Consider the following 57,461-nt stretch of genomic DNA (forward strand, 5'->3'; position numbering starts at 1 on the left):
CGGCCGCCGATCCCGGCCTCGGTACCGAGCAGATCGGCGTGGGCCTGACGGCGGTCGTTTCGGTGAGGCTGGACCGTCCGCTGTTCCTGACGGCGGTCGTTTCGGTGAAGCTGGCCCGTCCGGTGTTCCTCGGCGCCACGAACGGCGTGCTGGGCGGCGCCGCGGTGCGTGCCTGTGTCGCCGACGCCGTCCGGGAACACCTCGGCACCTGGCTGGAGGAGCACCCGGAGCAGGCGGCGGCCGTCGGCCGGATCGTCCGCAGCGCCCGCCGGAACCGAGCGGCGGACCGCGCCCACGATTCACGTTCGCTGCCCGCCACACAGCCATCAAAAGCGCGTTCGGTATTCGTCCGCGCACGGCACAATCGCTTCCATGGTGACAGCCGAGAGCGCCCGCCCCAGCCACAACGGTCCGGTAGCCCTCGCTCGGGGGTTCCTGACCGGCGGCATCGTCGGGGCGTCGCTCGCCGCGCTGGTCCTCGGCACCGTCATCGAGAGCGTGCCGGTGTTCGTCGCGGGCCTGGGCCCGCCCGCGGTGTACGCCTTGCTGTTCTTCCTGGCCCGGATGCCCCGGCGCGCCCGCGAGGCGGCCGTGGTGCCGTGCACCGCTCTCGCGAAGATCGAGACGTGGTCTTCACCCCCGCCGAAGTCCGGGCGCCCGGCTTCCAGCTGCGCTCCCTGCCGTACGAGCGCGTCCCCGCCCTCGTCGAGAACGCCAGCACCACCCTCGGCATCGACTCCCCGCAGTCCCGGCAACTCACCGCCGACCGCATCACCGGGACCCTCACCATCCGCATCACCGTGACCGGACTCCACGGCCTCGCTCGAAGCGGACGGAGCGGGGAAGGTGTTGCGCCGCAGCCCGGCCCCCTGACCGGCATCCGTATCGCTCCTCCCGGAGAATGCTCCGATGACCACCTCACCGCAGCACCCTTGGGAACGTGCCGAGCGCCTCGACGCCGGCCGGATGACGGATGCCGTGCACGCCGGGACCGGCGTGCGGCTGGTGGTCGAGGGGCCCTGTCCGGGCGGCGAGGTGGGTGCCGCGTACGTCCGGTGGCCCGACGGCCACCGGTCCGTACTGAAGTGGCGGCCGGACACCCGGCTCGAAGCGCTGCGGGCGGGGCCCCTGGCGGTGTGCGAGGCGCTGCGCGATCAGGGGTGTCCCTGCCCGTCCACGGAGCTGGCGCTCCAGGTGGGTGGAGGGGTGGTGCTGGTCCAGGAGCTTCTGCCGGGCACACCGCCGGAGTCGCTGGACCACCACGGTCTGGATCAGGCTCTCGCTCTCAACGAATCCCAGGCCGGGCTGCTGGCCGGGCGCGCCGACATCCCGTCGGTGCACCTGTATCTGCTGGACGACGGCCCCGGCTACTGCCTTCACGAGCCGCTGCGTCTTCACAGCCCGCGCAGCGCCGCCCTCGAACGCCGGGTCCGTTCGGTCGGTGCCGGTCATCCTCCCCGTCTGGCCGGGGACGATGCCGTGCACCAGGACTTTCACCACGGCAACCTGCTCGCCGTGGACGGCACGGTCACCGGGGTCATCGACTGGGACGGCGCCGGACGGGGAGACCGCCGTTTCGACCTGGTCACGCTGCGCTTCGGGCTGCACGCACGGGAACAGGCGCCGGGGGTCGTCGGCCGGCTCGACGACATCCTGGACGCGCTGCCCGACGACGTTCTGCGCCCCTGCTGGGCCCACATGAGTCTGCGGATGACCGACTGGGCCATCCGGCACTTCGCACCGGGCGACGTGGAGCACTGGCTTGATCTGGCCGAGCGACGCCTCTGACGGAGGCGGGACGTACGGGCCGAGGTAGGTTCCTGCCGTGGCTTCGAACTGGCGGAACGACCGAATAGGCAGTGCGCTGCGAGGAGAGAACCCGACCGTGCTGCGACGGCTGGGTTCGGGATTCGCGGTGATCGGGGACGTGCAGTTCCTGCCGGGGTACTCGGTACTCCTGACCGGCCGAACCGACGTGCAGCGCCTGTCGGAACTCCCGCGGGCCGAACGGCTGGCCTTCCTCTGTGACATGGACCGGCTCGGCGAGGCCGTCGAGCGGGCCTGCCGCCGCGCCGACCCCGCGTTCCGCAGGGTGAATCTGGAGATCCTCGGCAACACCGACGGTTTTCTGCACGCCCATGTGTGGCCGCGTTACGAGTGGGAACCGGCCGATCTGGTGGGCATGCCCGTCTGGCTGTATCCCCACGACCGGTGGACCGACGAGCGTTACGCGCTCGGCCCGCGGCACGACGCCCTGCGGGCGGGTATCGGTGAGGAGCTGGACAGAGCGCCGGCGATGAGCTGACGGTCCGGCCCCACCAGCAGCCGGAACGACCGCCGCGACATCTGCAGCAGGAGAATCATGGAATCCACCGTCGAGGCGCCCGCGACCCGTCCGACACCCTTGCGGGTTCCGGCCTTCCGGCGGTTCGCGCTCGCCTCTCTCGTCTCGGCGACCGGCTCGGCGATGGCGCCCCTCGCACTCGCCTACGCGGTGATCGGCCAGGGCGGCGGAGCCGGGTCGCTCGGTGTGGTGCTGGCGACCAATTCGGTCCCCACTAGGGGTATCGCCGAGATACGGGGCAAAGGGGCAATGAGTTGATCTTGAAGCCCTGACGGGCATCCGGGCCTACTCGGCGCCGTCGGCGTCCTCGGCGAGGATGCGGTAGACGGTGGCGACCGAGGGCCGCTTGCCCTGGTTCTTGCCCGAGGTGATGACGAGCTTGCGGGCGATCTCGGGAACAGGTACGCCGTTGGCCCGCAGGGATCGTGCGTACGCGGCCATGTCGTCGTCGACGACCTTCGGACGTCCGCCATGCCGGCCGCGTTCACGGGCGGACGCCTGGCCTTCGAGGGACTTCTCCCGGATGTACTCGCGCTCGGACTCGGCCATGCCAGCGAAGAACGCGAACAGGGCGGCGCCGTGCCCGGACGGGTCGTAGACGCCCTGGAGGGGACCGGTGAGGAGTTCGAGCTGGATGTCGTGGTGGCGCAGGTCCTCGGCGATGGCCAGCAGTTCGGCGGCGCCGCGGCCCAGGCGCTTCATCTCGTGCACGGTGAAGATCACCCGTTGGTGCGGGACGGCCTTCTTGATGGTGCGCGCGAAGTCCATCGCTTTGACGAACTCAGGCCGGACCTTGACCCGGGTGCTGATCTTCTCCGAGAAGACCGGATCGCACCCGGCTTCCGCCAAGGCGTCGAGCTGGCTCTGAAGCTCCTGCTGGGCGGTACTGCAACGGGCATACCCCACCCTCGTGGGCTTCGTCGCGGCTTCCGGCGCGGAGGCGTCGATGGCCGGGCCCATCTCCCACGCGCGGCCGGGTCCGCGGTCGGCAGGGGTCTTCACCTCCAGCTCGGCGCGGAGCTGGGGGACGAGCATGAAGCGCGGGGTGTGGTACTTCGGGGCGACCTTGCCGCCGCGGGTGCGGCAGGTGCTTCCGGCGGGCACCTCACATGTCGGACAGTCGAACTGTTCGACGACGGCGGCCGGTTCGGCGAGCTCTGACATGTCGCAAAACCTATCGCGAGGGACATTGCGCGAAAGCTGTTTTGCGAGAGGTTGTGGGAACGAAGATCAGGAGCAAACCGGACACGGTCCGGCGGGGTCTCCGGCCTCTCAGAACTACTCATTTCTGCGAGCGCGAAGCGTGACACCCTTTCAACGGTGGTTGCGTGGCGGCCTGGGCGCTCTCGATCTGGAGTTCGTTCCGCTCCTGGGCCGCCGCGAGATGACCAGCGACGCCAACGGCCTGTCAGAGGTCGCTGCCCCTTCGAGCCTTCGACGAACAGACCGTCGTCGAAGGGTGGATATGTGAGGGGCCCCGGCGGCGCGCCGCCGGGGCCCCTCACTGTCAAGCCAGTCCCCACCGTGATTGGGGTCCGATCCGCCGGCCCCATGGCCGACCACCCCGTCCTGGCTTCTACGGAGCACCGCACGCCAGCACCAACGCCCTGACCGCTCGGGAGGTCGGGGGCTGCTGATCAGCCTTGCTCGCAACGGTCGGGAGCGTGGTCCGCAGGTGACTCGATCTTGCGCAGCCGTGTGAATGGCACAGCGGAGGCGAGCGCGAGAGCAATCGCGCCCACGAGCAAGAGGGCGAGCCAGGCGCCGGACCTGTCGATGACGAGTCCTGCCACGGCGGATGCCAGCGATGCGCCGAGGTTTACGGAGGTGTTGATCCATGTCGACGCTTCCGTCCGGCTGGTGTCCGGAACGATGGTGTCGGCGATGAGGTATCCGGTGATGAGGGACGGGGCGAGGAAGAGGCCGATGAGGGCGAGGCCTGCGGCGAAGAGACCGAGTGTGTCCAGCTGGGACACGAACATCGCAGCAAGCCCCATGCCGACGCACAGGGCGAACAGCCTCTTGCCGATTCCCGACTTGAGGTTCAGTTGCCCATAGAGGAAACCCCCGAGAGCGCTTCCGCCGGCAAAGGCCGCCAGGAGCCAGCCCGAAGCTGCGACAGCATCACGTTGAGCAGCGGTGGCTGGCGCTGCGATCTCCGCGACGCCCAATACACCACCGACGCCCAGCAGGACGACCAATACCCTTGCGAAACCTGGCTGTCGCAGTGGGCGATCACCTTGCGCGCCGCTCCCTCCTGTCCCGCGCAGCGCCCCCGATGACGCACTGGACGTCATCGCTGCAGTGCCGAGGGAAACCGCTGCCGCGGTCACCCAGAGCCCGATGCTGGGAGAACTGGCCACGATGACCGCGGTGATGATGACAGGACCACCGACGAAGAGGAGCTCTTCGCAAACCGCGTCGATACTGAATGCCTTTGTTCGCTGGTCACCGGCTGTTGTGAGCGATGCCCAGACCATTCGCATCGCCGCCCCCAGGGGTGGCGCTGTCAGGCCGACCACCGCACTGAAAACGAGGAACCAGATATCCGCGACACTCTCGGCTCCCGTGATGAGCGCGAGAGCGATGAACCCGGAGGCCTGGCCCGAGGCCATCGTGGTGAGCGCGATCCGTTGACCGAATCGATCGACGGCCCGGGCACGCCAGGGGGCAGCGAGGACGTTGGCGATGCCGAACACCGCTGTTGCGAAACCGGCCTGCGTGTACGAACCCGTGCTGTCCTGGACGGCGAGGAGGAGAGCAAGACCACCCATCGCGAGGGCGGACCGGCCGATCAGGGCGGGGAGGAAGGCGCGAAGAGCGCCAGGAAGGAGAAGTACTGCGAGCACGAAGAAGCTCCGATGATGTGCGACCGACGCTGAACGCGAGGCCGCCAAGAATCTGACGGCTATCGAGGTCCGGAGGGCAGGACAGAGCGCACCCTCAACGGATCAGAACCTGGACGGGAGAGACCCAGGACCGTCAGATGAACATCACGATGAACATCCGGGAAGGTTAACAGGACGCGGCCTCCATGCCGGCTTGGGTAATTCCGCACCGGTGACCTCCCCTACTGCCGAAGGCCGCATCTCTTCCAGGCTGAGCTGCCCAAGACCGGCGACGTGCGGAAGGGTGACCCGCTCAAACCGCGGGAGCGGATCGAACGCGTCCTGGACGACAACCACGCCGCCGACCGGCCGGGAGCTCGGGCGCCTCGTTTATGGCCTCATGATGCCGACCCGCTCGCGGCCGGGTCAGGCGGCTTGGCGGAGACCGGCGGCGGTCAGGTCCTGGTCGCGGAGCTGAGTGAAGTCGACATCGAGCTTCGGGTCGTACGCCTCGGGCTGGATGCCGAGTTCGTGCGTGCTGTACTCGCCGAACCGGTTGATGTGCCCGGTCAGGTACGGCGAGATGTGGGCCAGGTCCTCCGGCTCGATCGTCCAGCCCTCTTCCAGCAGCTGTCGCACGATCTCGGCGATGTCCAGGGCATTGTGAAAAATGACCGCGTTCGTGAGGAGAGCATTGAATTTCATCGCCTTCTCCTGCTCGACCGGGTCGTTGTCCGCGATGACCCCGCGGTTGCCGAAGCCGATCCACTGCGAGAAGCCGTTGAATGCTTCGGTCTTGTTCGTCGCCGCGGTCACCCGTCGGCGAAGCGCCGGATCACAGAGGTACCGCAGTAGCTGGACGGTGCGGATCACGCGGCCAACCTCGCGGAAGGCCGCGTAGGTGGCGTTCTTCTTGGAGCCCGAGCGTAGCCGCTTGAGCAGCGTGGACGAGGAGATCGCCCCCTCCCGTACGGAGACCGCCACCTTCATCAGGTGCCGGAACTGGGACTCGATCAGGTCCCAGTCGATGACGTTCTTCCCGACCTCGCCGAACAGCGCGCCGATGTGCACGTACTCGGTGGTCTTGCTGGGCCGGTAGAAGGTCAGGCCCTTCCAATTCCTGATCCTGGGCATGAGATCGAAGCCCAGCAGGTGCGCGAGCGCGAACACCGGCTGGGACTGGCCCTGGGTGTCCGCGTGCACCGTGGTCGGCTGCACCTCGGAGGAGTTCTTGAGCAGGCCCTCGATGATGTAGACGGCCTCCCACACCCCGCACGGGATGAAGTGCGTGAACAGCGCGACGTAGGTGTCGGAGATGTGGTGGTAGGCGATCCCGCCCGGCTTGCCGTACCGGACCGACGTCTCGGCGAGCAGGTTGTCGAGATAGGTGTCCATGTGGGTGCCGTCGGCCGCCACCGTAGTGCCGTCGCCCCACGCCTGCGAGATGTCCAGGCGAGCATGCGCGTTAACCAGATCGGCGATCGCCTCGTTCAGCAGCACGATCGAGAAGTGCCGGTTCGCCGTGTACGCCAGCTCATGGCCGGAGACTCCGGGGATGTGCCGGGCGGCCTCGTACGGGCCCATGTTGGTGCCCTTGACGAAGGTCGTGATGACGTAGCGGCCGAAGGGATCACCCAGCTTCGGCTCGTTGCCGGACACCGGACCGAAGCGCTGCCACCAATCCACCCAGTACGCGGTCCGTGCCACGATCCCCATGAGCGAGCGTTCCGGCATCCGGGCCTTGATCTCCTGCTCCAAGCGCCTCGCGGAGGGCCGCTGTCCCTCAGAGCGGTGCGGCTTCAGCGACGGGATTCCGGTCTCGGGGTCGATGACCAGGCCCTCGTTGTCCGGGTACCCGGCATCCGCCGCCGCGGCGGCCGCGGTGAGCTTGTCCTCCAGCTGCCGGCGGAAGGGGACCGCGTCGAACGCGGCGGTCTCGCCCTCCTCGCACAGGCCGACCTCGACCAAGTAGGTGCCCAGCTTCTCCTTCACGACCTCCCAGTCCAGCAACTGCCTGGACCAGTCCGCGTACTCCTCCGAGCCGACGACCGCGACATCGCCGGTGCGCAGTTCCTCGGCGAGCGCGGTGAAGACCATCGCCTCGAAGTGCTTGCGCACGAACTGCGCCGCACGGGTCTTGTCGACCACGGCCTTGCGCCAGTTCTGCGTGGCGAAGGAGATGTCCACCTCCTTGCCCTCCTCGTCGAAGGCGGTGATGTACTCGCCGCGGGCGCTCTGGTGCCGCTGGGCGTGCGCGAGCGCATCCAGCACCCGCCGGTCCTCGGACGTCTCGGTGAACTCCAGCTTCTCGGCCAGGTCGAACATCACCGCGCGGTCCCGGCCGATCTGCCCGTACAGCAGCACCTCCCAGAAGTTGCCGTGATGGGCCGAGACCTTCTCGATCTGCTCGTACTGCTGGACGAACCCGCCAAAGCCCTCCACCGCCTTGGTGACGGCGCCGAGCCCGCCAGCCTGCACCACCAGGGCCTTGGCCATCGCCAGGACCGCCGGGGAAACCTTGCCGCCCAGGCGCTGGGCGACCTCGTCCCCCGGTGACTCGTCATCCAGGCCCTCCAGGGCGTGGCGGACCTCGGCGGTCATGGCCGCGGCCTTTTGAACCGCCTGATGGGCGGGGCCGTCGGCGTCGATGTTCTTGAGCACCGTGCGGTAGTTCCCGATCAGTGCCTCAACGATCTCCCGCTCGGCAAGCCGGATCTCCTCCAGCTCCTCCTTGGCCTTCTTGATCTTCGTCGCGACGCGCTTGCAGAACATCGTCGCCAGGTCGTCGCGGACCCGCATCCTCGCCTTGTGAGTCAGACACGCGATCAGCGCGATCTGCTTGATGGGGGCGTAGTCCCGAAGCTCCGAGGCGTCCGCCGCGTCCGCCTCCCCGGCGAAGTCGGTGATCTTCCCCGTGGCGACCGACTCCATCCACACCGACGTGTCGCCGAGCTCGTCGACCCACTCCAGGCGCTTGGCCAGGCTCTTGAAGTGCGACCAGGTCGGCCCCTTGGCGGGCTTCTTCAACCGGTTGAACAATGTGGTGCCGTCGCTGTCGCGCTCCTGAAGCAGCCGCAGCAGCCCGGCCCGCTGAACGGGAGTCATGCGGTCGTGGATGCCCTCGCGGATCGAGACGTTCACCTCGGTGCGGATCTCCGAGGCCATCTTGTCGAAGGTGGAGAACCCCGGCAGCTCCAGCCCGGCCTCCACCACCTTCTCCAACGCGATGTTGATGAGATCCGCGGGCCGGTTCTTCGCCGCGGCCTCCTTGCGGATCGACCGCTCGGCGATCCGCCGGGCCTCGCCCTGGTCGTACTTCACGCCGAACTTCTTGCGGACCAGGCCCCGGTGGTGCTTGGCGGTCCGCTCCGCCCGGTACAGCGGCAGCGTGCCCTCCGGCAGCTCCACCTGGCGCCGTACGAACTCCACCACCTGCTCCGGCACGTCCTCCAGCGCGGGGAAGCATCCCATGCGCTGGCACGACTTCAGCATCAGCAGCAGGGCCAGCAGATGTTCGTCTCCATCCGTGGCATCGGCCGCCCACTGAAGCTCATCGCGAGTTGGCGAGAAGAACAGATACAGCTCATGCGCGGTGATCAGCCGCTTGAACCGCGGGTACGCGGTCCGCTCGATCGAGGTCACAATCCCGCCCCGGCCCAGACGACAACAACATCACAACCAACGACACCGAGCCGAACGGGTGACGGGACGGGCGCTCTCAGGGATTCAAGATCAACTCATTGCCCCTTTGACCCGTATCTCGGCGATACCCGCACCATCGTCTTCACCGTCGCGGGCGGGGTGCTCGCGGATCGTCTGTCCCGCAGCCGGATCCTGTTCCTGAGCAACCTGCTGGCCGCGGCCGCGCAGGGCGTGCTCGCGACGCTCGTGGCCACCGGACATGCCACAACGGCTTCGATCGCCGGGTGCGGTTTCGTCTCGGGGATCGCCACGGCCTTCACGGCTCCGGCCGCGACGGGCGTCGTGGCGCAGATCGTCGCGGCCGAGCATCTCCAACGGGCCAACGCGCTGCTCCGGCTTCCGAGCAATGCCGTCAAGGTGCTCGGCCCTGTTGCCGGAGGGGTGATCGTCGCGGTCGGCGGGCCGGCCTGGGCCCTGTCCTGGGACGCGCTCAGCTTTCTCGTCGCGGCGCTGCTCCTGCTCGGTCTGCGGCTGAGCGCACCGGTCACGACGAGCAGCGCCCTGGCCGATCTGCGGGCGGGGTGGTCCGGGTTCCGGTCGCGTACCTGGCTGTGGACGTACACCGCCGCGGGAACGGTGGTGGTCGCCGCGTGGCTGGCCGGGTTTCAGCTGCTCGGTCCGGTGGTCGCGGCCGAGCGCTACTCGGGGGCACGTTCCTGGGGGCTCGTCCAGGGCGCGTTCGCTTTCGGCCTGTTGGCGGGAACGGTGGTGTGCCTGCGCTGGAAGCCGTACCGGCTGCTGGCCGTCGCCGTGGTCACCGGCGCCGGGCTCTGTCTGCCGCCGGCCGCGCTGGGCCTTGGCCTGCCCCTGCCGTGGGTGCTGCTCGGCGCCGTAATCGCGGGCATCGGGCTGGACATCACCATCGTGGCGTGGAACACGGCTCTCCAACAGCATGTGCCGCAGGAGGAGATGGGCCGGATGAGCTCATTCAACGGTGTCGGGGAGCGTCTCGCCATCCCGCTCGGCTACCTGATCACCGCGCTCGCCGTGCACGCCTGGGCCGACCGGACCGTACTGCTGGTCTGCGCCGCTGTCATCGTGGCGGCCACACTCCTCAACCTCTGTGTCAGGGACGTGTACCGCGTCAATCGCCGCTGACCACGATCCGGGCGGCGCCCGGCACGGGTCCACCGGTGAATGGACCCGTGCCACGAGCCGCCCGTGAAGTCGCTCGTGCGCGGGGGTCAGTAGGAGTGGTCGGCGGTGACGTCGGCCGAGAGGTGGAGTGTTCGTTCCGCCGTCGTCGTGCGCAGGGCGAGGAGGGTCTGGGCGAGCGCGTCGACGGTGACCAGGTGGGCGATGCGGCTGGCCGTGGTCTCCAGGCCGAAGACCAGGTCCTGTCCCCCGGCGACCAGTGTGTGCGTACTGGTCTCGCTCAGCGGTGACTGGGCATAGCTGGTCAGGCCGATGACCTCGGCTCCGGCCAGGCGGGCGCGGCGGGCGGTGTCGACCGTACTGCGGGTGGCTCCGGTGTGGCTGATGGCCAGGCAGACGGCGCCCGGCGGGAGTTGGGCGGCGGAGAGCTGAGCGGTGAGGGCGTCGGCGGGGGCGTCGACGACACAGCCGAGGGCACGCAGCCGGTACGCGGCGTCGGCGGCCACGGCGGCGGAGAGGCCGGCCGCGGCGACCACGACGCGGGGGGCCGCGTCCAGTGCGGCGGCGGCGGCGCGGAGCCCGGTGGCGGTGAGGGTGGTGGCCAGGTCGTCGAGGGCCTCGCGGGAGGCGTGCAGCGTGTCGGCCAGCGCACGGGCCGCCGGGTCGTCGCCGGGGTCGAGGGCCGGTGCGCCGCTCCCCGGGCCCTGGCGTGCTGCCGCGATCTTCAGTTCCTGATAGCCGCGGAAGCCGAGGCGCTGGCAGGCACGGACGACCGACGACGGAGCCGTACCGGCCAGGGCCGCGACGTCACTGACGCTGAGCCGGACCAGGTCGGCCCCCTGGTCGAGGATCACCTGCGCGACGCGCGCCTCGGTCTCCCGGAGCTCCGGCAGCCTGGCCCTCACGTGGGCACCGAGCCGGTACCCGTCACTGGAATTCTGTTCCATGTGATTAGAGTAGCGCGGAATTTCGTTCCAGATACTCTGTTGTCGCAGGGAGCCCCGCCATGCCCTCGTTCCTTCCCCCTGGCTCAGCCGTGCCTGCGGCCGTGCTCTGTGCCGCCGTTCTCCATGCGCTGTGGAACGCGATGGCTCACCGCATCCCCGACAAACTCGTGGGCTTCACCCTCATCAACCTCGCGTACACCGGCTGCGCGGCGGTCATGGTCTGCCTCGTTCCGCTGCCCGAGGCCGGGGCCTGGCCGTTCATCCTGGTCTCCGCCGCACTGGAAGTGCTCTCCCAGCTCTTCCTGCTGCGGGCCTACCAGCTGGGCGACTTCGGCCAGATGTACCCCATCGCCCGCGGCACCGCGCCACTGCTGGTGGCCGTCGCCTCCGTGACGTTGCTGGGCCGGCCAATCGCCGCCGCCGAAATGGTGGGCGTACTGGTCATCTCGACCGGACTGGCCGGGCTGGCCTTCGCGGACGGGTGGCCCGGGCGCGCACAGCTGCCCGCGCTCGCCGCGGCGGTGGCCACCGGCGCGGTCATCGCGGCCTACACCGTCGTCGACGGCACGGGGGTGCACCACTCCGGGACCGTCATCGGCTACATCGCCTGGCTCTTCCTCTGCCAGGGCCCCGTTCTGCCTCTGCTGGCGCTCGCCCGGCGGGGCCGTCCGCTGCTCGCGCAGCTGAAGCCGGTCCGCGGGGTCGGCCTGACCGGCGGCGTCATCTCACTGACCGCCTACGGCCTGGTCATCTGGGCGCAGGCCCACGGCGACCTCGCGACCATCGCGGCCCTGCGCGAGACCAGCATCCTCATCGCGGCGCTGATCGCCACGCTCCTGTTCCGCGAACGGTTCGGGCGGCTGCGCCTCACCGCCGGCGCGGCCGTCCTCGCCGGCATCGTCGTACTCGAACTCGCCCATCCCTGAACCGCCGGACCCGCCCCGGCTACACCGTCCGGCCCGCGACCTGCCGTTCCGGTCCGCCCGGTGCCGGGATGGCGGCGGCCGCACCGACCGGCGCCGGGGCCGTCGACTCCCGTACGACCAGCCTCGGCCGGATGAGCAGTGACCGTCCCGCCGCCGGGGCCGAGTCGATCCGGGCCCGCAGCTGCTGGAAGGTCTCCGCGGCCATCTCCGGCAGCGGCTGGCGGACCGTGGTGAGCGGCGGTTCGAAGAGGTCGGCGAGGAGGATGTCGTCGAAGCCGACCACGGAGACGTCCTGGCCGGCGCTGCGCCCGGCGTCCTTGGCCCCCCGGCAGATCCCGATCGCGCACATGTCGTTGATGGCGACGAACGCGGTGGGCGGGCGGGGGCCGCCGAGGAGCTCCCGGGCGGCGTTGCGCCCCAGTTCGGCCGCGTCCTTGTCACCGAACTCGGTGGCGTCGGCGCCCGGCCAGACGATCGCGTCGGCCGGGTCGAGACCGGCCGCCTCCAGGGCGGCCCGGAAGCCGCGCAACCGTTCGCGGCGGTTGACGCTGTTGACCGAGCCGGAGACGAACGCCAGCCGGCGGTGTCCGAGTTCGATCAGATGACGGGTGGCGATCTCGGCGCCCATCGCGTTGTCGACACTGATGGAGGCCAGCGACGGCGGATCCCCCGCCTGCGCGGTGCGGTCGAAGGCGACCATCTTCAGCCCTCGGCTCAGCAGTGGTGTCATGTGGTCGAGCGAGGGCAGCGAGGAGCAGAGCACCACTCCGCTCACCCCGTCCGCGAGCAGTTCCTCGCCGTACTTGAGCTCGCGGGCCGCGTCGCGCTCACTGTTGCAGAGCAGTACGTGGTAACCCTCGGCGAGCGCGATGGCCTCCAGCTCCCGGGCGAGCGCCCCCCAGAAGGGGTTGGCCACCGACGGCACGATGAGGCCGATGACCTTGATCCGGCCGGTGCGCAGCATCCGGGCGGCTCGGTTGGGCCGGTAGCTGAGCTGCTCGATCACCTGCTCCACGCGAGCCAGCGTGGCCGCCTGCATACGGTCCGTCCGCCCGTTCAGGACGTTGGAGACCGTGCTCGCGGAGACCCCCGCAGCCTCCGCGACCTGATGGATCGTTACCCCGCTCATGCCACCTCCGGTTCGGAACTCGCTAGACCATACCAGTGTATCGATTTACTGAACTTCGTTTACCGGTACACCCGTTAACATCCCTGAAAATTCATGTGCATCAGCTGTTGACGTCGCTCTCACGGCGTTCCTAGCATCAGTGCATCGATTTACCAGCACTTCCCAGCCATGGCTGGGTCTCATCGCTGGATCGATCCACAGCCTCCACCTCAAAAGGGGTGTTCCATGCAACTCAAAAGACGGTCGCTGCTTGCCGCCATCGGCGCCGGTACCGCTGCCGCCGCGCTCAGCGGGTGCGGAACCGGCACTTCGGCGGCAGGCTCCGCCGACGGTCCCGCCGAAGGTGAGATCACTCTGCTCACCCCGATCTACGAAGGTGCCGACGGCAAGACGCTGTTGGAGAAGGAGATACTCGGCGGCTTCCGGAAGAAGTACCCGGACGTCAAGGTGAACGTGGACTACACCACGTACGACCAGCTCAACGAGAAGATCACCACGGGGCTCGCGGGCGGTCTGCTGCCCGACGTGCTGATGATGGGCGTGGGCTGGATCCCGCCGTTCGCCGCGAAGAAGGCGATCGCGGAGCTGCCCGAGAAGTTCGCCACCGCGCACGACTACGAGAAGCGGGTGCTTGAGCCGTCACGGTACGACGGCAAGCTGTACGCGCTGCCGGTCGTGCTCGACACCCGCATCGTCGTCTACCGCAAGGACCACTTCGCCGAGGCCGGCATCAAGAAGACCCCGGCGAACTGGGCCGAACTGCGCGCCGTGGCCAAGCAGCTGACCAAGAACGGCCGGATCGGGTTCGACCCGTTCTCCATCAATCTGCGCCAGTGCTGGGAGACCTTCCTCTTCGCCAACGGTGGCCAGCTGTTCAGCGAGGACGGCAAGAAGGTGCTGTTCACCGACGCCCGCGGGGTCGAGGCGCTGCAGTTCTTCAAGGACCTGATCAAGGACGGCTCCGCCGACTACGCCAAGAAGACGGACGCCGGCGCCCCGACCAACGTACAGACCGGCAAGGCGTCGATGATGATGACGACCAGTGCCCTGTGGACCCAGGTCGGGGAACAGACGCCGGACCTGATCAAGAACGACAAGCTCGGCGCGTTCGTCCTCGCCAACCGCAAGCCCGCGATGCTCCAGGGCGGCACGCTCGTCACCCAGTCCGCCACTTCCAAGCACCCGGCAGCGGCCCGTGCGCTCGTCGAGTACCTCGCGACGCCCGAGTCCATCCTCGGTGCGGCCAAGCAGCGCGGTTCGGTGCCCGGTCTGAAGGATCTCAGCGACACCTCGTACGTGAAGGAGAACAAGTTCGTCGATCTCTCCCTGCAGAGCATGGGCGACGCGTGCTCGGAGGGCGGCACCGCCGCCTGGATGGAGATCCGCGAGAAGATCAAGCCCACACTGGAGCCCGCGATCGTGGGCAACCAGTCGGCGAAGGACGCCATCGCGGAACTCGGCCGGCTCGCCGAGGCCGCGATCGGCCGGATGTAAGGACCCGTCACTGTGGGAGCTACATCCGTATTGAAGGCGCGCCCCGCGCCGCCCTCCGCCCCGGCCGGGCGCACGGTCACGAAGAAGCGCTCCGGCCGGGCCCCGACGGGGCCGGGGCGCCGCAGGCAGCGCGCCGGCATGCTGATGGTGGCGCCCGCGCTGCTGCATGCCTCGCTCTGGATCGGCCTGCCGGTCGTCGCATCGGTGGTCCTGGCCTTCACGAAATACGACGTGCTGACGGCGCCGCAGTTCGTGGGTCTGGACAACTTCCGCGACATGCTGGACGACGCGGTGTTCCGCAAGTCCATCGTCAACACCGTCATCTACACCTTCTTCACCGTCCCGTTCGGCATGGCGCTGGGGCTGCTCGTGGCCCTGGCACTTCACACCGGGCTGAAGGCGCGGGGCATTTTCCGTACCGCGGTCTTCATTCCCCAGGTGACGGCCACCGTCGCGATCGCGCTGGTCTGGCTGTGGATCTACAACCCCGGCAACGGGCTGCTGAACACACTCCTGTCCTTCCTCGGGATCGACGGCCCGGCCTGGCTCTCGTCGACCTCATGGGCGATGCCGTCGGTGATTCTGGTCGGCATCTGGCAGGGCATCGGCATGAAGATGCTCATCTACTTGGCCGCGCTGCAGTCCCTGCCGAAGGAACTGTACGAGGCGGCTTCGGTGGACGGCGCGTCCAAGGTGCGCCAGTTCTTCTCGATCACTCTGCCGCTGCTGAAACCCGCGACGTTCTTCGTCCTCATCACGTCGATGATCAGCGCGTTCCAGTCCTTCGACCAGATCTACATCCTGACCGACGGCGGCCCGGGCAACAGCACCACGATGATGACGTTCGAGATCTACAAGTCCGCCTTCCGGGAGTTCCGCGTGGGCTACGCCTCCGCGCAGTCACTGGTGCTGTTCGTGCTGCTGATGGGCTTCACCCTGGTCAACCGGCGGATCATGGGAGGCACCCGTGGCAACAACTGAGCTGCACGCGCCGGGGGCCACGAGCAAGTCCCGGCCGGTGAAGAACGGCAAGCCGCTCACCGCCGGCCGGGTCGCGCTCTATGTGACCCTCACCGTCGTCTCGCTGCTGATGGTGGTGCCGTTCGTCTGGATGGTGCTCACCTCGCTCAAGACCCCGGTGGAGATCGCCTCCCAGGACGCCGGACTGCTGCCGGAACACTGGGAGTTCGGGAACTACGTCGACGCACTGAAGGCGGCGCCGTTCGCGACGTACGCGCGCAACAGCTTCATCATCGCCTTCAGTCACACCCTCATCAACGTGGTCGTGGCGTCGATGGCCGGGTACTCGCTGGCCCGGATCAAGTTCCGGGGCAGCGAGGTCATCTTCTACCTCTTCATCGCCGCGCTGATGATCCCCACCTACACCAAGGTGCTGCCGGAGTTCCTGATCGTCCGCTTCATGCCGCTGGCCGGCGGGAACGACGTCTTCGGCCAGGGCGGCAGCGGCTGGCTGGACTCCTGGTGGGCGCTGATCGTTCCCGGCGCCGTCACCCCCTTCGCGGTCTTCCTCTTCCGCCAGTTCTATCTGGACCTTCCGGTGGAGCTGGAGGAAGCGGCCAGGCTCGACGGTCTGGGCGAGTTCCGGATCTACGCCCGGATCATGACGCCGCAGGTCAAACCCGCGATCACCACCGTGGCGCTGCTGACCTTCGAGTCGTCGTGGAACAACTTCCTCTGGCCACTGCTGGTGACCCGCACGGACAGCCTGCGGGTGATCCAGGTGGGACTCTCCGTCTTCAAGACGGAGAACGGCCCCCAGTGGCACTTCCTGATGGCCGGCACCACGCTGGCCACCCTGCCCATGGTCATTCTCTTCCTCATCGGCCAGCGCTACTTCGTGCAGGGCTTCGCGACCGCCGGTCTCAAGTGACCGGCTCCGGTCACCGGTGACCGGCTCGGGCCCCAACGGTCTTTCCTCGAAAGGTACTTACTCCATGTCTGCTGATCTCAACGGCTCCCGCGCACTGGTGACAGGGGCGGGCCACGGCATCGGCCGCGCCATCGCCGTCGCGCTCGCAGAGGCCGGCGCGGACGTCGCCGTCCACTACAACTCCTCCGCCGACGAGGCCGCGAAGACGGTCTCCGCGATCGAGGCGCTGGGCCGCCGGGCCAAGGCCTTCAAGGCCGATGTCACGGTGACCGCCGACGTGGACCGGCTCGTCGAGGAGGCGACCGGCTTCCTCGGCGGCCTGGACGTCCTGGTCTGCAACGCGGGCCATCTGATCGGCCGGGCCACCATCGCCGAGATGTCCGACGACCACTTCGACCAGGTCATCTCCACCAATCTGACGTCCACGTTCCGCACCGTGCGCGCCGCCGTCCCCCACCTGAAGGAGTCGTCGGCCGGCCGCATCATCACGATGTCCTCGCTGGCCGCCCACAACGGCGGTGGCCCCGGCTCAGTGGCCTACGCGGCGGCCAAGGCCGGTGTGCGCGGCTTCACCAAGGGCCTGGCCAAGGAGCTCGGGGGCACCGGCATCACGGTCAACGCCGTCGCGCCCGGCTTCATCAAGGGCACCGCCTTCCACGACACGTTCACCGCCCCCGAGGCGCAGCAGGCCATGGAGGCGGGCATCCCGGTCGGCCGGGCCGGCACCCCCGAGGACGTCGGCGCCGCGGTCGTCCACCTGGCCCTGCCGTCGTCCGGCTTCCTCACCGCCACCACGGTGGACATCGACGGTGGCGTGTGGCCGCGTTGAGGCGGATCGCCCGGGAGCGGGGCGGCTGGTGGCACGCGTACGTCTGCCCGGCGCACGGCGTGGAGCTCGACCACGGTGACCTGCTCTCCGGGGTGTTCCCCGAGGGCGGTGCGCGCTGCGCGTACGGCTGCCGGGTGGACGACGAGGCGGTGCGCGGCGCCTGGCTGGTGCTCTCGCACCAGGCGTGGGCGCGGCACCTGCGGGTGCTCGCCCACCGCAAGGAGCGCGCGGAGTCGGTGTCGCGACTGGTGGAGTACGCGGGGCTGTACGCCTCGCTGGCCACCGAGCGGCACGGCGAGGCCCAGTCCTGGATGCTGCGCGGCCGGCTCTTCCACCAGGCGCTGACCGACGCCATCTGGGCGGTGAACGTCGGGCACGCCGTGATCACGCTCGCCGAGCAGTCGACCGAGGACCTGGCGCCGGTGCTGCCGCTGCTGGACGCGCTGGAGCAGGCAGCTCTCGACGCCCGGGACGTGCTCACCGGTCAGGGCCAACTCGCCTCCAACTACACCGCGTGGCTCAACGCGGCCGGTGTGGCGGCGAGCCGGGGTGGTGCGGCGGCCCGTGGCCAGGAGTGGGACGGCGCCGGGCGGTGGCTGGAGGGCGAGCACGGGCTGTACGCGCATCTGCGCGTCGCGGTCGCCGACGACGGCTGGGAGTGGGAAGGCAGCACCTATTACCACGGGTTCGTGCTGCGGGCGGCGCTGCTGGCGCTGCGGGGCACCGACCCCGCCGCCGTGCCGTCCGACGTGGTGGATGTGCTGGCCGGGATGACGGATGTGCTGGCGGCGATCGCCACGCCGGGCGGCATCCTGCCGGCGCTGCACGACGGCCCGTATCTGCGCCGCCCGCTCGCCCTGGAATGGCTCGAACTCGCGGCCCTGGCTCAGCAGTTGGTGCCATCTCCGGCACTGGAAGCGGTGGCCGGGCGGGCCCGTGCCGAGCTCGGCGCGCAGGACGACGGGCTCGACCGCGAGCTGGCCGGCTGGTTCGCCGGACCGCCGCTGCCGCAGCGGCCGGCACCCGGTCCGGTGACGGTGTTCCCGACCGCCGGATACGCGGTGCTGCACCACGCGGGCGTGCACGCGCTGCTGGACTTCGGTCCGCACGGCGGCTCGCACGGCCATCGGGACAAGCTGTCGCTCTATCTGTACGGGGAGACCACCCCGTGGCAGCCCGACCCGGGCCAAGTGCCTTACGCTCACGCCGAGTTCCGGGATCTGTACGCGTCCACGGAGGCCCACCCGGCGTTCCGGGTGGACGGCGCGGAACAGGCCGAGTGCACCGGGCGGCTGCTCGGCGCGGACGGTTCGTCCGTCACCTCCGAGGTGACGACCGCCTACGAGGGTGTGCGCGCGGTGCGGCGGGTGGTGCTCGGTGACAGCTATCTGGTCGATCTGCTGACGGTGCGGGCCGAGGAGGAGCGGCGCCTCACCGCGCAGCTTCGCCCCGGTGTGGCGCTGGACGTCCAGCTCCAGGCCTCGGGCGAGGTCCGCACCACCTGGTACGGGGACGAGACCCTGCACGGCTGGCACACCCACACCCCCGGCGCGGCCGTGCGTCCGGTCTCCCGGCCGGGCCCCGGTCCGGCCGACGACCCGCAGCGGGTGCGCACCCGGGTCGACTTCACCGCCCAGTCGGACCTGGTCACCTTCGCCTCGGTGTACCAGGCGGCGTCGGCCGGCCCCGCCGTGGCCGACGTGACGCTGGACGGTGACGGGGTACTGACGGTCGCGCTGACCGACGGCAGCGCCGCACGGTTCCGGACGGAGGACTGACCCTTGTTGCTCTCGGCGACCCCGCCGCCCGGTCCGCGCCCCGCGCAGCAGGCGCGGCTGTACGAGGAGGCGGCCCGCCACCGCGGGCTGACCCCGCCCCGTACGCACCCCCTGGCCAGCATCACCTGGCTCGGCCCGGCCGCCTCCAACCCGGCGCTGGCCCACCGGGTGAGCGGCGACCCGGTCCATCTGGCGGAGAGCCGGCGCTGGATCGAGGCCGCGGTGCGGCTGCCGCACTGGGGCAAGGCCCATATGCCGGACCACGATCTGGACGCCGGCTGGCTGCTGCACCATCTCTCGCTCGCCTACCGGTGGATCGGCGACGATCTGCCGGAGGGCGTGCGGGCACTGCTGCGGTACAAGCTGCTGCTCCAGGGGCGGCGGATGTACGAGTTCGCGGTGGCGAGCGAGGGCCGCTGGTGGTCGTCCTCGTACTGGCAGAACCACAACTGGATCTGTTACGCGGGTCTGGCGACGGCCGGTTATGTGCTGGGCAAGGAGGAGTGGACCGAGCGCGCCAAGGAGAATCTCGGCACGGTCCTCGATCTGATGCCGGACGACGGTTCGCACGCCGAGGGGGTCGTCTACTGGCGTTACGGAGTGCCGTTCCTCGCCATCCACCTGGATCTCCTCCAGGAGGCGGAGGGCATCGACTGGTGGGGGCGGGGCGGCTTCCTCACGAACACCTTCCACTACCGGCTGCACCAGTTGGCCCCCGGCTTCGCGTTCAACGTCGACCACGGCGACTGCCACGACCGGCGCAGCGGACACAGTGCCGGCCTGTACTACCGGCTCGCGGCGCAGTACGGGATTCCCCAGGCACAGTGGCTGGGTGATCTCGCCTCGGGTGAACTGCTGTGGCAGGAGGCGGCGGAGAGCGGGGTACGGCCGGGGATCCTGCCGGAGGCGTATCTCGAATACCTCTGGTACGACCCGTCCGTGTCCGGCGCCCGGCCCACCGGGACACGGGCGTTCTTCCCGGATCTCGGGTTGCTCGCGGCCCGGACCGGGTGGGACGACGACGCCACGCTGGTCTCGTTCAAGGCGAGCCCCGGCGGTGGTCACAAGGCGTGGGAGACCTCGGCGAAGCACCGGGCGGAGCTGGGCTGGGAGACTCTCAACCAGGGCCACCACCACCCCGATTCGGGCTCGTTCGTGCTGGTGTCGCAGGGTGCGTTCCTCGCGGTCGACGAGGGTTACAGCAACCGCAAGCGGGCGGCACATCACAATCTGCTGCTGGTGGACGGCCGGGGGTACGCGGACGAGGACCGCTACCACGTCTACAAGGACATCCCGTACGAGCGGCAGGCCCGGCAGCGCGATGTGCTCGCCGGTCCCGACTGCGGGTGGGCGCACGCCACGGCGGAGATCGCCGCGATGTACGACCCGGACCTGGGCGTGCGGCGGCTGGACCGGACGCTGGTGTTCACCCCGGCGGGGCGGCTCGTGCTGCTGGACCTCGCCGAGGCGGACACGGAGCGGGAGTGGACGTTCCTGCTCCAGACCGACCGGCCCACCGAGCCGGGGCCGGACGGCGGCCGGCTGATCCGGTCCGGGGCGGCCTGTGCCCTGGTGCGGCAGTTCGCGCCGCAGGATGCCTCGGTCGTCTCCGAGGCCACCGAGGTGGAGGCCAATCCGACGTCCAGCACGCCGGAGCTGCGGCTCACCCGCACACTGCACACCCTGAGCGCGACGACCGGGCGCTCGACGGACGCCCTCTTCCTCACCTCGATCGTCCCGGGCTCGGTACCGGCCCCCGCCGAGCGGGTGTTGTGCGCGCGGGGCCAGGGCGTCACCTTCGGCGAGGAAACCGTGCTCCTCTCCCCCGTGGCCCGCCGGATCCGTACCGCCTCGGTGTCGGCGGACGCGGCGGCGGTGCTGCTCGGGGCCGAAGGCTCGGCCCCGTACGTGGTGGCGGCCACCCGGCTGGAGCTGGACGGCCGCGTGCTGCTCGATGTCCCGGAGCCGTACACAGGAAAGGTCGGCTGATCACCATGCAGGCAACCCTCTCGTCCGGCTGGCCGACGCTGCTGCGGCGGCTGGAGTTCGTGGCCTACCCGGCGGCCGCCGGGGCCGCCTTCACCGTGCTGTCGCTCGGTGTCGTGACCTGGCTTCCCGCGCTCGCCGCGATGGGGCACGCCCTCCAGCGGTGGCGGGCGGAGGGTGACAGCCGCTGCTTCACCAACACCTTCGCCGCCTTCCCGCAGTACTGGCGGTCCCTGTGGCGCCACTCCCTGGCGTCCACCGCCGCAGCCGTCGTGCTGGCCGCCAACATCGTCCATCTGCTGGGCCGTCCGGAGCCGTGGACGTTCGTGCTGCTCGCCGCTCAGGTGGGCATCGCGGCCGCCCTCGCCATCCACCATGTGGCGCTCGCGGCCGAGGCGGGCCGCTCGCCGCGCGGAACGGTCCGCAGCTGGTCGCGCGGTGCGCTGGCCCTCGGCTTCGGGTCGGCGGCCCGTGGCACCGCTCTGCTCGGCGCGGTGATCTCCGCCGTGCTGATCTCCCTCGTCGTACCGCTGGGGCCCCTGCTCCTCGGCCCCAGCATCCCCGTACTGCTCGCTCTGTCCTTCGCAGACCCCAGGAGGCACACCCCATGAGCCGTGTACTGCGCACCATCCTCGTCGCCGCGCTCGCCGCCGGCGCGCCGCTCGCCTTCCCGCCGCCGTCCGTCGCCGCCGAGGCCGCCACCGCGTACTACGTGTCGCCGTCCGGCAGCGACTCCAACGCCGGTACGTCGGCGAGCGCCCCGCTCGCCACGATCCAGAAGGCGGTCGATCTGGCGCCGACGGGCGCGGTGGTCAATCTCGCCGCCGGTACGTACAAACAGGACGTCGTGACCAAGCGCGCCGGTGTCACCATCACCGGCCCGGCGAACGCCGTGGTGAAGGGGGCCGGCGACGCCCGGATCATCCAGGTGCAGCACGACTCGACAACGCTCAGCGGCTTCACCGTGGACGGGCTGCACGGGTCGTCCACCGATGTGTCGGGTTACCGCCTCAAGCTCATATATGTCATGAGCACGACTCCGGGCAACGGGGTGGGCGGTCTGCGCATCACCGGGATGACGCTGAAGAACGCCGCCGACGAGTGCCTCCGGGTGCGCTACCTGGTGACCGGCGCGGACATCTCCGACAACACGATCACCAACTGCGGGGTCAACGACTTCAAGTTCGGCGGCGGCGGCAAGAACGGCGAGGGCATCTACCTCGGCACCGCCCCGGAGCAGCAGGGGGCGAACGGCGCCCCGGACGCGGCCCCCGACATCAGCAAGAACAACCGCATCCATCACAACACCATCGCCACCCAGGGCAACGAGTGCGTGGACGTGAAGGAGAACTCGACCAACAACTACGTCGAGTACAACGACTGCAGCGGCCAGAAGGACTCCAGCTCCGGCGGCCTGGACGCGCGCGGCAGCGGCAACATCTTCCGTTACAACACCATTCACGACAACGTCGGTTCGGGCATCCGGCTCGGCGGTGACACCGCGACCGACGGCGTGAACACCAGTATTTACGGCAACACCATCACCGGTAACGCGGGCGGCGGCATCAAGTTCATGCGCACCCCGCAAGGTCCGGTGTGCACCAACACCATGAGCGGCAACACCGGTGGCGACGCGGTCGGCACCTACGGCGGCGAGTACGACCCGACGGGTGCGTGCCCCCAGTGACCGGGCGGGGACCCGCGAGACGCGGGGTACTGACGGCGGCGGCCTCTCTGGCCGCGGTCGCGGCCACGGCGCCCGGGGCCCAGGCGGCCGAGCGGTCGGGCGGCGGCGCGGGCCGGTCGCGCTGGACGACGTCCTGGGCGACCGCGCAGACCGCGCCCACCGCCACGGACACGGTGGCGAGCGCCGGCCTGACCGACGGCACCTGCGTTTCCCACGTACGGCTCTCCGCGGGCGGGAACGTCCGGCTGCGCTACGGGCACGCCTTCGGCACGGTCCCGGTCCTCGTCGGCCCGGTGACGGCGGGCGGCCTGCCCGTGACGTTCGGCGGGCAGCGGCAGGCGTGGCTCGCCGCGGGCTCCTCGCTGACCAGCGACGCGGTCGCCGGACTGCGGGTCCCCGAGGCCGCGCGGCTGACGGTGGAGACCAAGCTCCCCGGCCCCACCGGTCCGCTCTCCTTCCACCGCAACACCCATGCCTCGCACTCCGTCGACGGCGAGCGCACCACATCGGTGTTCCTGCTGACGGGCGTCGAGGTGACGGGCGCGCACGGGCCCGTGATCGCGGTGCTCGGCGACTCCATCACGGAGGGTGTCGGCACACCCGACGACGCCGACCTGCGCTGGCCCGACCAGTTGGCCCGGCGTCTCCCCGGCTCGGCCGTCGCCAATCTCGGCATCAGCGGCAACCGGCTGCTGCTGGACGACGCCAGGTTCGGGCCGGGCGGACAGGCGCGCTTCGACCGCGATGTGCTGTCGCTGCCCGGACTGCGCACCGTCCTCGTCCATCTCGGTGTCAACGACCTCCAGCAGCCGCCGAGCCAGACCGACCCGGCGCTCGTCCTGGCCGGGTACCGGCAACTGGTACTGCGCGCCCGCAACGCCGGGCTGCGGACGGTCGGCGCGACCATCGCCCCGTTCGGCGGCTGGACCCGCTGGACGCCGGAGCTCGAAGCGGTGCGGCAGCGGATCAACGCGGCGGTGCGCACCGGCCGGGTCTTCGACGCCGTCGTCGACTTCGACGCGGCACTGCGCGACGCGGAGAACCCGGCACGGCTGCTGCCCGCGTACGACAGCGGGGACGGACTCCACCCCAACCCTTCCGGTCACGCCGCGCTGGCAGCGGCCGTCGACCGCCGAAATCTCCTGTGAGGGCCGCATGACGAACCCAGGCACCACTCCAGGCACCACCCGGCGCACCGTTCTCGCCGGGGCGGCGGCTCTCGGCGCGGCCGCCGCGCTTCCGCTGGCGCTCACCGCCGCCACGGGCACCGCGCACGCGACGTCCCCGGCAGCCGTCACCGACGACCCCGCCGCCCTGCGCACCCGCTGGCACACCCTGCTCACCGGTGGCCCCGGACTCGACCTGACGGACCCGCAGATCGCCGCGGCCGTGGCCCGGATCGGCAAGGCCGCGACCACCTCGGTCAAGGGTCTCGACCCGGCCCGGACCGACGGGCTGTTCCCCGATCTGACCAGCACCACGCTCTCCAACCATGTGACGACGTCGTTCAAGCGGCTCGCCACGGTCGCGACCGCGTGGGCCGTCCCCGGCACCCCGCAGTACGGCGACACCGCGCTGCGCGATCTGCTGCTGGCCGGCCTCGACTGGATGCTGACCAACCGCTACGGCGCCGACCACACCCGGTTCGACAACGACTGGGACTGGGAGATCGGCTCCGCGCTCGCCCTCAACGACACTGCCGTGCTGCTGTACGACGTGCTGGGCACGGAGCGGCTGGGCCGGATCACCGCGGCCGTGCGGCACTACACACCCGACCCGAACCTCTGGCGGGCCGACCGGCAGATCGCCACCGGCGCCAACCGGGTCTGGATCTCCACCGTGGTCGCCGTCAACGCGGTGCTCACCGGGACCGGCGGCGATCTGGCCCGGGTCCGTGACGCTCTTTCGGACGTCGAGGGTTCGGGCGCCAACAGCGTCCTGGCCTTCAACGACGCGAGCGCCGCGGCGGAGGGCACCGGCGAGGGCTTCTACTCCGACGGTTCGTTCCTCCAGCACTACAAGCACCCGTACAACGGCGGGTACGGCAAGGAGCTGCTGAACAACCTGTCCCGGCTGCTGAACCTCCTCGCCGGGACCGAGTGGGCGGTCACCGACCCCGACCTCGACAACATCCGCGGCTGGGTCGACGACGGCTTCGACCCGCTGCTGGTGCGCGGCGACGTGATGGCCTCGGTGTGCGGGCGCGAGATCGCCCGGCCCAGCAAGCAGGGCCATGTGTCGGCGCAGACGGTCATCGAGGCGGTGGTGCGGCTGATCCCGAGCTTCCCTGGCGAGACGGCCGACCGGTTCACCTCCCTGGTCAAGCAGTGGATCGCCGAGGACACCTACCGGGACTTCCTGGCCGTCACCGACCTCGCCTCGCTGGTCGCCGCCCGGCAGGTCATCGCCTCCACGGTGCCGGCGCGAGGGCCGCTGGTCGCGCACAAGCAGCACCCCCGGATGGACAAGGCCGCCCACCACCGGCCGTCGTTCGCGCTCGGCATCTCCGCGTACTCGTCCCGGATCTACAACTACGAGTCGATCCAGAACGAGAACCTGCACGCCTGGCACCTGTCCGACGGCATGGTCCTGCTCTACACCGACGACCTCGGGCACTACAGCGAGGACTACTGGCCGACCGTCGACCCGTCCCGGCTGCCCGGCACCACCGTCATCGCGGGGCGCCCGGCCGACGCGGCGGGGCAGCGCACCACCAGCACGGCCGACTGGGCGGGCGGGACCGCGCTGCCCGGCACCACGCTCGGCGCGTACGGCATGGAGCTGCGCGCGTACGGCAGTTCGCTGCACGGGCTGAAGAGCTGGTTCTGCCTGGACGACGTGATCGCCTGCGTCGGCTCGGGCATCGGCGCCGACGCGGGCACGGCCGAAACGGTCGTCGAGAACCGGAAACTCCGCGATCCGAAGGCGGCCCTGCTGGTCAACGGCGCGGCGGCGCCCACGGACGCAGGCTGGTCGGCCCGGCTGGACAAGGTCCGGTGGCTGCATGTGGCCGGAACCGGCGGCTATGTCTTCCCCGAGCCCGCCACGCTGAACGGTCTGCGCGAGGAGCGCACCGCGACCTGGCGCGAGATCAACCTCAAGTACGGCACGGACACCTCGGTCACCCGCCCGTATCTGACGCTGTGGCAGGACCACGGTGCCGCACCGAGCGGGGCCGGCTACTTCTGGCTCCAGGCCCCGGCCGCCTCGGCCGAGCGGACCGAGCAGTGGTCGGCCGCGCCGCCGGTGAAGCTGATCGCCCGCTCCACCGCCGTGCACGCGGTACAACGCTGCGCGGACGGGCTGGTCGCCGCGAACTTCTGGACCGCCGGCACCGTCCGGGACCTCACTTCGGACGGCCCCGCCTCGGTGCTGGTGCGGCCGGACGGGAAGACGGTGAAGGTGTCGCTGTCCGACCCGACCCAGCTGCGGTCCTCGGTCGTGCTGGACCTGGCGCAGCGCGGCCTGAGCGTCGTCTCCGCCGATCCGGGCGTGAGCGCCCGGTCCACCAAGGACGGTGTCCGGATCACCGCCGACACGGCCGGACGCCACGGCGCAACCCTCAACCTCACCCTGAAGAGGAGCTAGACCCTTGCTGTTCGACATGCCTCTGGACCGGCTGCACGACTACCGGCCGGAGCCGGAGGAGCCGGCCGACTTCGACGCCTTCTGGGAGAAGACGCTCACCGAGACGGCCCGCCACGGCCTGGACGCCGAGTTCGTTCCGTACGACGCCGGGTTCGCGACCGTCGACGTGTTCGACGTGACGTTCCGGGGCTGGGGCGGGCAGCCGGTCAAGGCCTGGCTGATGCTGCCGAAGACGCGTTCCGGCCCGCTGCCCGCCGTGGTGCAGTACATCGGCTACAACGGCGGCCGGGGCATCCCGTACTCCTGGCTGACCTGGAGCGCGCTCGGCTACGCCCATCTGGTGATGGACAACCGGGGCCAGGGCGGCGGCGGCAAGAACACCGCCGACACCCCGGACATCGGCCCGGACGGGCACGGCTCCTCCTCGCCGGGCTTCCTGACCCGCGGCATCGAGGACCCCTACCGCCACTACTACCGGCGGCTGATCACGGACGCGGTGCGGGCGGTCGACGCGGCGAAGGCCCATGAGGCGGTGGACGCCTCCCGGGTGGCGGTGCTCGGCGGCAGCCAGGGCGGCGGGCTGGCGCTGGCCGTCGCCGGGCTGCGGGACGACATCGTGGCCACCGTCGCCGATGTGCCGTTCCTCTGCCACTACCGGCGCGCCTCGCAGATCACGGACGCCGGACCGTACGCGGAGATCGCCCGCTGGCTGTCCGGGCACCGCTTCCGGATCGACGAGGCGATGGAGACGCTGTCCTACTTCGACGGGGTCAACTTCGCGGCACGGGCGAGTGCCCCGGCGTGGTTCTCGGTCGGCCTGATGGACAAGATCTGCCCGTCGTCCACGGTGTTCGCCGCCTACCACCGCTATGCAGGCCCGGCGCAGATCGAGGTGTTCACGTACAACGGGCACGAGGGCGGCGCCGAGTACGACCTGCCACGCAAGCTCGGCGCGCTGCGGGGCGTGTTCGGCCAGTAGCGCACCACGGTCACCGGCCCAGCGCCGCCATCGCGGCGTTGTGGCCGGGCACCCCGCTGACCCCGCCGCCGCGCACCGCACCGGCCCCGCACAGCAGCACATTGGCGTGCGCCGTCTCCACCCCCCACCGGCCGGTGGACTCCGTGGCGTACGGGAAGGCCAGGTCGCGGTGGAAGATGTGGCCGCCGGGCAGCCGCAGGTCCCGCTCCAGGTCGAGCGGGGTCTTCGCCTCGATGCACGGCTCCCCGTTCTCGTCTCGGGCCAGGCAGTCGGTGACCGGCTCCTCCAGGTGCGCGTCGAGTTCGGCGAGTGTCGCGGCGAGCAGTTCGGCGCGGGTCGTCGCGTTGTCGGCGGCGAAGAGCCGGGCGGGGGTGTGCAGGCCGAAGAGGGTGAGGGTCTGACAGCCGCGGGCGGCCAGGTCCGGGCCGAGGATCGACGGGTCGGTCAGCGAGTGGCAGTAGATCTCGGAGGGCGGGGCGGCGGGCAGCCGCCCCGCCGCCGCGTCCCGGTAGGCGTCTGCGAGCTGCCCGTACCCCTCGGCGATGTGGAACGTCCCGGCGAAGGCCTCGCGCGGGTCGACGGAGCGGTCGCGGAGCCGGGGCAGCCGGGTGAGCAGCATGTTCACCTTCAGCTGCGCGCCCTCGGCCGGGGCGGGCGGTTCGTCCCCGAGGAGGGCGGCGAGCGCCTGCGGCGAGGCGTTGACCAGGACCTTGCGGGCCGCGACGACGTGTTCGGAGTCGAGTGAGCGGACGGTGATCTCGGCGCGTGTTCCGTCGGTCTCGACCCGGGTCGCCTCGTGCCCGACCCGGATCTCCGCCCCGGCCTCGCGGGCGGCCCGCGCCAGGGCGTCGGTGAGCGCCCCCATCCCGCCGACGGGGACGTCCCAGTCACCGGTCGCGCCGCCGATGACGTGGTAGAGGAAGCAGCGGTTCTGGAGCAGCGAGGGATCGTGCGCGTCGGCGAAGGTGCCGATCAGGGCGTCGGTGAGGACGACTCCGCGCACCAGGTCGTCGGCGAAGTTCTGCTCGACGGCGACGCCGATGGGCTCCTCGAAGAGCATCCGCCAGGCCTGCGGGTCGTCGATCCGCCCGCGCAGCGCGTCGCGGCCGGGCAGCGGCTCGGTGAGCGTCGGGAAGACGCGTTCGGCGACGTGCCGGGTCATGCCGTAGAACCGCTCCCACGCCCGGTACTCGCGGTCGGATCCGGTGAGCGCGGCGAAGGAGTCCCGGGTGCCCCTCCCGCCGACGAGCAGTCCGGTGGCGCGGCCGCCGCGCACGGTCGGGGTGTACGAGGAGACGGTCCGCTTCCGTACCGTGAAGTCCAGTCCGAGCTCGCGGACGATCTTCCGCGGGAGCAGGGACACCAGGTACGAGTAGCGCGACAGGCGGGCGTCGACCCCGTCGAAGGGGCGGGTAGAGACCGCCGCTCCCCCGGTGGTGGCCAGGCGTTCCAGGACCAGGACGGACTGTCCGGCACGGGCGAGGTAGGCGGCGGCGACCAGACCGTTGTGGCCGCCGCCCACGATCACTGCGTCATAGCTGTCGGGTGCGGGCATGCCCCTTCGTAGCACGGCGCGCCCGCGCCGGCCAGAGGCCGTGGTGCCCGGTCAGTGCGGTGGCTGCTGTCCGCCGCGCAACGCCGCGACCTGTCGGTACAGCTCCACGGCCTCCGTTCCCCGGCCGAGCTGTTCCAGGCAGTGTGCCTCGTCGTTGCGGGCGGCGAGGGCGTCGGCGTGACCCGGGCCCAGGAGCCGGTCACGGGCCGCGGCGACCGTGCGGTAGACGGTGAGGGCGTCGGCCCAGCGGCCGAGCCAGCCGAGGCCGACGGCGACCTCGCGGCGGCTGACGAGGGTGTCGGCGTGGTCGGGGCCCAGGACGCGTTCGCGGATCGCGCACACGTCGCGCGCTTCGGCGAGCGCCTCCTCCCAGCGGGCGAGGCGCCCCAGGTTGACGCCGAGGCCGTGGCGGGCGCGGAGCGTCTCGGGGTCGGTGGAACCGCCCACCCTGGTCCGGTCCGCCACGAGGGCGCGGTACAGCTCCAGGGCCTCCGCGCTGCGGCCGAGACGGCCGAGGCTGATGCCGACCTCGTAGCGGGCGGAGAGCGTGTCGGGGTGGTCGGCGCCGAGCGACCGCGACCGGGCCTGGGCGACTTCCAGGTACGCCTGCAGGGCCTCCGTCCAGCGCCCCAGCCGGCCCAGGGTGTACGCCACCTCGTAGAGCGTGACCAGGGTGTCGGGGTGGTCGGCGCCCAGCAGCCGGCTGCGGTCCGACGCGACGTCCCTGGCCATCCGGTACGAGTCCTCCAGGCGGCCGAGACGGCTGAGGTTGAAGGCGAGGTTGTGGCGGCAGCGCAGGGTGTCGGGGTGGTCGGGTCCCATCGACCGTTCCCGGGAGGCGAGAACCGTCGCGTACACCTGATGGGCCTCGAAGTGCCGGCCGAGCCGGCCCAGCACGTACGCCGTCTCCTGGCGGGCCGCCAGGGTCTCCGGATGGTCGGGGCCGAGGGTGCGCTCGCGGCCCCGGGCGACACGGTCGAACTCCCGCAGGGCGTCCTGGACGCGTCCGGTGCGGCTGAGGGTGAAGCCGATCTCGTACCGGCTGGCGAGCGTGTCGGGGTGGTCGGGGCCGAGGGCGTGCTCCCGTTCGGCGGCGACCGCGCGGTGTACTTCGCCGGCCTCCTCCCAGTGGCCGAGGCGGCCCAGGTTGAGGCCCGCGCTGTGCCGGCTGGCGAGGACCGACAGCAGTTCCGGCGACGGGGTGGGCCGCTCGGCCCTGACCGGGGGCAGTTCGCCGGTCGGGCCGCGCAGATCGGTGCCGGTGGTCCACTCGCCGGTGAGCCCGGCCCAGTGCTCGGGCGGGGCGAGCCCGGGCTGGGTGCCGGTCGCCCTGTGACCGGCGGTCATGCCACGGGTCCAGGCCGGCAGCTGCTGCCCCGGGCGTACGACGGGAACGGGCGGGGCGAGCGGTACCTGCCCGGTGGGCGGCAGATGCGGCTGCTCGCCGGTACGGCCGACGGCGATCCGCTGCCGGAGGTCGCCCGCGTCGAAGGGGCGCTCCTCGGGGGTCTTGGCCAGCAGTTCCAGTACGACGCGGTCGAAGAAGCCCGGGAGTTCGGCCCGGTGGGTGCGCAGCGGCCGGGGCTGGGTGTCGCGGTGTCCGACCAGGACGGCCCAGGCGTCGTCGAGGTCGAACGGGGGAACTCCGGTGGCGATCTCGTACAGCACGCAGCCCAGTGAGTAGAGGTCGCTGCGGTGGTCGATCTGGCCGCCGCTGATCTGCTCGGGCGACATGTAGTGCGGGGTGCCCATGGCGATGCCGGTGCCGGTGAGACGGGAGGTGAAGCCGATGTCGTGGCCGAGCCGGGCGATGCCGAAGTCGCAGATCTTCACCGTGCCGTCGGCCAGCCGCATGATGTTGGCGGGTTTGAGGTCGCGGTGCACGATGCCCTGCTGGTGGGTGTAGCCGAGGGCGTCGGCGACCTGTTCGGCGATGTCGACGACGTCGGGCACCGGCAGCGGGTGCTGCTTGTTGTCCTCCAGGAGCTGGCTGAGGTTGCGCCCGTCGAGGAGTTCCATGACCAGGTAGAGGACGCCCTCGTGCTCGCCGAAGTCGTGGACGACGGTGACGCCCCGGTGCTGGAGTGCTGCGGCGACCCGGGCCTCGCGGCGGAAGCGTTCGCGCAGGACGCGGGTGAAGGACTGGTCGTGCTGGGACCCCATCGGCTTGAGGCATTTGACGGCGACATGACGGCCGAGCGATTCGTCGCGGGCGCGCCACACCTCACCCATGCCTCCGCGCCCGATCAGATCGAGCAGTCGGTACCGGCTCTGGATCAGCCTGGTGTCCGCCATCGCCTGCTGTCGCCCCCGTTTGTTCTGCCTGCTGTCTACTGCTGCGCCCTCCCCGGCCCGTCCAGTATGGCGGCCCCGCTGCGCAGTTTGTACGGGGTGGGGCGGCTGCCGGGACCGAGCCGGGCCATCGCGTTCGGAATGTGACCGGGCGGGAGTCGCCAGCGGAGCCGGGCGGGGATGCGGCGCAGTGCGGTTCCGGCGGTGCGCAGGCGGCGGTCGACGATGTGCACCGGTGCGACGGGTCTGCCGTAGAGCTCGTGGGCGTACGGGGGCAGTGACTGGTAGGCGAGTGCCGCGACGCGCCGCCACAGCAGTGCCCGCGCCGGTACGAGCAGCGGGTGGACGGGGGGCCGGCGCAGGAAGTCGTCGACGTCCAGGGCCTCCGGGGACGCGGCGAGCCGGGGCCTCACGCCCTCGAAGTAGGCGGCGAGCTGTGCGGTGGTGGCCGGCACGTCCGCGGGGTCGAGGCCGACCAGGCGGGCGCTGTGGCGGTGTTCGTCGATGTAGCGGTCGGCCTGGGCGGCGGTGAGCGGGAAGCCCGAGCGGCGCTCGACCTGAAGGTAGGAGTCCACCTCCGCGCAGTGCACCCACAACAGCAGTCCGGGCTCGTCGATGCCGTAACTCTCCCCGGTTTCCGGGTCGGTGGCCTTGATGAGCCGGTGAATCCTGCGGACCCGGGCGCCGGCCTTCTCGGCGGCCTCGGTGGTGCCGTAGGTGATCGTGCCGACGAAGCCGGCCGTGCGCATCAGCCTTCCCCAGGCGTCCTTGCGGAAGTCGGAGTTCTGCATGACGCCGCGCACGGCGCGCGGGTGCAGCGCCTGGAGGTAGAGCGCCCGGACCCCGGCGATCCACATCATCGGGTCGCCGTGCATCTGCCAGGTCACGGATTCGGGCCCGAAGAGCCCCGGGTCGGCGTCCACCATGCTGTGCGTACCTCCCGCTGGGCGACGTACGTACGCGAAGGATACGTGGGGGCACCGACATCTCCCAGGGGGTTCGTGCGGAGGTGCCCGGAGGGCCCGTCCCGGTGCACGTACGTACCTCCTAGGGTGACCTGCCTGGCCGATACGAGCGGATTACGCCCGTCCGTACCGCTCATGGGCGTGGAGGAGGAGTGCTTCCTCGTCGGTCCCCGCACCCGCGAAGTCGTCCCGTACGGGGACGAGGTGGCGGCGCAGGCCGCGGAGGAGCCGGGCGATCTGGTCTCCCGGAAGCTGGGCCGGTACCAGGTGGAGACGAAGACTCCGCCGTGCGGCACCTTCGGGGAACTGCACGGGGAGTTGCGGCGCCTGCGGACGTGACGCGGGCTACGTCGGCTGGCACCACACGATGTGGCAGCGGTGGCCGGTGTCCGGACCGCCGCCGTACTTCTCCCCCCTACGACGCGTACGAGCAGCACCTCACGGCGCTGACCGTCACCGCCCTGCGCGCCGTCGAGCGGGCGACCCCGGTCCCGAGCTCTCCGCCGAGCTGCTACGGGCGGCGCGCGACGGGCTGCGCGGCGAGCACACGGATCCGCGCACGGGGCGGCTGTCGCCGGCGGACGGCCTGGTGCTGTCCCCGCTGCACCACATCGGCCCGGCTCCGGAGGAGACCGGCGACCGGCGACCGGCGACTGGGAGACCGTCGTCGCGCTGCTGCGGCGGCTGGCGGCCCGCGGCGCGGCCCGCGCGAGGTGATCGTTAATCTGTCCCTCCCTGCCGTCGGGCGGGGAGAACAGGGGTGGGACATGCACAGAAGAATGCCGGTGGCCTCCGTGCTGGCGGCGGTGGCAATCGGGATCACGGTGGCGCCGGCCGCGCATGCCGAGGGCCGGGGCGACATCCGGGTCGTCAAGACCGTGGTGAACGGCGGGAACAATGTGATCGTCGGGGTCAAGGCCCCCAAGCAGTTCCCGATCACCATGACCATCAAGGACAACTCGGGGGTGAAGGGGGTCACCGATGTGTCCGCGTTCACCACGAAGGGTGGTCACGGGCCCGTGGACCACCTCGGTACGACGTGCCGGAAGACCAGCTCGACGACGTCCGTGTGCACCGCGACGATGCGGATCGACCCCACCTGGATCGACGACTACGGAAGGGGCAACGAGGGCTGGGACGCCAACGCGGTCGCGGGGACCTGGCAGGTCAACGCCACGGTCAAGGCCAACGACAGCAGCTACTGGATCTCCGACCGCATCGCCCTGTTCAAGGTCAAGCGCGCCGCGACCCTGACCACGGACGCCACGCCCGAGCCGGTCAGGAAGGGCGGCACGCTGACCGTCACCGGGAAGCTGTCGCGGGCCAACTGGACGGACCTCAAGTACCACGCGTTCACCAAGCAGGTGGTGAAGCTGCAGTTCAAGAAGCCCGGCGGCAGGTACAGCACCGTGAAGACGGCGACCACGGACAGCAAGGGCCACCTCCGGACCACGGTGAAGGCCACTGCCTCGGGCAGCTGGCGCTGGGCCTTCCTCGGGACGACCACGACCATGAAGGTCGTCGCCACCGGCGACGCCGTCACGGTGAAGTGACCACGCGGCGGGCCGGAAACGGCCCGCCGACGCGGTACGGCGTGCGGGGGGGCGGAGCGTCAGGGGTCCACTGCCGTGACTACCGTTGCCCCAGCACCGCACCGGACCGACCTCTGGAGACCCCGTGCCCGTATCCCTCGGCGAGGACGTGGTGGCGCTGCTGCGCCGCCCCAGCACCTGCTACATCGCCACGACGATGCCCGACGGCTCGCCCCAGCTCACCCAGACCTGGGTCGACACCGATGGTGAGCATGTCCTGATCAACAGCGTCGAGTCCCATCAGAAGACCCGGAACATCGCGCGCGACCCGCGGGTGGCCGTCGTGGTCTCCGACCCCGCGGAACCCGCCTCGTACGTCCAGATCCGCGGCCGGGTGGTGCGGGTGACGACCGAGGGCGCGGTCGACCACATCGAGGCGCTCGCACAGAAGTATCTCGGCGGCCCCTACCCGTGGTTCGGTGGCAAGGACCAGGTCCGGGTGATCTATGTGATCGAACCCGAACGGATCACCAGCCCGCGCGGCTGACGACCGGGTGCCGCTCACGACGTTCGGAACGCACCTCGCAGGCACCGGCTCGAAGCGGCATGGTCACATCCCCGCCGGGTGGTCAGCGGGTGCGCGGCCGTTCGTCGGGCCCACGCGGCACCGCGTCGGCCGAGAACCGTGGTGATCCCTGACGACGCCGGCCGTCTCGGGTGTGGTGATGCCCCGGCTGCTCACTCCTGTTGCTCCTGCTCTGCGGCCAGGCTCGCCTCGATGGCCTCCTCGTCCGACATCCCGCTCCGCGTCAGGTCGCGCGAGCGCCACGTATCGTCGTCGCTCGTCCAGGTGCGGTTGATCGTCTCCTGCAGTCGGGACAAATAGGCCTCACCGTCGCGTTGGTACTGCCGCACCTCGGCGGCCTCCAGGCGGATCAGCCTCGACCCCTCCACGGCGCTGTACCAGCAGCGCGCGTTCATGAAGAGATGCTTGCCCTTGGAGAACAGAACCCAGGTGCTGCCGTCGGTCGCGATCCGTTCCGGGCGCTGTGCTTCTCGCGCGATCCGGGCGGCATCGCCCCACCGCTCCACCGGCGGGACCCGCTCCGGGGTTCGGCGACAGGCGTCGTTGAGCGAGACGTACTCGAAGGTCGGGTCCGCGTCGCGGTGCAGCGCGAAGAAGATGTGCCGGTGGCAGATCGTGCATCCCAGCTGCGCCTCGACGTGTTCCATCAGTCCGGAGTCGTGCAGGCGGAGCATGTCGTCCAGCGCCACCCATTTGTGCGCCTGGCGGAGACGGCCGGCGGCGACCCCGTCATGCAACGCTGTGATCGTTGCGCCCACGTCGACGCCGTCGGACGCCGATGTCGTCCTGATCAACATGCCCGCGCAGCCGGGGCAACGCTGGTCGGCAGGATCGGTCTTGGCATACGTGTCCTCCGCTGTCATCTGGATGAGCTTCAGATGACCCGGCGCGTCCTTCTCGGCCCGCGCGTCGTAGAAGAATTTCACGAACCCGTCCCCGACGGGATAGGTCGCGTTCGGGCCCGTGCGTCCGACGACCGGCTCCCCGAGTGCCTCCTCGACCTGGCTTCTGGAGGCGTCCCGGCTCAGTCCGGGGATCAGGGTGCTGAGCCCCGTGAAGCCGTGCGGCGCGGCCCCGGTGGGCTGGACATGGAAGAGGATCGCCGTCACCGCCCCGTCCCGCAGCATGATCTCGCCGCCGGAGCCGAACGTCAGATACCGGTCGTGGTGTGCGGGTGCACCGACCTCGAACTCGCTGATCACCGGGTTCGAGCCGAGCAGATCGATGGCACGCTGCACGGCATCGTCGCGCTCGGCCATGAGAAGAGCGTCGTTGTACGGCTCGAAGGCTTGCCGCACCGCGGTCGCCCGGGCTGCTGCCCTGTCTTCCGCCTCCTGTGCACGCCGGGCGCGTTCCGCATCGTTGATGATCAACGACTCGACGCCGAACCACAGCCGCTTCTCGAACGCCTCACGGTCCCGAGACCGCGTCAGATCAGCCTCGCACAACAACGCCAGTGAATCCCGAAGACCGCCCAGAAAACGCTTGTTCGTCACGGTCAAGTACTGCTCGACCCCGGAATCGGTGCCACCGAGGATCGTGTCGATCACCCGCCGGCATTCTCCCGGCGGACGCGCCGGGGCGGCATCGGGGTGAAAGACAGCGAGTTCACCGAAGAGCACGGCGAAGACGGCCCAACGCCGAAGCGCGCTGCGCTCCGCAGCGACGATGTGCTGTGCGGTCAGCGCGAAGCAGAAATGATCATGCCGTCCGTCCCGGGCGACCCACACATTCAGCGTCCCGTGACCGTCCTTCCCGATGTCGATGAACGGCTCGTCCCCACCCGGGTCGGGCAGCAGCCACAGCCGCCGTACGCCTCTGCCGGGCTTTGGGACCTGTGGGTTTCGCTTGCTGCTCATGGCTCCTCCTCGTGCATTTCACGCCCGCGCCGCTGCCTCTTCCTCGCGAGGTCCCGCCGCCTTCTACGCCGAGTGACGCGACACCGGCCGAAGAAGACGGCCTACGGCCACAAGACCCCGCGTCAGGCCCGGTCCGGCAGCAGTTCCGCGTTGAGTACGGCGATGCCCGCCTCGCCCTCCTCGAACAGGGCGGTCAGCTCCTCGGGCCCGGCTTCCGGACCGGCGGTGTGGTCGACGAGGAGGACCGGCTGGAACTCCCCACCCTGCTCGACGGGGACGAAGCCGGTGGTCAGCTCGCGGCGGAGCAGGACGACCCGGTCGGCGTCGAGTGGATCGGAGGGCAGCGCTCCGGGCAGTACGCGCTCCTCCTCCGGGCACGCCCGGAGGCTGTGGGCGAGGACGTCCCGGCGGGCGAGGAGCGTCACCGCAAGCCGGTCACCGGTCCGCTCGTAGCGGGCGGCCAGGTCCTCCGGCAACAGATAGAAAACGCCCTCCTCACCCTCGTGCCCCCGGTCGAGAAGAAACCGCGCCAGCCGGGCTCCGGGCTCGTCGGCGTGCGAACCGAGCCCCAGAAACACATCACGCCCACCTGGCCCGAGGGAGGGCACCGCCCCGATCCACAACTCGGCGGAGCCCTCCGGGATCTGCTGGATGTCGTCGTCCTTCGTCATGCCGGCGATCCAAGCACACGGCACCGACAGGCCGTTCTCAGTGCCGCCTGCCACGATACGAGGGACAGGTCCGGCGAGCGAGGAAAGTACGGACGCGCCATGGGTACGTGGGACCTCAAGCGTCGCGTACGTCGCGTGGTTGACGACCTTGACCTCCACCGTCGCCCGGTCGCCGCTGAACACCAGCACGTGCCGGTCCCGCCGGGAGACCTCCACCTGGGTGGGGGCGTCCTGCTTTCCGTCGCCCAGGACGACGGACACCAGGGGGAGCGACTTGCCCGCCGACAGATGGTTCCGTGCTGATCAGCTGTGGCGACTGCTTTGGGCTTCTCTCGGCAGGTGAGGGCAGTGGCCCCCTGGACCGCTCGGTGCGATCCGCGCCACAGCCCCGCCTTGCTTCATGAGATGCGCCGTCGCGGGCGGCATCCCGGACGCCTCCAGCAGGGCCGCAAGGCACCCCCGCTGGTCGGCACATACACCACCACCGTGAACCCGGCCCGCTCGTCCAGCAACGCGGTTCCGCCGTCCTGAGGGCGGGAGTTGAAGGACGACAGCAATCCTCTTCACGTGGTGACTCACCGCCGTACGCGCGGCATCCCCAGCCCGATCCACGAGATGATCTCCCGCTGGATCTCGTTGTTGCCGCCGCCGAAGGTGAAGATGACGGCGGAGCGGTATCCGCGTTCGAGTTCACCGTGCAGCACGGCGCCCGCCGAGCCTTCCTTGAGCGGTCCCGCCGAGCCGACGATCTCCATCAGCCAGGCATAGGCGTCGCGGCGGGCCTCGGAGCCGTAGACCTTGACGGCGGAGGCGTCCTGCGGGGTGAGGGTGGCGTTCTGTACCGCGGAGACCATCTGCCAGTTCAGGAGTTTCATGGCGTCGAGCCTGGTGTGGGTGCGGGCCAGCAGGGCGCGGACCCAGCCGAGGTCGATCACGCGGCGGCCGTCGGTGAGCCGGGTGTCCGCGGCCCAGCGCTGGACGTTGTGGAGGGCGCGGATCGCCATCGTGCCGTGGGCGGCGAGGGTGACGCGTTCGTGGTTGAGCTGGTTGGTGATGAGCCGCCAGCCCTGGTTCTCCTCGCCGACGCGGCGGGAGACGGGGACGCGGATGTTCTCGTAGTAGCTGGCGGTGGTGTCGTGCGAGGCGAGGGTGTTGATCAGGGTGCAGGAGTAGCCGGGGTCCGTGGTCGGGACGAGCAGCATGGTGATGCCCTTGTGCGGTGCCGCGTCCGGGTCGGTGCGGACGGCGAGCCACACCCAGTCCGCGGTGTCGCCGTTGGTCGTCCAGATCTTCTGTCCGTCGACCGTGTAGTGCCCGGTGGCCTCGTCGCCGTCGCGCACCGCCCGGGTCTTGAGGGCGGCGAGGTCGGTGCCCGCGTCGGGCTCGCTGTACCCGATCGCGAAGTCGATCTCGCCGGAAAGGATCTTCGGCAGGAAGTACGCCTTCTGCTCGTCGGTGCCGTACCGCATGATCGTCGGGCCGACGGTGTTGAGGGCCATCAGCGGCAGCGGTACGCCCGCCTGTGCGGCCTCGTCGAAGAAGATGAACTGTTCCATCGGGGACAGTCCGCGTCCGCCGTACTCCGCCGGCCAGCCGACGCCGAGCCAGCCGTCGGTGCCCAGGCGGCGGATCGTCTCCCGGTAGAAGGTCTTCTGGGCCGCGGGGGCGGCGTAGCGCGCGTAGGCGTCGTCGGGGACCAGCTCGGCGAAGTAGGCGCGCAGCTCGGCGCGCAACTGCTGCTGTTCAGGCGTGTATTCGAGGTGCACGGCCCCTCCGGGAGTCTCGCGGTCGCGTCGTCCGTGTGCGGCGGCGCACACAGTAGAACGTGTTGCAAGAATCCGGAAGGGCCGGGACGGGTTCCGGCGGGGTCAGCGCCTGACGGCCCGCAGGACCACGAACTTCGGGTCGCCCGCGACCGTGGTGCAGTTCCCGAAGATGCGGCGGAGCCGGGTGTGGTAGCCGAGGTGCCGGTTGCCGACCACCCACAGCTCGCCGCCGGGCCGCAGCGCGTCGCGGGCCCCCTGGAACATGGTGCGGGCCGTCGCGTCGGTGGTGGCCTGGTGGGAGTGGAACGGCGGGTTGTTGAGCACCAGGTCCACGCTGGCGGGCGGCAGTTCCGCCAGCCCGTCGCCGACGACGAACTCGGCCTTGGCGTCCGGTCCGGTGTTGGCCCTGAAGGTCTCCTCGGCGGAGGCGACCGCCTGGTACGACTCGTCGACGAAGGTGACCGTCGCCTCGGGGTTGGCGAGCGCCGCGGACAGCCCGACGACGCCGTTCCCGCAGCCGAGGTCGACGACCCGGTCGGCGCCGCTGCGCGCGGGGAGGTGGCCGAGGAAGAACCGGGTGCCGATGTCGAGGCGCTCGGCGCAGAAGATCCCGGCGTGGTTGGTGACGGTCCGGCCGGAGACCGGTCCGAGCCCGTCGGGCAGGCCGTACCGGTACGGCCAGGGACTGGGCGTACGGGGCGTTCCGGCGCCGGGGGTGCAGAAGATCAGCCGGGCCTTCTTGACCGCGAGGGAGGTGCGGGTCGGACCGATGATCCGCTCGAAGAGCTTGAGGGTGGAGGTGTGGATCTCCTTGACCATCCCGGTGCCGATGACGACCGTGCCGGGATGGACGGCCGGCGCGAGCCGGTGCAACTGGTCCTCCAGGAGCGCGAGGCTCTTCGGGACACGTACCAGCAGGACGTCGATGCGTTCCGGCGGAGTGTCCCTGGCCGAGAGCAGGCGCACCGCGTCCGCGTCCATGCCGTTGCGGCCCAGGTTCGCCAGGGTCGCGCGCTGCGCCAGGTAGGAGTCGGTGATCTGTACGGGCCGGTGCCCCGCCAGTACGGTGCTCAGCGCGCCCCAGCGGTCGCCCACCACGACCACGGCACCCGACAGATCGACCGGATCCGCCCCGTCGGCCCCTTCCAGCCTCCGCAGCAGATACTCATCGGCAGCGTCCCAGGCACGGAGCGGGTCGCGCGGGTCCTCGGGGTGGCGGGTGAGCTCGAACCCGGCCCCTGACGTCGTCAAACGGTTCATTGTCCACCCAGGCTAGCCGAGCCGCGGGGAGCGCCCACACACTCCCCGCGCCGACCCCCTGGATCCGAGGCAGCGCCGGACCTAGGGCAGCACCTTGTCGATCGCCGAGCGGCCCTCCTGGGCGAGCCTGCGCTCCGCCCACTGGAGATTCTTCGGAGTCAGGTCCCGCCCGGAGGCGAGCACCAGGTCCTCTGCCGACGGATGATCACTGCCGCCGGTGTGCAAGAGGCTGTCGGGAGTCACTCCCCGAGATGTGGATACGGATTCGGGCTCGTCGCTCATGCCGCCTCCTCGGTCCTTTCGGTCATTCTCGCCCCGCGCCCGGCCCGCCGCATCCGAGGCCTCCTGGACCTCCCCCGGCATCGGGATCGCGCCATCACTTGACCTGCACATGATAGGTACACGCTGTTCACACCACGGTCACGGTGCGTGTGGAAGGCTCCCGCGTACCACGTACCACACACGACCGCCGCGGCGCCGCCCCCGACCTTGTGACGGTGTCGTGGCGCACTCATTTCCGGAGAGGACACCCCACATGTCCCGTCGTCACCTTCATTACCGGCGCCCGCTGCTGGCGACCCTTGCCGCCTTCGCGATACTCGGCGGCACCGCGGCCGCCGCTCCGGCCGCCACGCCCGAGGCCGCGCCCACCACCGCGTCACCGCTGCGGGTACTCGACGACACGTACTACCAGGACGCGCTCGGCAAGAGCGGGACCGCGCTGAAGAGTGCTCTGCACGAGATCATCAGCGACCAGACCAAGCTCTCCTACAGCCAGGTCTGGGAAGCCCTCAAGGACACCGACGAGGACCCCGCCAACAGCTCGAACGTGATCCTCCTCTACACCGGCCGCTCCCAGTCCAAGAACTCCAACGGCGGCTCGGTCGGCGACTGGAACCGCGAGCACGTCTGGGCCAAGTCCCACGGCGACTTCGGCACTGCCACCGGCCCCGGCACCGACATCCACCACCTGCGCCCGGAGGACGTCACCGTCAACTCGATCCGCGGCAACAAGGACTTCGACAACGGCGGCAGCGCGGTCAGCGGCGCGCCGGGCAACTACACCGACAGCGACTCCTTCGAGCCGCGCGACGCGGTCAAGGGCGATGTCGCGCGCATGCTGCTCTACATGGCGGTGCGCTACGAGGGCGACGACTCCTTCCCGGACCTGGAGCCCAACGACAAGGTGAACAACGGCTCCGCCCCGAACATCGGCCGACTGTCGGTGCTGAAGACGTGGAGCCAGGAGGACCCGCCGGACACCTTCGAGAAGCGGCGCAACGACGTCATATTCGACCAGTACCAGCACAACCGGAACCCGTTCATCGATCACCCCGAGTGGGTCGAGTCCATCTGGTAGACCCGACCGCTCCGGAGGTCCGGTGGGCGTCCGCCGGACCGGCCGGGGTACTCAGCCCGCCGGGCCGCCGGTGCACCAGGCCACGGCCTGTTCACGGGTGACGAAGGACCGCGGGACCGTCGGTGCGTCCCGCTGTCCGGGTCCGGGCAGCGCGAGCCGCCGTGCCGGGTCGGCGACGGCGGTACGCGCTCCGTCCGCCGCGAGCCGGCCGAGCCCGCCTCGCAGCATCGCCCGGGCCACCCGGTCGACGCCGGTCACCTGCCCCAGGTCCAGCACGACCGGTCCGGCGCCCTGCGTGCGCGACTCGTCCAGCGCGTACAGCACCCGCTCGGCCGCGGTGAAGTCGATGGCCCCCTGGGCGGCCACGACCCCGACCCGTTCGCGCAGGGCGCGATCCTGCGGGGCGGCCCCGGCGGCGGGCAGATCACCGGCGGTGGCGACGAGCGTGACGGTGGAGGCGGCCAGCGCCGGATTGTGCATCAGATGCAGGCCGAGCCTCTCCGACAGGGCACCGAGCGCGGCCCGCCCGCGTACCGAGGTGCCGCTCGGGTCCAGCCGGGGGCTGTACGTGGCCAGGCCGAACCGTGCGGGGCCGGCGGCGATCAGCCCGCCGGACACACCGCTCTTCGCCGGCAGTCCGACGCGCAGCAGCCACTCGCCGGAGGCGTCGTACATGCCACAGGTCGCCATCACCGCCAGCACCTGCGCGGCGACCGGCTCCGGGACCACCACGTCGCCGGTGAGCGGGTTCACGCCGCCGTTCGCGAGGGTGGCGGCCATCGCGGCCAGGTCCAGCGCGGTGACCCGTACCGCACACTGCCTGAAGTACGTCTCGACCGCGGCCACCGGGTCCACGGGCAGCGGCCCGGTGCTGCGGATCAGATAGGCGAGGGCGCGGTTGCGGTCGCCGGTGGCGGCCTCGGAGGCGTACACCTGCTCGTCCACGTCCAGCCGCCGGCCGGCGAAGCGGCTCAGACAGTCGAGGATGCGCTCGAACCTCGGGGCGTCGGCGGTGTCCGGGATCAGCGCGGTGGTGATGATGGCCCCCGCGTTGACCATGGCGTTGTCGGGCCGCCCGGTGTCCGGTTCCAGGCTGATGGCGTTGTACGCCTCCCCGCTGGGCTCGGCGCTGACCCAGCGGCACACCTCGTCGAGCCCCAGCACGGACAGGGCGAGCGCGTAGACGAACGGCTTCGACACGGACTGCATGGTGAACGGGGTACCGGCGTCACCCGCGCTGTAGCGGTGGCCGTCCATGCTGATCAGCGCCAGCCCGAACGCGTCCGGCTCGGTCCGCGCCAGCTGCGGGATGTAGTCGGCGAGCCGGCCGTCCCGCAGCCCCGCGAACCGGGTGTGCAGTTCACGCAGCGCGTCGGTGACGGCCTCGGCGGCGGGGCTCACCCGGCCCCGGCCGTCAGGTGCGCCCTCCCCGGACCGTCCGGGGACATACGGAAGGTCGTGGACATCGCACACACCTCCCAGGGACAAAGAATGGAGAACTCGCCCATATTAGGGTCAAAAGGTATGAATTGACTTGTCGAGTCCCCCGCTCCGCTCGGGAGCGGATTCCTGCCGAAACCCCTGGGAGAGAACGATGGATACGGATGCCCTGACCGCCGGCCTGTTGCAGGGACTGCGGGCGGTCAAGCCCTATCCGGCCCTGTCCCTGACCATGCCGACGCACCGCCGCGCTCCGGACAACTCCCAGGACGCCGTTCGGCTGCGCAACCTGGTGGCCGAGGCCGTCCGGCGGCTGGAGGCGGACCCCGCGGTCACCCGCGAGGCACGGACCGCGCTCAAGGAACAACTCGACCGGGCGGTCACCGAGGTGGACCCCCGGCGGGCCCTGGACGCCCTGGTCCTCCTCGTCACCGCCGACGAGCACCAGATCTGGCAGCTTCCGCGCACCGTGCCCGCACGAGTGGTGCTCAGCGACAGCTATCTGACCCGCAATCTGGTCGCCGCGAAGGCACAGGCCCAGCCCTTCTGGGCGCTCACCGTGTCGGCCGACCGGGCCGTCCTGTGGAGCGGCACCGCGGACGCCCTGCGCGAGGAGCCCGGCGGCGGGTTCCCGCTGACGGCTCCGCAGGAGCCGTCGGACCCGCAGCGCGAGGAGCGGGTCGGCGACACCCCGAGCACCTTCAGCGACGAGGAGACGCGCAACTTCCTGCGCACGGTCGACGAGAAGCTGCGCGCGGTCCTGGCCGAGGACCCCCGCCCGCTCTATCTGGTGGGCCTCGCCCCCGCGCTCGCTCTGCTGGACGAGGTCGGGGAGAGCGCCAAGCCGGCCGTCGGCCGGGTCACCAAGGGTGTGCCTGCCGACATGTCACCGAGCGAGCTGCTCAAGGAGCTGCGTCCGGCACTCGACGAACGGCAGCAGCGGTTCGCCGCGGAGATCGACGGCAGGCTGGACGAGGCCCGTGGCCGTCGTGCCTTCGCCGGCGGTCTGGACGAGGTGTGGGCGGCCGTACGGGAGGGCCGTGCCGGACTGGTCGCGGTGGAGGAGCACTTCCAGCAGACGGTCCGGGTGACGGACGGGCACCTGGAGCCGGTGACCGGCGGGACCGTGGACCTCACGGACGGCACGGTCCGCGAGGACATCGTGGACGAGCTCGTCGAGGCGGCCCTGGACAGCGGCGCCGACGTGGTCTTCCTGCCGGACGGCTCGCTCGCCGAGCACGGACGGATCGCGGCGGCCCTGCGCTACTGAACGGACCGGCGCGACGCCGTACCCCTCCCCCGGGCCCGCATGTCCCAGGCATGCGGGCCCGGGGCGTCGCTGGGAGACTGGGGAGGGGCCCGCCGGGCCCCGGCGCAGGTCCCGGAGAGAAAGGTGACCGCACCATGCCACGCGGATCCAATGCCAAGCGGGAACGGCAGTACGAGCACATCAAGGAGAGCGCGCAGGAGCGCGGGGTGAGCGAGGAACGCGCCGAGGAGATCGCGGCCCGTACGGTCAACAAGGCACGCGCCCGCGCCGGTGACTCGAGGACGGCGAGCCGCACCTCCATCGAGGACATGTCCTCCTCGCGGCGCGGCGGTCTGCGCTCCCACAGCGGAGCGGAGGGGCCGACCCGCGACCAGCTCTACGAAGAGGCGAAGAAGAAGAACATCCACGGGCGGTCGAACATGACGAAGGCCGAGCTGGCACGCGCGGTCGGCCGCTGAGCCCGCGCCGGGCGCACGGGGCGGTGTCAGCCGCTCCAGGTCCAGTCGGCCACCTCGGGCAGGTCCGTGCCGTGTTCGCGGATCCAGGCGTGGTGGCGGGTGCGGGCGTCCGCCATCGCCTGGCGCACGGCCACGGCGCGGACGCCGAGGCCGGGCACCCGGTCGATGACGTCCATCACCAGCCGGTAACGGTCCAGGTCGTTGCGGACCACCATGTCGAAGGGCGTCGTGGTGGTGCCCTCCTCCTTGTAGCCCCGCACATGCAGCTGCCCGTGGCCCGCGCGCCGGTAGGCGAGCCGGTGGATCAGCCAGGGGTAACCGTGGTACGCGAAGATCACGGGGGTGTCCCTGGTGAACACCGCGTCGTACTCGGAGTCCGGCATCCCGTGCGGGTGCTCCCCGCGGGGCAGCAGCCGTGCCATGTCGACCACGTTGACCACGCGTACGGCCAGTTCCGGCAGGTGGGTGCGGAGCAGGCCGGCGGCGGCCAGTGTCTCCAGCGTGGGTACGTCGCCGGCGCAGGCGAGCACCACGTCGGGTGCGCGGCTGCCGTCCTCCGTGCCCGCCCATTCCCACACACCGGCGCCTCGGGCGCAGTGCGCGCGGGCCTGGTCGATGGTGAGCCAGTCGAAGGACGGCTGTTTGCCGGCCACGATCACATTGACGTAGTCGCGGCTGCGCAGCGCGTGGTCGGCGACGGAGAGCAGGGTGTTGGCGTCCGGCGGCAGATACACCCGTACGACCTCGGGACTCTTGTTGAGGATGTGGTCGACGAAGCCCGGGTCCTGGTGGGAGAAGCCGTTGTGGTCCTGGCGCCAGACGTGCGAGGTGAGCAGGTAGTTGAGCGAGGCGATGGGACGGCGCCAGGCCAGCCGGCGGGAGGTCCTGAGCCATTTGATGTGCTGGTTGACCATCGAGTCGACGATGTGGGCGAACGCCTCGTAGCAGGAGAAGAGGCCGTGCCGGCCGGTGAGGAGGTAGCCCTCCAGCCAGCCCTGGCACAGGTGCTCGGAGAGCACTTCCATGACGCGTCCGTCGCGGGCGAGGTGCTCGTCGGTCGGCAGCGTCCGTTCCTGCCAGGCCTTGGCGGTGGCGCCGTAGAGGGCGTCGAGCCGGTTCGAGGCGGTCTCGTCGGGGCCCACGACGCGGAAGTCGCGGCGCTCCGCGGTGGCTGCCATGACGGCCTCCAGCAGACCGCCGAGCACCCGGGTCGGCTCGTGCAGCACGGTGCCGGGTCTGTCGACCCGGACGGCGTGGTCGTCCAGCGGCGGGATCGGCAGATCGCGCAGGAGCAGACCGCCGTTGGCGTACGGGGTCGAGCCGAGCCGGGCGTCGCCCTCGGGTACACAGGCGAGCACCTGGGGGGTGGGCCGTCCGGACGCGTCGAAGAGTTCCTCGGGCCGGTAGGAGCGCATCCACTCCTCCAGCTGCCGCAGATGCTCCTGGTCGTCCCGGACGCCGGGCAGCGGGACCTGGTGGGCGCGCCAGGTGCCTTCGACGGGCACCCCGTCGACCTCGACCGGGCCGGTCCAGCCCTTGGGGGTGCGCAGCACGATCATCGGCCAGTGCGGGCGGCGGGTGTCTCCGCCGGTGCGGGCGGCCGCCTGGAGTTCCCGGATCCGGTCGACGGCCAGGTCCATCGCGGCGGCCATCGCCCGGTGGACGCCGATCGGCTCGTCGCCGCCGACGTACAGCGGGTCGTGGCCGTAGCCGCGCAACAGGGCGTCGAGCTCCGTCTCGGGGAGGCGGGCGAGCACGGTCGGGTTGGCGATCTTGTAGCCGTTGAGATGGAGGACCGGGAGGACGGCCCCGTCGTGCACCGGGTCGAGGAACTTGTTGGAGTGCCAGGACGCGGCGAGCGGTCCGGTCTCGGCCTCGCCGTCGCCGATGACGCAGGTGACGATCAGCCCGGGGTGGTCCAGGGCGGCCCCGTAGGCGTGGGTGAGGGCGTAGCCGAGTTCGCCGCCCTCGTGGATGGAGCCGGGTGTCTCGGGTGCCACATGGCTGGGCACCCCGCCGGGGAAGGAGAACTGTCTGAACAGCAGTCCCATGCCTTCGGCGTCCCGGGTGACGTCCGGGTACGTCTCCGAATAGCTGCCCTCCAGCCAGGAGTTGGCGAGGACGGCGGGTCCGCCGTGGCCGGGGCCCCAGACGCAGAGTCCCTGGACTCCGCGCGAGCTGATGACGCGGTTGAGGTGGGTGTGGACCAGGTTCAGTCCGGGTGAGGTGCCCCAGTGGCCGAGCAGGCGGGGCTTGATGTGTTCCCGGGCCAGCGGCCGGGTCAGGAGCGGGTTGGCCATCAGATAGATCTGGCCGACGGTCAGGTAGTTGGCGGCCCGCCAGTATGCGTCGAGTGCCGCGACCTCCTCGTCGGACGGGCCGGTGGGGCCGGAAGCGGCCGCCGGGCCGGGGGCGTTGCTCATCGTGTCTCCAGACGGGAGGCTTCAGTGCGCTGGGCAGGTCCTAGGGTCCGACGGGCTCGGGGCCGTACCAGACCGTGGTCGCGTTGCAGAACGCGCGGATGCCCTGCCCGGCGAGTTCGCGTCCGTAGCCGGAGCGCTTCACACCGCCGAAGGGCAGTGCGGGATGGGACGCCGTCATGCCGTTGAAGAAGACACCGCCCGCCTCCAGGTCGCGTACGCAGCGGCGTGCCTCGTCCGCGTCGCGGGTCCATACGTTGGAGCTGAGGCCGAAGGGGCTGTCGTTGGCGAGTGCCACGGCTTCGTCCAGACCGTCGACGCGGTAGAGGGAGGCGACGGGGCCGAAGGTCTCCTCGTGGTGGATGCGCATGGCGGGGGTGATCCCGGTGAGGACCGTGGGGGCGTAGAACCAGCCCCGCTCCAGTTCCGGGGCGAGCCCGTCGGGCCTGCCGCCTCCGCACAGCGCCCGCGCACCCTGCCGTACCGCGTCGTCCACCAGCTCTTCCAGGTCGGCACGGCCCTGTTCGCTGGCGAGGGGGCCGACCTCGGTGGATTCCTGCATGGGGTCGCCGACCGTCAGGTGGCTCATGCCCACGGTGAACCGTTCGGCGAACTCCTCGTACACCTCGGTGTGCACGATGAACCGTTTGGCGGCGATGCAGGACTGCCCGTTGTTCTGCACCCGTGCGGTCACGGCGGTGCGGGCGGCCCTGGCGACGTCCGCGGACCGCATGACGAGGTACGGGTCGCTGCCGCCCAGTTCCAGGACGGTGTGCTTCACCTCGTCGCCGGCGATCGACGCGACCGAGCGGCCGGCCGGTTCGCTGCCGGTGAGGGTGGCCGCGGCGACCCGGCGGTCACGCAGGATCGCCTCGACCGCACCCGATCCCACCAGCAGGCTCTGGAAGCAGCCCGCCGGGAATCCGGCCCGGCGGAACAGGCCCTCCAGATACATCGCCGTCTGCGGGACGTTGGAGGCGTGCTTGAGCAGGCCGACGTTGCCCGCCATGAGGGCCGGGGCGGCGAACCGTACGACCTGCCAGAGCGGGAAGTTCCACGGCATCACGGCGAGCACGGGGCCGAGCGGGCGGTAGTGGACGTAGGCACGCGAGGCGCCGGAGTCCGCCACGTCGGCCGGGGACGGGTGCTGGTCGGCGAGGAGCTCCTCCGCGTGCGCCGCGTACCAGCGCATCGCCTTGGCACATTTGGCGGCCTCCGCGCGGGCCGCCTTGACGGGTTTGCCCATTTCGGTGGTCATGGTGCGCGCGATGTCCTGCTGGTCCTCGTCGAGCAGCCCGGCGGCCTGGTTCAGCAGCCGGGCACGTTCGGTGAACCCGGTGGTGCGGTACTGCCCGTACGCGGTGGCGGCGGCGTCGAGCCGCTGCTCGATCCCCGCGTCGTCGAGCGCTTCGAATCTTCTGAGGGTTTCGCCGTTCGCGGGATTGACCGTCGCGATGGGCATGGCCGTGTCCTCCTTGCCTCGGTCCTTCGACCGTGCCGTGCCGTACGCCGCGCCGCAACGCGGCCCGCCGGGCGGACACCCGGCCGGCGCGGTCCGTGCGTGCGGTGTGCACGTCGTCCGCGCCGGGGGATCGTCCAGCGGGTGCGGCCGGCGGCGGTGCCGTCCCGGTGGCCCGGTTCAGACGAGAGCGGGGTCGGATGCGGTCGTGGGCACGGGGGCGGCGGCCTCGACGGGCGGGCGCCGGAACTCGCGCACACCGGGCAGCGGCGGCAGCCGCACCGGGTCGACGCTGTACGGCTCCTTGGCGTACCGGGTGAACCAGACGACCTTGCCCTCGGCCGTGCGGCAGGTGCCCCAGCTGTCGCTCAGGGCCATGACCCGGCTCAGGCCACCGCCGCCGTTGCTGAGCAGCCGCGGCATCTCGGAGCCGTTGTCGGCGACGGAGACCGTGAGGTGCCGCCCGGACCAGCGGAGTTCGACGACGCAGTTGTTGTCGTCACCGACATGCCGGTGGACATTGGTCAGCAGCTCCTCCACACCACGGCATACCGGCCGGATATGGAGTTCGAGACTCCAGTGGCGGAGGTGTGCCGCGATTATTCGTCGCAGCTGGGTCACACGCTCTGCCGAAACCTGGAGTTCGACCAGGTAGTGCCGGTCGAGTGGAACGGTCATCGTCGAGGCTCCTCACATCGAGGCCCACTGACTTCGCCCCGTTGAACCAACGACCCCCGAACACGAAGTGTGAGCAGATGTCACTTCTGGGTCACTCCTCAGAGTGGACCGGCGGAGGCGGTCCCGCAACACAAGGAACACCCGGTCGGCCGCGGCTCAGGGGGCCGCCCGGGTCACAGGAGGTACGGCAGCAGGGTGTCCGGGGTGAGCGGAAGGCTGCGGAGCCTGATGCCGGTGGCGTGCCGGACGGCGTTGCCGACGGCCGCCGCGGCGCCGACGATGCCGATCTCGCCGATGCCCTTGCTGCCCATCGGGTTGAGGTGCGGATCCTCCTCGTCGATCCAGTGCGCCTCGATCTCCTGCACGTCGGCGCAGGCCGGCACATGGTAGGAGGCGAGATCGTTCTCGGTGTAGTCCCCGAAGACGGGGTCCATGGTGGAGGACTCGGTCAGCGCCATGCCGATCCCCATGGTCATGCCGCCGATGAACTGGGAGCGCGCCGTGCGGGAGTTGAGGATGCGTCCGGCGGCGAAGACGCCGAGCATCCGGCGCAGCCGCACCTCTCCCGTCCGTGAGTGCACGGCGACTTCGGCGAAGTGTGCGCCGAACGCGTGGCGTGCGTACGGGGACTGTCCGGCGGTCTCCTGCTGGGTGTCGGCGGTGACGGTGAGCCCATCGGCGGGGACCGGGCCGGTGCGCTCACGCAACTGCCGCAGCAGCAGGGTGCACGCCTTGTGCACGGACCAGCCCCAGGAGGCGGTGCCGGACGATCCGCCCGCCAGTGGGGCGTCGGGCAGTTCGCTGCTGCCGATGTCGATCCGGACGTTGTCCACGGGGGTGGCCAGGACGTCGGCGGCGATCTGCGCGAGCACGGTGCGGGCGCCGGTGCCGATGTCGGTGGCGTTGACCCGGATGCGGTACGAGCCGTCGGCGGCCGCGTGCGCCGAGGCGCTGGAGGCGGCGATGTAGACGGGGTAGGTGGCGGCGGCGACGCCCGTGCCGAGCAGCAGCGGCCCCTCCTCCCGGCTCGCGGGGCGCGGATCGCGGTCGTACCAGCCGAAGCGCGCGGCGCCCTTCTCCAGGCAGGCGGCCAGCCCGCGGCTGCTGAACGCGCGCCCGGAGTCCGGTTCGATGCCCGGATCGTTGCGGATGCGCAGTTCGACGGGGTCCATGCCGAGGGCCGAGGCGAGTTCGTCCATCGCCGATTCGAGCGCGTACATGCCCGGGGCCTCGCCCGGTGCGCGCATCCAGGAGGGGCTCGGCACGTCCAGGGCGACCACCTGGTGGGCGGTGCGGCTGGTGGTGGAGCCGTACATGATCCGGGTCGGGACGGCCGCCTGCTCCACGAACTCCTTGATGGTGGAGGTGTGGGTGATGATCTCGTGGTCGATCGCGGTGAGGGTGCCGTCGAGTTCGGCGCCGAGCCGGATGTGCTGGATGGTGGGGGCGCGATGGCCGACCACGGCGGCCAGCTGGCGGCGGGGCAGCGCGATCTTGACGGGGCGGCCGGTGTGGCGGGCGGCCATGGCGGCCAGGACGGTCTGCGGGCGCGGGGTGCCCTTGGATCCGAAGCCGCCGCCGACGTGCTCGGAGACGGCCGTGATCTGCTGCGGCCTCAGTCCGAAGGCGGTGGCGAGGCTGTCGCGGACCGTGGTGGAGCCCTGGCTGGAGTCGTGGACGGTCAGATGTCCGTCGTCGTCCCACCGCGCCGTCGTGGCGTGCGGCTCCATGGGGTGGTTGTGCAGGGCGCCGACGGAGTAGGTGGCGTCGACCTGTACGGGTGCCGTGACGAAGGCCCGGTCGGTGTCGCCGCGTTCCCGGACGGCGGGGTAGCCGCCGTTGACGATCTCCGGGGTGTACAGACCGGGGTGGTCCTCGGTCAGCAGGACGTCGTGCCCGTCGGTCTCGTACGTGATCCGCAGCGCCTCGGCCCCGGCGCGGGCGCCCTCCGGGGTGTCGGCCACCACGAGCGCGACGGGCCAGCCCCGGTGCGGCACCCGGCCGTTCTGGAGGACGGCGAGGATCGGGTCGTCGGGCTCCTTCAGCCGGGGCGCGTTGTGGTGGGTGAGCACGGCGTGCACGCCCGGCAGGGCCAGTACCTCGTCCGCGTGGACGGCGTCGACGCGGCCGCGGGCGATCGTGGCGGGGACGGGCCGGCCGTACAGGCACCCCGGCGGGGTGTGCTCGGCGGCGTAGCGGGCGGTGCCGGTGACCTTGTCCCGGCCCTCGCGGCGGACGACGGGGGTGCCCAGTGGTGACGGGGCCTGGCTCATGACGGGGTCCTCACGGCGGGGGGCGGCGTTGGTGCGGTTGCTCAGCTGTCGGCGGGCGGCGGGTCGCTCAGCTGTCGGCGGCGAGTTCGGCGAGCGCGTCGACGGCCAGATTGCGGGCGAGGCCCACCTTGAAGGCGTTCTCGCGCAGCGGACGGGCCGCGGCGAGTTCGGCGTCCACCGCCCGTTCGAAGGTCTCCTCGGTGGCCGGTGCGCCCCGGAGCAGGTCCTCGGCGGTCCGGGCGCGCCAGGGCCGGTGGGCGAGGCCGCCGAAGGCCAGCGCGGCGTGCTCGATCCGACCGCCCCGGACGCTCAGTACGGCGGCGACGGACGCGAGGGCGAAGGCGAAGGAGGCGCGGTCGCGGGCCTTGCGGTAGAGGGAGGCGGCGCCTTCCGGGCGTGGTGGCAGGACCAGCTCGGTGATGAGTTCGCCCGGCCGGATCTCGGTGTCCCGGTCGGGGGTGTCGCCCGGCAGGCGGTGGAATCCGGTGGCGGGCACGGTCCGCCCGCCGTCCGGTCCGTGCAGGTGGACGGTGGCGTCGAGGGCGGACAGGGCGACGGCCATGTCGGACGGGTGGGTGGCGACGCAGTGCGTGGAGTGGCCGAGCACGGCGAGGTCGCGCTGCGCGCTGTCGAGGGCGGGGCAGCCGGTGCCGGGTTGCCGTTTGTTGCACGGCTTGGAGGTGTCCTGGAAGTACGCGCACCGGGTGCGTTGCAGCAGGTTCCCACCGGTCGTGGCGGTGTTGCGGAGCTGCCCGGAGGCGCCGGACAGCAGCGCCTGGGACAGGGCGGGGTAGCGGGTGCGTACCGAGTGATGGGCGGCCAGGGCGCTGTTGCGTACGGTCGCGCCGATCCGCAGGCCGCCGTCCTCGGTGTCGGCCACGTGGTCCAGCGGCAATCTGCTGATGTCGATGAGCCGGTCCGGGGCCGCCACGCCGAGCTTCATCAGGTCGACGAGGTTGGTGCCGCCGCCGAGGAACAGGGCGCCGGGGTGCGCGGCGTGTTCGCGTACCGCTTCCTCGGCGGACCGGGCGCGGAGATAGCCGAATGGTTTCACAGCGCCACGTCCTCGATCGCCTCGACGATGCGGGGGTAGGCGCCGCAGCGGCACAGGTTGCCGCTCATCCGCTCGCGGATCTCGTCGGCGTCGAGCGGCGCCGGGGCCGATGCGGGCGCCTTGCGGGCGGTGGCGTGGGACGGGAAGCCGTCCGCCGCCTCGCCGAGCATGCCGACGGCCGAGCAGATCTGGCCGGGGGTGCAGTAACCGCACTGCAGGGCGTCGCGGTCCAGGAAGGCTTCCTGGAGCGGGTGGAGCCTCTCGCCGTCGGCGAGGCCCTCGACGGTGGTGATGGCGGCGCCGTCGTGGGCGACGGCGAGCAGCAGGCAGCTGTTGGCGCGCCGGCCGTCGACGATGACGGTGCACGCCCCGCACTGTCCGTGGTCGCAGCCCTTCTTCGCACCGGTGAGACCGAGGTGCTCGCGCAGGGCGTCCAGGACGGTGGTGCGGTGATCGAGCGTGAGCGTCCGCTCGGTTCCGTTGATCTGCAGTGTCAGGGTGGAACGGTCACCGGTTGCTCCCGGCTGTTGCGCACCGTCGTCCCGCCCGCGAGAGGGGTCCACGCACTCGCACCTTTCAGAGGTGGGCTTTTGTCCGTTTTCTACCAGACGCGGGAGGGCTTCCCGTGCCATTGCTCCGCCGCCGGGCCGTGCCCCGCCGGACTGTCGGCCCATCGGTCTACCGGTTCGCCAGCCGCAGCCGCACCTCTTCCTCCTGGTCGCCGGAGACGGTCCCGACGACCGTCACGTCGAAGGCGTGCGCCAGGCTCTGCCGGAGCCGTTCCACCGCCCAGTAGCCGCCCTGGACGTCGACGCTCACGGGCGCGCCGAGGGCGACCGGCCCGGAGACCACCCTGGCCTCGGCGACGTCGACGGTCACCACCCACGCGGTGGGGCGCTTCCCGGCGAGGTGCTGCGGTACGTCGACCGAGGCCCGGTCGGTGGTGAACGCGGCCCGCAGCACGTCGAAGACCATCCGCGCATCGCCCTTCTCGCACCCGCTGATGACGACCGAGACCTCCTGTCCGTACCCGCTCTCCTCCGCCTGCTTCTCCTTGATGGTGTTCACCGCGGTTCCTTCCGCTCGGTGTTCCACTCCGCGTCCCCGCGCCGGGTGCCGTGCCCCAGCGGTGTTTCGAGGATGTCTCCAGGCTCTCCCCGCGGCAGGACGACGGCGACACGGGGCCGGGTGCGCGCGGGGCCCGTGGACGGCCGCCGATCGGGTGCGCGCACCTCACCGCACCCCGCGTTCCCCGCACGGCCGCTGCGCCCTCGACGCGAAACTCCTTTTCAGGTCATATCCACTTAAAACATGAATTCATGGCAATTATTGCGTGAGGGCTTCGCCTCGGGGTATCCGGCAAGCATGGACGTTTCGAGCACAGACCTGACTTCACTGGCTCTCGTTCTCGCCGACGGGCGGGGCGCGACCGGGTCGGTGATGGGCATTGTCGGAGTGGTGCTGGTGGCCGTGCTGATCGGCGCGGTCTGGCTGGGGAAGCGGCGCCGGGCCCAGGAGCTGCCACCACCCAGACCCGACGAGCAGCCACCCCGGCCGGACCACCGCAGCCACATCGAGGAGCGCGATGTGCACGGCGACGACCACTTCCCGCCCGACCGCCGGGGCCTTTCGCCGTACGAACTCGGTGACCACGGGAACGAGCCCATCCCCCGCGACACGGACGAGCGGCGCGACTGACCCGGCGGACTCCCCCGGCGGCGGCCCAGGGCAGGGGCGTCGCGTGTTGCGGGGGTGACTGCCTCCGGTGAGGCTGGTGGGGGCCCGTCGGGCACGGCGTACCCAGACCTCAGAACCGATGAAGGCAGTAGGACCATGACCGGAAGCCACCCGGGGAAGGCGCCGACACCTGCGCCGCTGACCGGATCCGCAGCGCCCTGCTGGGTCAACCTCATGACCCGCGATCTGGGGGCGGCCCAGGAGTTCTACGGCGCCGTGCTGGGGTGGACCTTCCGTCCGGGCAAGCTGGGGCAGGAGTTCTCGGTCGCGCGCCGGGGCGACGTACCGGTCGCCGGCATCGGCGCGGTGGCGACCGCCTACCAGGTGGCCGTCGTCTGGACGCCCTACTTCGCCGTCACCGACGCCGATGCGGCCGCCTCGCGCATCCGTGAGCGCAGCGGCACCGTCGCCGTGGGCCCGATGGCACTCGGGAAGGGGCGCGGAGCGCTCGCGGCGGACCGGGACGGTGCGGTGTTCGGGATCTGGGAACGGACCGAGCCCGCGACCTCGCCGCCCGCGCCGGACGACCATTCGCACGCCTGGCTGCGGCTGCACACCAGGAACGCCTTCGACGCCGCGATCTTCTACGGGCAGGTGCTCGACTGGGCGAGCGGGCGCCCGGGGTGCTGCGAGGTGTCGTACGAGAAGGACGAGGTCATCGTCGAGTGCGACGGGCGCCGGCTGGTCCGGATCAGCTCCGGCGCGGTGGAGGCGGCACCCGATCCGCTGGTCCGCCCGCACTGGCAGGTGCACTTCCCGGTCGGCGATGTGGCGGCCACGGTCGCGGCCGCGCGGGCGCACGGCGGCAGCCTGGTCGAGCAGCGGTCGCTGGCGCAGGGCACGGCGGCGACGCTGCTGGACCCGGACGGCGGCCTCTTCACCGTCACGGACGTCCGGGGCCTCACGACGGACGGTCCCGGCTGAGCACGCCGTCCGCTCCGCGGCGCTCGATCACTTGTCGCGCGTGGACGAGGAGCGGGCCAGTGCCCAGGCCGGGAAGACGAACCAGCAGATCAGGAACCACAGCGCCATCCCGCCGACCAGCCACAGCGCGACGGAGTTGTGCAGGGCCACCCGCAGGATGAGCAGCAGGGCGGAGCACATCGTGCAGAACAGCAGGACGAGCCCCACCACCGTCATCCGTGACGCCCAGGTGACCGTCTGCGGTTTGAGCCGCCGCCCGGTGAGCAGCCGGTGGTACGAGACGGGGCCGATCAGGGCGGCGGCGGTGGCGGATCCCAGCACCACGGTGACCACGTAGATGGTGCGGTCGGTGTCCGAGAGCCCGGCGAAGCGGGGCTGGAAGACGACGGCCAGCAGAAAGCCGAAGAGGATCTGGACGCCGGTCTGGGCGACCCGCAGTTCCTGGAGCAGATCGCTCCACCGCCGGTCCGCCCGTTCCTCGGGCGTCTCGTCGCGGCCGGGGCGGCCGCGGTCGGGGCGATGCGCTGTCGAGGTCACCGGGAGCCTCCGTCCGAATACCCGGAGTACTTCGTGTTCCCCTCCTCCCCCACCGTAACCGGTCACCGGGGAAGGGGAGACGGCCGGATCGTCCGCCAGGCCCTCGACGATCACTCCGGCCTCACCTAGGATTCTGAGTACGGCATCGCGCGTCGGTCACCGGCTGGGTGAGGCGTGGAGGTGCCCGTGAGATGCCCGTTGGAGGCATTCCACAGTGTCAGTCGAGTTGAATCACACCATCATCCACTCCCGGGACAACCGGGAGTCCGCGGAGTTCCTGGCGGACATACTGGGGCTCGAAGTCGGCGAGGAATGGGGCCCGTTCGTCCCGGTCTCCACCGCGAACGGAGTCACCCTGGACTTCGCGACCGTTCCCGAAGCCTCGATCACCACGCAGCACTACGCCTTCCTCATCTCGGAAGGCGAGTTCGACACCGCGTACGCCCGCATCAAGGAACTCGGGATCACGTACTACGCGGATCCGCACCGGAAGCATCCGGGCGAGATCAACCACAACGACGGCGGCCAGGGCGTGTACTTCGCCGATCCCGCCGGTCACGGCATGGAGATCATCACGCGTCCGTACGGGGGCTTCGCCTCGTAACACCACGCTCCTGCAAGGGGGTTCGGCTCCGGCATCCGGGTACGGATGCCGGGTCGGGCCCCCTCGCGTCCGTTCAGTCGATCGGCAGCAGCAGCTCGGGCCGGTCCCACATCACCGCGGGCGGATCGGCCGCCAGGGTGCCGGTCCGACGGGCCCCCACGCTCCGGTAGAAGCCCTCGGCGGGCGGGTGCGAGACGATGCGCACTGCGGTGAGTCCGGCGCGCTCCGCCTCGCCGCGCAGATGCCCGACGAGGAGCCGTCCGATGCCGAGTCCCTGCGCGGCATCGGCGACGAACATCAGGTCGAGCTCCGGCGGCGCGAGAACGAGCGAGTAGAAGCCGAGCAGCCGGTCGGTGTCGGACTCCACCGCCGCGAAGACCCGGTGGGTCTCGATGTAGTCCGGACCGACCCGGTATCCGGCGACCATGGCGGCGTAGTGCCCCTCGTAGGCGCGGGACGTCCTGACCAGCCGGGTGAGCCGCTTCGCGTCCCGGGCGGTGGCACGCCTGATGCGTACGGACTCCCGCGGCGCCCCGCCACCCCGGTGTGTAATGCTCGATTTCATGAATGGAGTATTACGCATCCGGACGCCGGGCACCCACCCACGAGCCACCGGCCGGCCCGTCGGGCACTACGACGGATCGCGCGCCGTGCGCCACTCGTCGACCATGGCATCGATGTCGAACGGCTTGAGGTTCAGCGGCGGGCCCGGCGGCGGCCGCCTGATGGCCGCCGCGATCTTCTCGTTCACCTCGGACAGCATGCGCCGCACCTCGGCTTCCGTCCGTGCCCCGGACACCGATTCGGCCACGTCCTCCGCCTGCTTGCGCAGGGCCAGGGCCGGCGGGAGCACCGACACCCCCTCGCGCTGAAGCTTCTGCTTGATCCACCAGTTCTCGTCGTAGGGGGCCCCGATACTGTCGAGCGGCTTACCGAATCCCGGCAACTGCGAGATGTCACCACGCTGCTCGGACTCCCGGATCTGCTTGTCGACCCATGATTCGAAGCTGACGCCCGCAGGCTTTCGCTCGGTCAACGTACGCCCCTCTCGGAGGATTCGTAATCCGGTCCCTTCACGATACCCAGGGACCGAGCGACGCCGGTCCCGGCCTCCACGCCCGGCGGCACAACGCCCTTCGGCGCCATACCGCTTCGGGTCCGGCGGCCCGTTTCAGTGCGCGTGCCCGGCGGGCGCCCCGGCCCCGCCCTCCCGGTGCCCGCCGTCGCCGTTCCCCGGTTCCGCCACCCGGACGGTGAACGCCGCGGTGCGCACCTTGCCCTCGTGCTTGAAGTCGAGGAAGAGCCGGTACGTTCCGGCACTGGGTGCCGTCGCGGTGAAGGACACCTCCGGCCCGGGGCCGCCCTCGTTCGGGTGGACATGCAGATAGGCCAGGTCGCCCGAGCGCAGGGCGACCAGGTGCCCGTACGCACCGAGGTAGGGCTGGAGGTCGGTGACGGGACGGCCGTTCCTGCTGACGGACAGCTTGAGTTCGCCGCTTCGGCCGGCCCGGAGTTCACCGCCGAGCGCCACTCGGTAGCCGTCGACCTCGGCCGTGGT

At 70.9% G+C, this 57,461-nt stretch carries 49 protein-coding genes and 3 pseudogenes (1 of these 52 cut by a window edge); 26 read left to right on the forward strand and 26 right to left on the reverse strand.

Annotation, left to right across the window (positions count from 1 at the left end; translation table 11 throughout):
- Positions 1-146 precede the first annotated feature (146 nt).
- Positions 147-236 (forward strand): annotated as a pseudogene (locus EES42_RS46635) (hypothetical protein); the annotation flags it as partial.
- A gap of 90 nt (positions 237-326) precedes the next feature.
- Here EES42_RS46635 and EES42_RS45140 read toward each other — a convergent pair.
- Positions 327-917 carry a hypothetical protein gene (locus EES42_RS45140; protein ID WP_164495419.1) on the reverse strand — a complete coding sequence of 197 codons (591 nt, stop codon included), beginning with the start codon at positions 915-917 and terminating at the stop codon, positions 327-329.
- Between EES42_RS45140 and EES42_RS33560 the strand changes: the two genes are divergently transcribed.
- The 3 genes and pseudogenes from EES42_RS33560 to EES42_RS33570 all read left to right on the forward strand — a co-directional run.
- Positions 910-1,788, forward strand: coding sequence for a phosphotransferase (locus EES42_RS33560; RefSeq protein WP_124721973.1), 879 nt, complete (start codon positions 910-912; stop codon positions 1,786-1,788). The genes EES42_RS45140 and EES42_RS33560 overlap by 8 nt on opposite strands.
- 37 nt (positions 1,789-1,825) lie before the next feature.
- A complete protein-coding gene (locus EES42_RS33565; RefSeq protein ID WP_124721974.1) occupies positions 1,826-2,305 on the forward strand; it encodes an HIT family protein in 480 nt (159 codons plus the stop codon).
- Positions 2,306-2,362: 57 nt separating this feature from the next.
- Positions 2,363-2,560: pseudogene (locus tag EES42_RS33570) on the forward strand (MFS transporter); the annotation flags it as partial.
- Positions 2,561-2,629: 69 nt separating this feature from the next.
- Here EES42_RS33570 and EES42_RS33575 read toward each other — a convergent pair.
- The 3 genes from EES42_RS33575 to EES42_RS33585 all read right to left on the reverse strand — a co-directional run bounded on the left by EES42_RS33575 (position 2,630) and on the right by EES42_RS33585 (position 8,814).
- Complete coding sequence (locus EES42_RS33575) at positions 2,630-3,508, reverse strand: recombinase family protein (protein WP_124721975.1); 879 nt, start codon at positions 3,506-3,508, stop codon at positions 2,630-2,632.
- Positions 3,509-3,981: 473 nt separating this feature from the next.
- Complete coding sequence (locus EES42_RS33580; protein WP_124721976.1) at positions 3,982-5,193, reverse strand: MFS transporter; 1,212 nt, start codon at positions 5,191-5,193, stop codon at positions 3,982-3,984.
- Between the two features lie 405 nt (positions 5,194-5,598).
- Positions 5,599-8,814 carry a Tn3 family transposase gene (locus EES42_RS33585; protein ID WP_124721977.1) on the reverse strand — a complete coding sequence of 1,072 codons (3,216 nt, stop codon included), beginning with the start codon at positions 8,812-8,814 and terminating at the stop codon, positions 5,599-5,601.
- Positions 8,815-8,946: 132 nt separating this feature from the next.
- Here EES42_RS33585 and EES42_RS33590 point away from each other — a divergent pair.
- Positions 8,947-9,972: pseudogene (locus EES42_RS33590) on the forward strand (MFS transporter); the annotation flags it as partial.
- Between the two features lie 86 nt (positions 9,973-10,058).
- On the opposite strand, the gene EES42_RS47395 reads toward EES42_RS33590, so the two are convergent.
- Positions 10,059-10,916 (reverse strand): MurR/RpiR family transcriptional regulator, encoded by an 858-nt coding sequence (locus EES42_RS47395; protein ID WP_124721979.1) that lies wholly within the window; start codon positions 10,914-10,916, stop codon positions 10,059-10,061.
- Positions 10,917-10,975: 59 nt separating this feature from the next.
- On the opposite strand from EES42_RS47395, the gene EES42_RS33600 reads away from it, so the two are divergent.
- Positions 10,976-11,842 carry an EamA family transporter gene (locus EES42_RS33600; protein ID WP_124721980.1) on the forward strand — a complete coding sequence of 289 codons (867 nt, stop codon included), beginning with the start codon at positions 10,976-10,978 and terminating at the stop codon, positions 11,840-11,842.
- A gap of 19 nt (positions 11,843-11,861) precedes the next feature.
- On the opposite strand, the gene EES42_RS33605 is transcribed toward EES42_RS33600, so the two are convergent.
- Positions 11,862-12,971, reverse strand: a complete 1,110-nt coding sequence (locus EES42_RS33605) for a LacI family DNA-binding transcriptional regulator (RefSeq protein WP_124721981.1) — start codon at positions 12,969-12,971, stop codon at positions 11,862-11,864.
- Between the two features lie 225 nt (positions 12,972-13,196).
- Here EES42_RS33605 and EES42_RS33610 point away from each other — a divergent pair, with 225 nt between their 5' ends.
- The 11 genes from EES42_RS33610 to EES42_RS33660 all read left to right on the forward strand — a co-directional run bounded on the left by EES42_RS33610 (position 13,197) and on the right by EES42_RS33660 (position 27,203).
- Positions 13,197-14,465: an ABC transporter substrate-binding protein gene (locus tag EES42_RS33610; protein ID WP_124721982.1), complete on the forward strand. Its 1,269-nt coding sequence runs from the start codon at positions 13,197-13,199 to the stop codon at positions 14,463-14,465.
- A 12-nt stretch (positions 14,466-14,477) separates the two neighbouring features.
- Entirely contained in the window at positions 14,478-15,446 is a 969-nt protein-coding gene (locus EES42_RS33615) for a carbohydrate ABC transporter permease (RefSeq protein WP_241196755.1), read from the forward strand.
- Positions 15,433-16,356, forward strand: a complete 924-nt coding sequence (locus EES42_RS33620) for a carbohydrate ABC transporter permease (protein WP_241196756.1) — start codon at positions 15,433-15,435, stop codon at positions 16,354-16,356. Before EES42_RS33615 ends, EES42_RS33620 begins: the two co-directional genes overlap by 14 nt.
- Positions 16,357-16,420: 64 nt before the next feature.
- Positions 16,421-17,185, forward strand: a complete 765-nt coding sequence (locus EES42_RS33625) for an SDR family NAD(P)-dependent oxidoreductase (protein WP_124721983.1) — start codon at positions 16,421-16,423, stop codon at positions 17,183-17,185.
- Positions 17,173-18,963, forward strand: a complete 1,791-nt coding sequence (locus EES42_RS33630; protein ID WP_164495420.1) for a heparinase II/III domain-containing protein — start codon at positions 17,173-17,175, stop codon at positions 18,961-18,963. The genes EES42_RS33625 and EES42_RS33630 overlap by 13 nt, the downstream gene beginning before the upstream one ends.
- A gap of 3 nt (positions 18,964-18,966) precedes the next feature.
- Entirely contained in the window at positions 18,967-20,952 is a 1,986-nt protein-coding gene (locus tag EES42_RS33635; protein WP_124721984.1) for a hypothetical protein, read from the forward strand.
- 5 nt (positions 20,953-20,957) lie between these two features.
- Complete coding sequence (locus tag EES42_RS33640; protein ID WP_124721985.1) at positions 20,958-21,560, forward strand: YesL family protein; 603 nt, start codon at positions 20,958-20,960, stop codon at positions 21,558-21,560.
- Positions 21,557-22,636 carry a DUF1565 domain-containing protein gene (locus tag EES42_RS33645; protein WP_124721986.1) on the forward strand — a complete coding sequence of 360 codons (1,080 nt, stop codon included), beginning with the start codon at positions 21,557-21,559 and terminating at the stop codon, positions 22,634-22,636. The genes EES42_RS33640 and EES42_RS33645 overlap by 4 nt, the downstream gene beginning before the upstream one ends.
- Positions 22,633-23,784: an SGNH/GDSL hydrolase family protein gene (locus tag EES42_RS33650; RefSeq protein ID WP_124721987.1), complete on the forward strand. Its 1,152-nt coding sequence runs from the start codon at positions 22,633-22,635 to the stop codon at positions 23,782-23,784. Before EES42_RS33645 ends, EES42_RS33650 begins: the two co-directional genes overlap by 4 nt.
- A 7-nt stretch (positions 23,785-23,791) precedes the next feature.
- Positions 23,792-26,224 (forward strand): polysaccharide lyase 8 family protein, encoded by a 2,433-nt coding sequence (locus tag EES42_RS33655; protein WP_124721988.1) that lies wholly within the window; start codon positions 23,792-23,794, stop codon positions 26,222-26,224.
- A 4-nt stretch (positions 26,225-26,228) separates the two neighbouring features.
- Complete coding sequence (locus EES42_RS33660; RefSeq protein ID WP_124721989.1) at positions 26,229-27,203, forward strand: acetylxylan esterase; 975 nt, start codon at positions 26,229-26,231, stop codon at positions 27,201-27,203.
- Positions 27,204-27,213: 10 nt separating this feature from the next.
- Here the strand turns inward: EES42_RS33660 and EES42_RS33665 are convergent, their stop codons facing one another.
- From EES42_RS33665 to EES42_RS33675, 3 genes are read right to left on the reverse strand one after another with little or no spacing between them, the layout of a single operon-like run.
- Positions 27,214-28,758 carry a phytoene desaturase family protein gene (locus EES42_RS33665; RefSeq protein WP_124721990.1) on the reverse strand — a complete coding sequence of 515 codons (1,545 nt, stop codon included), beginning with the start codon at positions 28,756-28,758 and terminating at the stop codon, positions 27,214-27,216.
- 51 nt (positions 28,759-28,809) lie between these two features.
- Positions 28,810-31,053 carry a serine/threonine-protein kinase gene (locus tag EES42_RS33670; protein ID WP_124721991.1) on the reverse strand — a complete coding sequence of 748 codons (2,244 nt, stop codon included), beginning with the start codon at positions 31,051-31,053 and terminating at the stop codon, positions 28,810-28,812.
- Between the two features lie 35 nt (positions 31,054-31,088).
- A complete protein-coding gene (locus EES42_RS33675) occupies positions 31,089-31,976 on the reverse strand; it encodes an oxygenase MpaB family protein (RefSeq protein ID WP_124721992.1) in 888 nt (295 codons plus the stop codon).
- A gap of 174 nt (positions 31,977-32,150) precedes the next feature.
- Here EES42_RS33675 and EES42_RS33680 point away from each other — a divergent pair, with 174 nt between their 5' ends.
- The 3 genes from EES42_RS33680 (at position 32,151) to EES42_RS33690 (ending at position 34,094) form a co-directional block, all read left to right on the forward strand.
- Positions 32,151-32,354: a glutamate-cysteine ligase family protein gene (locus EES42_RS33680; protein WP_124721993.1), complete on the forward strand. Its 204-nt coding sequence runs from the start codon at positions 32,151-32,153 to the stop codon at positions 32,352-32,354.
- 440 nt (positions 32,355-32,794) lie between these two features.
- The gene (locus EES42_RS33685; RefSeq protein ID WP_124722226.1) at positions 32,795-33,568 is read left to right on the forward strand and encodes a hypothetical protein; all 774 of its coding nucleotides are present in this window, start codon (positions 32,795-32,797) and stop codon (positions 33,566-33,568) included.
- Positions 33,569-33,692: 124 nt separating this feature from the next.
- Complete coding sequence (locus EES42_RS33690; protein ID WP_124721994.1) at positions 33,693-34,094, forward strand: PPOX class F420-dependent oxidoreductase; 402 nt, start codon at positions 33,693-33,695, stop codon at positions 34,092-34,094.
- Between the two features lie 191 nt (positions 34,095-34,285).
- Here EES42_RS33690 and EES42_RS33695 read toward each other — a convergent pair whose 3' ends face one another.
- The 5 genes from EES42_RS33695 to EES42_RS33715 all read right to left on the reverse strand — a co-directional run bounded on the left by EES42_RS33695 (position 34,286) and on the right by EES42_RS33715 (position 39,971).
- The gene (locus tag EES42_RS33695) at positions 34,286-35,992 is read right to left on the reverse strand and encodes a hypothetical protein (protein WP_124721995.1); all 1,707 of its coding nucleotides are present in this window, start codon (positions 35,990-35,992) and stop codon (positions 34,286-34,288) included.
- 122 nt (positions 35,993-36,114) lie between these two features.
- On the reverse strand, positions 36,115-36,924 hold the full coding sequence (locus EES42_RS33700) for a hypothetical protein (RefSeq protein WP_241196757.1): 810 nt from the start codon (positions 36,922-36,924) through the stop codon (positions 36,115-36,117).
- A 314-nt stretch (positions 36,925-37,238) separates the two neighbouring features.
- On the reverse strand, positions 37,239-38,429 hold the full coding sequence (locus EES42_RS33705; protein WP_124721996.1) for an acyl-CoA dehydrogenase family protein: 1,191 nt from the start codon (positions 38,427-38,429) through the stop codon (positions 37,239-37,241).
- 102 nt (positions 38,430-38,531) lie between these two features.
- A complete protein-coding gene (locus EES42_RS33710) occupies positions 38,532-39,689 on the reverse strand; it encodes a methyltransferase (protein WP_124721997.1) in 1,158 nt (385 codons plus the stop codon).
- 81 nt (positions 39,690-39,770) lie between these two features.
- On the reverse strand, positions 39,771-39,971 hold the full coding sequence (locus EES42_RS33715) for a hypothetical protein (protein WP_124721998.1): 201 nt from the start codon (positions 39,969-39,971) through the stop codon (positions 39,771-39,773).
- A gap of 253 nt (positions 39,972-40,224) precedes the next feature.
- Here EES42_RS33715 and EES42_RS33720 point away from each other — a divergent pair, with 253 nt between their 5' ends.
- A complete protein-coding gene (locus tag EES42_RS33720) occupies positions 40,225-41,049 on the forward strand; it encodes an endonuclease I family protein (RefSeq protein ID WP_124721999.1) in 825 nt (274 codons plus the stop codon).
- A gap of 51 nt (positions 41,050-41,100) precedes the next feature.
- On the opposite strand, the gene glsA is transcribed toward EES42_RS33720, so the two are convergent.
- Positions 41,101-42,450 (reverse strand): glutaminase A, encoded by a 1,350-nt coding sequence (gene glsA, locus EES42_RS33725; RefSeq protein WP_124722228.1) that lies wholly within the window; start codon positions 42,448-42,450, stop codon positions 41,101-41,103.
- A 193-nt stretch (positions 42,451-42,643) separates the two neighbouring features.
- Here glsA and EES42_RS33730 point away from each other — a divergent pair, with 193 nt between their 5' ends.
- Both EES42_RS33730 and EES42_RS33735 read left to right on the forward strand, forming a co-directional pair.
- Positions 42,644-43,759, forward strand: a complete 1,116-nt coding sequence (locus EES42_RS33730) for a baeRF3 domain-containing protein (RefSeq protein WP_124722000.1) — start codon at positions 42,644-42,646, stop codon at positions 43,757-43,759.
- 134 nt (positions 43,760-43,893) lie between these two features.
- Positions 43,894-44,217, forward strand: coding sequence for a plasmid stabilization protein (locus tag EES42_RS33735; RefSeq protein WP_124722001.1), 324 nt, complete (start codon positions 43,894-43,896; stop codon positions 44,215-44,217).
- 26 nt (positions 44,218-44,243) lie between these two features.
- Here EES42_RS33735 and EES42_RS33740 read toward each other — a convergent pair whose 3' ends face one another.
- The 7 genes from EES42_RS33740 to EES42_RS33770 form a co-directional block, all read right to left on the reverse strand.
- Positions 44,244-46,640, reverse strand: a complete 2,397-nt coding sequence (locus EES42_RS33740; protein WP_124722002.1) for a phosphoketolase family protein — start codon at positions 46,638-46,640, stop codon at positions 44,244-44,246.
- Positions 46,641-46,680: 40 nt separating this feature from the next.
- The gene (locus EES42_RS33745; protein ID WP_124722003.1) at positions 46,681-48,099 is read right to left on the reverse strand and encodes an NADP-dependent succinic semialdehyde dehydrogenase; all 1,419 of its coding nucleotides are present in this window, start codon (positions 48,097-48,099) and stop codon (positions 46,681-46,683) included.
- 177 nt (positions 48,100-48,276) lie between these two features.
- Complete coding sequence (locus tag EES42_RS33750; protein ID WP_124722004.1) at positions 48,277-48,774, reverse strand: ATP-binding protein; 498 nt, start codon at positions 48,772-48,774, stop codon at positions 48,277-48,279.
- A gap of 173 nt (positions 48,775-48,947) precedes the next feature.
- Positions 48,948-51,047, reverse strand: a complete 2,100-nt coding sequence (locus EES42_RS33755) for a xanthine dehydrogenase family protein molybdopterin-binding subunit (RefSeq protein WP_124722005.1) — start codon at positions 51,045-51,047, stop codon at positions 48,948-48,950.
- Between the two features lie 67 nt (positions 51,048-51,114).
- Positions 51,115-52,101 (reverse strand): FAD binding domain-containing protein, encoded by a 987-nt coding sequence (locus tag EES42_RS33760; protein ID WP_124722006.1) that lies wholly within the window; start codon positions 52,099-52,101, stop codon positions 51,115-51,117.
- A complete protein-coding gene (locus EES42_RS33765) occupies positions 52,098-52,664 on the reverse strand; it encodes a 2Fe-2S iron-sulfur cluster-binding protein (protein WP_241196758.1) in 567 nt (188 codons plus the stop codon). The genes EES42_RS33760 and EES42_RS33765 overlap by 4 nt, the downstream gene beginning before the upstream one ends.
- A gap of 115 nt (positions 52,665-52,779) precedes the next feature.
- Entirely contained in the window at positions 52,780-53,169 is a 390-nt protein-coding gene (locus tag EES42_RS33770) for a hypothetical protein (RefSeq protein WP_124722008.1), read from the reverse strand.
- A 297-nt stretch (positions 53,170-53,466) separates the two neighbouring features.
- Between EES42_RS33770 and EES42_RS33775 the strand changes: the two genes are divergently transcribed.
- Positions 53,467-53,799, forward strand: a complete 333-nt coding sequence (locus EES42_RS33775; RefSeq protein ID WP_124722009.1) for a DUF6479 family protein — start codon at positions 53,467-53,469, stop codon at positions 53,797-53,799.
- A 135-nt stretch (positions 53,800-53,934) separates the two neighbouring features.
- On the forward strand, positions 53,935-54,762 hold the full coding sequence (locus tag EES42_RS33780) for a VOC family protein (protein WP_124722010.1): 828 nt from the start codon (positions 53,935-53,937) through the stop codon (positions 54,760-54,762).
- Between the two features lie 27 nt (positions 54,763-54,789).
- Here EES42_RS33780 and EES42_RS33785 read toward each other — a convergent pair whose 3' ends face one another.
- A complete protein-coding gene (locus EES42_RS33785; RefSeq protein WP_124722011.1) occupies positions 54,790-55,299 on the reverse strand; it encodes a DUF6328 family protein in 510 nt (169 codons plus the stop codon).
- A gap of 214 nt (positions 55,300-55,513) precedes the next feature.
- Here EES42_RS33785 and EES42_RS33790 point away from each other — a divergent pair, with 214 nt between their 5' ends.
- Positions 55,514-55,903, forward strand: coding sequence for a VOC family protein (locus tag EES42_RS33790; RefSeq protein ID WP_124722012.1), 390 nt, complete (start codon positions 55,514-55,516; stop codon positions 55,901-55,903).
- Positions 55,904-55,976: 73 nt separating this feature from the next.
- Here EES42_RS33790 and EES42_RS33795 read toward each other — a convergent pair whose 3' ends face one another.
- The 3 genes from EES42_RS33795 to EES42_RS33805 all read right to left on the reverse strand — a co-directional run.
- Positions 55,977-56,468 carry a GNAT family N-acetyltransferase gene (locus EES42_RS33795; RefSeq protein WP_124722013.1) on the reverse strand — a complete coding sequence of 164 codons (492 nt, stop codon included), beginning with the start codon at positions 56,466-56,468 and terminating at the stop codon, positions 55,977-55,979.
- Positions 56,469-56,534: 66 nt separating this feature from the next.
- Positions 56,535-56,939, reverse strand: a complete 405-nt coding sequence (locus EES42_RS33800; protein WP_124722014.1) for a DnaJ family domain-containing protein — start codon at positions 56,937-56,939, stop codon at positions 56,535-56,537.
- A gap of 135 nt (positions 56,940-57,074) precedes the next feature.
- Positions 57,075-57,461: the end of a hypothetical protein gene (locus EES42_RS33805; RefSeq protein WP_241196759.1), read on the reverse strand. 555 nt of this gene lie beyond the right edge of the window; the window shows 387 of its 942 coding nt (coding positions 556-942); its start codon lies off the right edge, out of view; it ends in the stop codon at positions 57,075-57,077.

Origin of the sequence: Streptomyces sp. ADI95-17 (assembly GCF_003846175.1) — a bacterium.
Taxonomy (GTDB): domain Bacteria; phylum Actinomycetota; class Actinomycetes; order Streptomycetales; family Streptomycetaceae; genus Streptomyces; species Streptomyces sanglieri.

Excerpts from the sequence above, each read along its gene's own strand:
- EES42_RS33560 (WP_124721973.1), top strand. The coding sequence starts at position 910 with ATGACCACCTCACCGCAGCACCCTTGGGAACGTGCCGAGCGCCTCGAC.
- EES42_RS33575 (WP_124721975.1), bottom strand. The coding sequence starts at position 3,508 with ATGTCAGAGCTCGCCGAACCGGCCGCCGTCGTCGAACAGTTCGACTGT.
- EES42_RS47395 (WP_124721979.1), bottom strand. The coding sequence starts at position 10,916 with ATGGAACAGAATTCCAGTGACGGGTACCGGCTCGGTGCCCACGTGAGG.
- EES42_RS33600 (WP_124721980.1), top strand. The coding sequence starts at position 10,976 with ATGCCCTCGTTCCTTCCCCCTGGCTCAGCCGTGCCTGCGGCCGTGCTC.
- EES42_RS33605 (WP_124721981.1), bottom strand. The coding sequence starts at position 12,971 with ATGAGCGGGGTAACGATCCATCAGGTCGCGGAGGCTGCGGGGGTCTCC.
- EES42_RS33610 (WP_124721982.1), top strand. The coding sequence starts at position 13,197 with ATGCAACTCAAAAGACGGTCGCTGCTTGCCGCCATCGGCGCCGGTACC.
- EES42_RS33625 (WP_124721983.1), top strand. The coding sequence starts at position 16,421 with ATGTCTGCTGATCTCAACGGCTCCCGCGCACTGGTGACAGGGGCGGGC.
- EES42_RS33640 (WP_124721985.1), top strand. The coding sequence starts at position 20,958 with ATGCAGGCAACCCTCTCGTCCGGCTGGCCGACGCTGCTGCGGCGGCTG.
- EES42_RS33645 (WP_124721986.1), top strand. The coding sequence starts at position 21,557 with ATGAGCCGTGTACTGCGCACCATCCTCGTCGCCGCGCTCGCCGCCGGC.
- EES42_RS33655 (WP_124721988.1), top strand. The coding sequence starts at position 23,792 with ATGACGAACCCAGGCACCACTCCAGGCACCACCCGGCGCACCGTTCTC.
- EES42_RS33665 (WP_124721990.1), bottom strand. The coding sequence starts at position 28,758 with ATGCCCGCACCCGACAGCTATGACGCAGTGATCGTGGGCGGCGGCCAC.
- EES42_RS33670 (WP_124721991.1), bottom strand. The coding sequence starts at position 31,053 with ATGGCGGACACCAGGCTGATCCAGAGCCGGTACCGACTGCTCGATCTG.
- EES42_RS33675 (WP_124721992.1), bottom strand. The coding sequence starts at position 31,976 with ATGGTGGACGCCGACCCGGGGCTCTTCGGGCCCGAATCCGTGACCTGG.
- EES42_RS33680 (WP_124721993.1), top strand. The coding sequence starts at position 32,151 with ATGGGCGTGGAGGAGGAGTGCTTCCTCGTCGGTCCCCGCACCCGCGAA.
- EES42_RS33685 (WP_124722226.1), top strand. The coding sequence starts at position 32,795 with ATGCCGGTGGCCTCCGTGCTGGCGGCGGTGGCAATCGGGATCACGGTG.
- EES42_RS33695 (WP_124721995.1), bottom strand. The coding sequence starts at position 35,992 with ATGAGCAGCAAGCGAAACCCACAGGTCCCAAAGCCCGGCAGAGGCGTA.
- EES42_RS33710 (WP_124721997.1), bottom strand. The coding sequence starts at position 39,689 with ATGAACCGTTTGACGACGTCAGGGGCCGGGTTCGAGCTCACCCGCCAC.
- EES42_RS33715 (WP_124721998.1), bottom strand. The coding sequence starts at position 39,971 with ATGAGCGACGAGCCCGAATCCGTATCCACATCTCGGGGAGTGACTCCC.
- EES42_RS33720 (WP_124721999.1), top strand. The coding sequence starts at position 40,225 with ATGTCCCGTCGTCACCTTCATTACCGGCGCCCGCTGCTGGCGACCCTT.
- EES42_RS33730 (WP_124722000.1), top strand. The coding sequence starts at position 42,644 with ATGGATACGGATGCCCTGACCGCCGGCCTGTTGCAGGGACTGCGGGCG.
- EES42_RS33735 (WP_124722001.1), top strand. The coding sequence starts at position 43,894 with ATGCCACGCGGATCCAATGCCAAGCGGGAACGGCAGTACGAGCACATC.
- EES42_RS33740 (WP_124722002.1), bottom strand. The coding sequence starts at position 46,640 with ATGAGCAACGCCCCCGGCCCGGCGGCCGCTTCCGGCCCCACCGGCCCG.
- EES42_RS33745 (WP_124722003.1), bottom strand. The coding sequence starts at position 48,099 with ATGCCCATCGCGACGGTCAATCCCGCGAACGGCGAAACCCTCAGAAGA.
- EES42_RS33750 (WP_124722004.1), bottom strand. The coding sequence starts at position 48,774 with ATGACCGTTCCACTCGACCGGCACTACCTGGTCGAACTCCAGGTTTCG.
- EES42_RS33755 (WP_124722005.1), bottom strand. The coding sequence starts at position 51,047 with ATGAGCCAGGCCCCGTCACCACTGGGCACCCCCGTCGTCCGCCGCGAG.
- EES42_RS33775 (WP_124722009.1), top strand. The coding sequence starts at position 53,467 with ATGGACGTTTCGAGCACAGACCTGACTTCACTGGCTCTCGTTCTCGCC.
- EES42_RS33780 (WP_124722010.1), top strand. The coding sequence starts at position 53,935 with ATGACCGGAAGCCACCCGGGGAAGGCGCCGACACCTGCGCCGCTGACC.
- EES42_RS33795 (WP_124722013.1), bottom strand. The coding sequence starts at position 56,468 with ATGAAATCGAGCATTACACACCGGGGTGGCGGGGCGCCGCGGGAGTCC.